The organism is Stenotrophomonas sp. MMGLT7 (assembly GCF_021168555.1).
GTDB lineage: Bacteria > Pseudomonadota > Gammaproteobacteria > Xanthomonadales > Xanthomonadaceae > MMGLT7.
Genome location: NZ_JAJOZS010000002.1, coordinates 227,520 through 283,818, shown reverse-complemented (window position 1 = coordinate 283,818; position 56,299 = coordinate 227,520). Strand labels below are relative to the sequence as shown.

Here is a 56,299-nt window from a genome sequence, read left to right as displayed (position 1 = left end):
CGCGTCCTGGATCAGCGCGGTCACCTGCTCCTGCGGCAGCGGCAGGGTCTTGCCGAGGGCGTACTGCGAGCGGCGGCGCTTGGCGGATTCGAGAAACGTGTTGGTCATGGCATCACCTGAGAATGGGAAGGGGCGGGGAGGGCTGCCCGGCAACCGCAAGCGGTGGGCCGGGCGCAACGAAGTCCGGGCAAGTGTGATGACGCACCGCAGGAATTTCGAGGGCGCGGTCCGGAATGGATCGTTGCATCGGCAGAAGGCGGCGGCGCCGGAGGCGGCCGCGTCGTGATGCGCACGGCCCGCCTGTATGCTTGACGGCCTGCCGCGATGGCCAGTCGGCCGCAGCCGGGAACGCGCCATGCCCGGCTACGGGCACAGCCACCTCCCGGCCCGATCCGATCCTCGCCCGTGCAACGAACTTCCCAGGAGAACGCCGTCCCATGATCGAACGCCTGCGCCGTACCCGCATCCTCGCCACCCTGGGACCGGCCACCGATCGCCCGGGCGTGCTGGACGACCTGCTGCGCGCAGGCGCCAACGTGGTGCGCCTGAACTTCAGCCATGGCGATCCGGCGGCGCAGGAAGCCCGCGCGCTCGCGGTACGCGAGGCAGCGCAGCGCGTGGGCACCGAGGTCGGCATCCTCGCCGACCTGCCGGGCCCGAAGATCCGCATCGAGCGCTTCGCCGCGGGCAAGGTCGCGCTCCGCGCCGGCGACCGCTTCGACCTGGTCGCCCGTGCCGACGCGCCGCCGGGTACCGCCAGCGAGGTCGGGGTGAGCTACCTGGGCCTGCCCGGCGACGTGAAGCCCGGCGACGTGCTGCTGCTCGACGACGGCCTGATGCAGCTGCAGGTGCAGCGGGTGGAGGGCGAGCGCATCGTCAGCAGCGTGCTCAACGACGGCGTGCTGTCCGACCGCAAGGGACTGAACAAGCAGGGCGGCGGCCTGTCGCTGGGCGCGCTGACCGAGCGCGACCACGAGCTGATCGGCATCGCCGCCGGCATCGGCGTGGACTTCATCGCCGTGTCGTTCTGCCGCAGCGCCGAGGACATGAACGAGGCCCGCCGCATCGCCCGCCTGCACGGCAGCGAGGCGGCGCTGGTGTCCAAGATCGAGCGCACCGAGGCGATCGAGAACCTGGTGGAGATCGTCGAGGCTTCCGACGTGGTGATGGTGGCGCGCGGCGACCTGGGCGTGGAGATCGGCGACGCCGAGCTGCCCGGCCTGCAGAAGAAGATCATCAAGGAGGCGCTGGCGCAGAACAAGGTCGTCATCACCGCCACGCAGATGCTGCAGTCGATGGTGGAAAGCCCGATGCCCACGCGCGCTGAGGTGCTGGACGTGGCCAACGCGGTGATCGACGGCACCGACGCGGTCATGCTGTCGGCCGAGACCGCCGCCGGCGCCTACCCGGTGCGCGCGGTGGAGGCGATGGCGCGCATCTGCCTGGGGGCCGAGCGCCAGTTCGAGTTCGACACCGACTACGAGGCCGCGCAGCGCAACCTGGAGCGCGCCGACCAGGCCATCGCGATGGCGACGATGTTCCTGTCCGAGCACATCGAGCTGGGCGGGGTGGTGGCGCTGACCGAATCCGGCGGCACCCCGCGCTACCTGTCGCGCTTCCGCTCGCACGTGCCGATCTACGCCTTCACCCACCATGCCGGCGCACGCCGGCGCATGGCGCTGATGCGCGGCGTCTATCCCATCGCCTTCGACAGCCGCGGCATGGTCCCGCGCGAGGCCGCGCGCGGCGCCATCCGCCTGCTGGTGGAGGCGGGGCGGCTGCACGCGGGCGACCGCGTGGTGTTCACCAGCGGCGAGCACATGCAGACCCACGGCGCCACCAATACGCTGAGACTGCTGGAGGTCGGCCCGGACGGCTTCGCCAGCGGGCTGGGGGAAATCTAGCGATCGAGCCGCGGCGCCGGGTGCCGGCGATCGGCAATCCAGGGCACTGCCCGACGCCCCGGCCCACGCCGCCCGCTTGCGTTCCTGGGCACGCGCCGGTGGCGCGCAAGCCGTGCCTTTCCCGTCCGGCGAGCTGGCCTTGCCGGGTGCAAGCAAGGCCCGGGCGATGTTCAACCGCATGCGGCTGCGCCGTGGCCCCGTCCACCCCGGCCGGGGATCTGGTCGCAGGGGGAAGGGAGGGGCCGATACGACGATGCCGGGCGGATCGCCGGATGAATACGTTTCCAGCGCGGAGGACGGCGCTGCTGCACGCGGTGGGGGCACAGGCGCAAGGCTATAATCGCCGCCTTCGGCCATATCGCCAGACACAGGACGCCAATGAGCATCGAACAGCTTGCCGAAACCGCCCAGGCCATGGTTGCCCCGGGCAAGGGCATCATCGCCATCGACGAATCCACCGGCACCATCGCCAAGCGCTTCGCCAGCGTGGGCATCGAGAACGTCGAGGAGAACCGTCGTGCCTATCGCGAACTGCTGCTCACCACGCCCAAGCTGAGCGACTACATCTCCGGTGCGATCCTGTTCGACGAGACCATCCGCCAGTCCACCAAGGACGGCGTGCCGTTCCCGAAGTACATGGCCCAGCACGGCATCATCCCGGGCATCAAGGTCGACAAGGGCGCCCATCCGCTGGCCGGCATGCCGGGCGAGCTGGTGACCGAGGGCCTGGACGGCCTGCGCGAACGCCTGCAGGAGTACTACAAGCTCGGCGCGCGCTTCGCCAAGTGGCGCGCGGTGATCAACATCGGCGAGGACATCCCGTCGGGCACCTGCATCGAGGCCAACGCCCATGCGCTGGCGCGTTACGCCGCGCTGTGCCAGGAGCAGGGGCTGGTGCCGATGGTCGAGCCGGAAGTGATCATGGACGGCGACCACGACATCGAGACCTGCTACGAGGTCACCGAGGCGACGCTGCGCGCGCTGTTCGGCTCGCTGTACGAGCAGAACGTGGTGCTGGAAGGCACCATCCTGAAGGCCTCGATGGTCATCTCCGGCAAGGACTGCGAGGAGCAGGCCGGCGTCGAGGAAGTGGCCGAGTCCACCGTGATGTGCCTGAAGTCCACCGTGCCGGCGATCCTGCCGGGCATCGTGTTCCTGTCCGGCGGGCAGACCGACGAGCAGTCCACCGCGCACCTGAACGCGATGAACCAGCTCGGCCAGCTGCCGTGGCCGCTGAGCTTCTCCTACGGCCGCGCCATGCAGGCCGCCGCACTGAAGCTGTGGTCCAAGGACCTGAAGGGCAACTTCGCCAAGGCCCAGCAGATCGTCTACGAGCGCGCCAGGGAGAACGGCCTGGCCGCGCTGGGGCAGTGGAAGGGCTGAGCGTCCAGTGGCTGTTCGATGGGTGGTTTGTAGCCTGTCAGTGACAGAGCCCCGTTTTCCGGGGCTCTGCGTACCACAACAGGTTCGTGAATCCTAGCCGCAATGATCATCGAGGCACTGCCTCAGCGCTGATTCGCATAAGGCTGGCAGAGTTCCTCGCGCCATGCACTGGTTGTAGATCACATAGCAGGTGGGGTCGCATATCGGTACTCCGGCACTGGCCGTGCCACCCAGTACCGCCGAAGAAAGTATCGCTCCAGCCATGACCTTCTTGATGATCGTCTTCATCGGTTCTCTCCTTGAGCCTGCGAACCAGGCGAATCCAGAATATGAGGATTACGGAGCGGCATGAGCGACCGGCATCACGTAGTGGAGCGCTTCTTGCGATCTCAGTCCCCGTGCGACCGCCCTCTCCTGGCGCCGCATGCTTGCCGGGCGCGGAAAAAGTGGTGACCACCGTGTGTCGGCCGGTGTGGGGTCAGCGTTTGGCCTGGGAACACAGGGGAAGCGAAGGAAATCCGTAGACGGGTACCGCCCGTCGTGCGTTTTGCCATGCAAGACGTCATGGGCTGGGGCAAGGCCGCCCTTGAGCCGCCGAAGGCGGCAACAGCCAGCGTCGGCTCAGGCCACGGCTGCCTGGGTCTGCACCAGCGCCTGCTGCAGCGCCTTGAAGGTGGCGTCGTTGTAGGCCACCAGGATGATGTCCTTGGGGACGGAATGGGATTTCTGCCAGGCCACGGTCTCGGCCACGGCGATGCGCGCGGCCTGCTGCAGCGGGTAGCCGTAGACGCCGCAGCTGATCGCCGGGAAGGCGATCGACTGCAGGCCCATCTGCTCTGCCAGCGCCAGCGAGCGCCAGTAGCAGTTGCCCAGCAGCGCGGGCTCGTCGTGCTGGCCGTCGCGCCATACCGGGCCCACGGCATGCAGCACGTGGCGCGCCTTGAGCAGGTGGCCGCCGGTGGCACGCACCTCGCCGGTCGGGCAGCGCACGCCCGGACGGATTTCCGGTAGCTGCCGGCATTCGGCCAGCAGGCCGGGGCCGGCGGCACGATGGATCGCGCCGTCCACGCCGCCGCCGCCGAGCAGCGATTCGTTGGCGGCGTTGACGATGGCGTCCACCGCCAGCGTGGTGATGTCGCCTTGCCAGACTTCGATCTTCATGCGCCGATCTTCATGTGCCCATCATGACTGAAACGTGACGGAAGTCCGGTGCCGGCCAATGCCGTCCGCCGCACGTTCATCCGTGTATGGCGACACCTTGGCGGCCACGCATCTCAGTGCCTGCGACTGCGCCTGCGATCATGCGGTCGCGTTGTTCCCGCGCCGGCGCGCCGCGGGGCGGGACAACCCTGTACCGGGCGGCAGTGCGTGGTCCGGGCAGGACCATAGGCCGCCCGGGCACGACAGCAACGTGCCGGACTCGTGTCCGGGAGGCGCTACGCCTACCCGGACCACAGCGGTCACGTTCGGGAAGACGGATCCCGTTGCCGCGATCCAGGTTCGGCCACGCCGGGCTGTTGCGGCACCGCTGCGCGGTCGTTCCCGCGTGTCGGGTCCGACTGCCGGCGCGTTGCCGCAGCGCGCCGGCCGCTCCATCGCGGCCGGGACGCGCGGGTCCGGCTCAGGGCAGGCCGGCCAGCCAGTCGTCGTCGCTGCCCTCGTTGATGTCGGCGAACAGCGGGGTGGAAAAGTAGCGCTCGCCGGTGTCGGGCAGTACCGCCAGCAGCACCGAGCCGGGCGCGGCGGTCTCGGCCACGCGCAGCGCGGCGGCCACGGTGGCGCCGGCGGAGATGCCGACGAAGATGCCTTCCTCGGCGGCCAGCCGGCGCGAGGTCGCGATCGCCTCGTCGTCGCTGACCGGCAGCACCTCGTCGTAGACCTCGCGATTGAGCACCTCGGGCACGAAGTCCGGGGTCCAGCCCTGGATCTTGTGCGGCTGCCATTCCTTGCCCAGCAGCAGCGAGGCGTTGGCCGGCTCGGTGGCGATGATCCTGGTCTCCGGCCGCGCCACGCGCAGCACTTCGCCCACGCCGGTGATGGTGCCGCCGGTGCCCCAGCCGCTGACGAAGTAGTCCAGCCGGCGGCCGGCGAAATCGCGCAGGATCTCGGCGGCGGTGGTGTTGCGGTGATAGGCCGGATTGGCCGGGTTGGCGAACTGGCTGGCCAGGAACCAGCCGTGCTGCTCGGCCAGTTCGCGCGCCTTGCGCACCATGCCGGTGCCGCGTTCGGCAGCCGGGGTGAGGATGACCTTGGCGCCGTAGGCGCGCATCAGCTTGCGGCGCTCGATCGAGAAGGTCTCCACCATCGTCGCCACGAACTTGTAGCCGCGCGCGGCGGCGACCATCGCCAGTGCCACGCCGGTATTGCCGGAGGTAGCTTCGACGATCGTGTCGCCGGGCTTGAGCAGGCCGCGCGCCTCGGCGTCGAGGATGATGGCCAGCGCCAGGCGGTCCTTGACCGAGCCGCCGGGGTTGAACGATTCGACCTTGGCGTAGAGCGTGGCGTTGGCCGGCTTGACCCGGTTGAGCCGGACCACCGGGGTGCGGCCGATGGTGTCGAGGATGCTGTCGTGGATGGTCATGTCAGGGGACTCCTTGGATCTGGATCGGTCGGGCGGCATCGGTCAGTGTCGATGCGTTCGCCTTCGGGGAGGGTGAGGGGAAGGGGGCGCGGCGCAGCGGTGCGGCATCGAACGGATACGGCGTGCCGGCCATGCCGGCGACCGCGCGTCGCCGCGACCACGGGCCGTTCTCCACCTGCGCGACGGCGATGGCACCGGCTTGCCGGGCAGGCGATCGGGTCTCGACCTCGCATTCGGCCGGCTCGCCGCGACCAGGCGCCCGCCCGGGGCGGTGGTGTGGATCGTCGGGCGGCGGGGACTGGATGGCGTTCACGGCAGGAAGAAGCTGCTTGCCAGGGAATCCGGACCGTAGCTCCGGCTTATAGCTGCCGGAAATGACTTCATGCATTCGATAAATAACTTTTGGTTATCAATAGCGGTGGCGACTTCCTCTAAAGTCGCTTATCGCCATTCGATATATGCGGCGGACCCGCCCCTGCCATGACCCTGACCCAGCTCCGCTATCTCGTCGCCATCGCCGATGCAGAACTCAACATCACGCTGGCGGCGACGCGGGTGCATGCCACCCAGCCCGGCCTGTCCAAGCAGCTCAAGCAGCTGGAGGACGAACTGGGCTTCCTGCTGTTCGTGCGCCGCGGCCGCAGCCTGGAGTCGGTGACCCCGGCCGGCGGAGAGGTGATCGAGCGCGCGCGCGCGGTGCTGGCCGAGGCCAACAACATCCGCACCTACGCCGCCAACCAGCGCCGCGAGAGCCAGGGCCAGCTGGTCCTGACCACCACCCATACCCAGGCACGCTTCGTGCTGCCGCCGGCGGTGGCGCAGATCAAGCGCGAGTACCCGCAGGTCAGCGTGCACCTGCAGCAGGCCGCGGAGAGCGCCGCACTGGACCTGCTCAGCCAGGGCGATGCCGACATCGCCGTGGTCAGCACCTCCGGCGAGGCGCCGGCCGCGGGCATCGCGGTGCCGCTGTACCGCTGGCGCCGGCTGGCGGTCGTGCCGCGCGGGCACGCGCTGGACCGCGCCGGTGCCGTGCCGGACATGGCGGCGCTGGCGAAGCAGCCGTTGATCAGCTACGAATCCTCGACCCGGCCCGATTCCTCGTTGCGGCGGGCTTTCGCCAGCGTCGGCCTGCAGCCGGACATCGCGCTCACCGCGCTCGATGCCGACCTGATCAAGACCTACGTGCGCAGCGGCGTGGGCGTGGGCATATTGGCCGAGATGGCGGTCAATGCCAGCGACGGCGACCTGCGCGCGTGGCCGGCGCCGCCGGCGGTTCCCGAGTGCATCGCCTGGGCGGTGCTGCCGCGCGAGCGGGTGCTGCGCGACTACGCGCTGGAACTGGTGCACGTGCTGGCGCCGCAGATCGACCCGCGCGACCTGCGCCGGGTATTGGAAGGCAACCAGGAGGCGAACTGGCCCGAGCCGCCGAGCTGGGAATCGCTGACCCAGACCATCACCAGCTGATCGCCGCGCGCAACCGATCGCCAAAGCCGGAACGTCGCGGCTGGGCAGGGCGTGGAACCGTTGCCGAGGAGCGGACCCGCGCGCTTCGATCTGCACGTTTCCAGGCACCGAATCGCTCCCGCTGGTCCCAATCCGCCGGCCGGCGGCGCAGCATGCCGATCAGCCTTGATCGGCGGACTGCGTCGCCAGGCCGGCAGTCTGGGTAGGGTCGAGTGCCGCCTCCGGCCTGTCGGCGCGGCACCGGCCCTGTGCGCGGCCAGGAACGGCCGCGGCGGCAGGGGCGATTTCGCGCCGGGTGGCGAGCCACTCGTGCAAGGCCGCAGTCTCCGTACCGGCGGTTACGCCGTCGTGACCGGAATGCTGCGGGACGTCAGGAACCTGCCCGGCCGCGCACCGGACATTGCCGGCCGGGCCGGGGACAGCCCCGGCCCGCTGCTGTCCGGTCCTCGTCCGGCACTGCCTGCCCCGGAGTTCGCTCGGTGCGAGGCACGTTGTCCGTACCCGGCCGCCCGGCAGCCGCCACCGCGCGACCGCATCCAGGCCGCAACGCGGTCGTGGCAACGCTGCGTGGCGGCTCCCGGTCCACGGACCGGGCGGCAGGATCGGTTTGGCGGCAGCCATCGCGTCGGGGATCGGAGGAGGGAAATGCCGATGCTAGGGATGCGAATCGGGCGGAACAAAGGAACAGCTGTTATCGGCTCATGGCCGCTGCTTGTTTCCACGGGTGGCGGTGGATGGCGCGCGAGCGCTTCGACGCCGGCGAGTTCGAATCCGTCGAGTTGTGCGTCGACGTGCGGCTGGCCGTGCCCGCGGCGCGACGTGCGGGGCGGATACCGCAAGACACGGGCCGGGTGGATTCCAAACTTCGCCGGCATCGGTTCGCCCTGCGATGCCCGGAGGTTCCCAGCCGCTGGAACCTGCGTGCTGCCGGCGACAATGCCGAGGTGCTGGCGGCGCGGGTACTGGCTTACCTGGACGTGGACCGGATCGGCGCAAACCGTAGCCCATGTTCGGGGCAAGGAAGACGCCCGACGCTTACCGGCCGTCCCGAGTACGCTGTTGCACAAGTCCCGGCGGCCCACGCAGATTACGATCGCGTCAGCTATGTGCACGCAGGCCGTCGAAAGGCCGGGTTTCCGGGCGGACAAGGGTCATTGGTCATGGGTAAATGGCGTGCAAACATGTCAACCGCCACGCACCCTGGCCGTTAAACTCCAGACGCCCTTCTGCAGGACTTCCCGCGCATGCCTTTCCGACTCCGCACGCGCCTGGCCGCGATTGCCCTGGCGGCAATCTGGCTCGGCGGCTGTGGCAAACCCGAAGTCGCCCCCGCTTCCGCCGAACCCACGCCGGTCACCCTGCAGACGGTACAGCCGCGTGCCTGGAGCAGCACCCTGCAGTCGCTGGCGACGGTGCGGGCGCGCGAGTCGGTCGGGCTCACCGCCGCGGTCAGCGACGTGGTGGAGAAGGTCTACTTCGACAGCGGCGACGAGGTGAAGGCCGGGCAGCTGCTGCTGACCCTGCGCGGCAATGCCCAGGATGCGGCGCTGGTCGCCGCGCAGGCCACCTACCAGGAAGCCGAGCAGCTGCATCGCCGCCAGCTCGAACTGGTCGGCCAGCAGCTGGTCGCACGCTCCACCGTGGATACGCAGAAGGCGCTGCGCGACGCGGCGCTGGCGCGGGTGCGGCAGATGCAGGCGGAGATCGTCGACCGCGAGGTGCGGGCGCCGTTCGCCGGCGTGCTGGGCATCCGCCGGGTCAGTCCCGGTTCGCTGGTCACGTCCTCGACGGTGATCGCCACGCTCGACGACGTCTCGCGCATGCACGTGGACTTCCAGGTGCCCGAGTCGCAGCTGGCGCTGGTGCAGCCGGGCCGGTCCGTCACCGGCACCGCTGCGGCCTGGCCGGGCGAGACCTTCGCGGGTGTGGTGAGCACCGTGGACTCGCGCATCGACGAGGCCACCCGCGCGGTGACCGTGCGCGCCGACTTCGACAACCCCGACCGCCGCCTGCGCCCGGGAATGCTGCTGCAGGTGAGCCTGTTCCAGCCCGAGCGCCAGGCCCTGGTGATCCCCGAGATCGCGGTGGTGCAGGTGGGGCGCGAATCCTACGTGTTCCGGGTCAAGGACGACGACACGGTCGAGCGCGCCGACATCAGGGCCGGCGAGCGCCGCGACGGCCTGGTGGAGATCCTTGAGGGCCTGCAGCCGGGTGAGCGCATCGTGGTCGACGGCGCCGGCAAGCTGCGGCCGGGCCTGAAGGTGCGCGACGGCGCCGCCCCCGCCGGTAGCGCGCGATGAAACTGTCCGACATCTCCATCACCCGCCCGGTGCTGGCGGTGGTGATGAGCCTGCTGCTGATCGTGCTGGGACTGATGTCCTTCGCCCGCCTGACCCTGCGCGAGCTGCCGGCGATCGACCCGCCGATCGTCTCGGTGGAGGTCGAGTACACCGGCGCCTCGGCGGCGGTGGTGGAGAGCCGCATCACCCAGGTGCTGGAGGATGCGCTGGCCGGCATCGAGGGCATCGAGATCATCCAGGCGCGCAGCCGCAACGGCAGCTCGGACATCAGCATCGAGTTCTCGCAGAGCCGCGACATCGAGGCCGCCGCCAACGACGTGCGCGACGCGGTCAGCCGCGTCTCCGACCGCATGCCCGACCAGGCGCGGCCGCCGGAGATATCCAAGGTCGAAGCCGACGCCGACCCGATCCTGTGGCTCAACATGAACTCCTCGGCGATGGACACGCTGCAGCTGTCCGACTACGCCGAGCGCTACGTGGTGGACCGCTTCTCCAGCCTCGACGGCGTGGCCCAGGTACGCATCGGCGGGCGCCAGCGCTATGCCATGCGCATCTGGCTGGACCGCGACCAGCTGGCCGCGCGCAACCTCACCGTGGCCGACGTCAGCACCTCGCTGCAGAACGAGAACGTCGAGCTGCCGGCCGGCAGCCTGGAATCGGCGCAGCGCGACTTCACCCTGCGGGTGGAGCGCAGCTACCTCAAGCCGGAGGACTTCGCCCGCATCCCGCTGGGCAAGGGCGCGGACGGCTACGTGGTGCGGCTGGGCGACGTGGCCGAGATCGAGCTGGGCTCGGCCGAGCGCCGCGCCTACTTCCACAGCAACGGCCAGCCCAACGTCGGCCTGGGCATCGTGCGCAACTCCACCGCCAACGCGCTGGACGTGGCGCGGGCGGCGCGCGCCGAGGCCGAGCAGATCCAGAAGTCGCTGCCCGCAGGCACCAACATCTTCGTCGCCTTCGACACCACCACCTTCATCGATGCGGCGGTGCAGCGCGTCTACCACACGCTGGTGGAGGCGGTGGTGCTGGTGCTGCTGGTGATCTGGATGTTCCTGGGCAGCGTGCGCGCGGCGCTGATCCCGGCGGTGACGGTACCGGTGTGCCTGATCGCCTCGTTCATCGCGCTGTACGCGTTCGGCTTCTCGATCAACCTGCTCACCCTGCTGGCGCTGGTGCTGGCGATCGGCCTGGTGGTGGACGACGCCATCGTGGTGGTGGAGAACATCCAGCGCCGCGTCGACCTGGGCGAGCCGCCGCTGGTGGCGTCCAGGCGCGGTACCGCGCAGGTGGCCTTCGCCGTGATCGCCACCACCGCGGTGCTGGTGGCGGTGTTCCTGCCGGTCGGCTTCCTGCAGGGCAACACCGGGCGGCTGTTCCGCGAGCTGGCGGTGGCGCTGGCCGCGGCGGTGGCGATCTCCGCGTTCGTGGCGCTGACGCTGACGCCGATGATGTCGTCCAAGCTGATCAAGCCGCACGGGCAGGCCAGGCGCAACCGCTTCAATGCGTGGTTCGATGGCCGCCTGGAACGCGTCGCCGCCGGCTACCGGCGTTCGCTCGAGCGCAGCGTGGGCCGCCACTGGCTGTTCGCCGGGCTGATGCTGGGCGCGGCGGTGCTGATCGTGCTGCTGTTCCACCGGGTGCCGTCGGAACTGGCCCCGGCCGAGGACCGCGGCCAGTTCCAGGTCATGCTCGAAGGCCCGGAGGGCGCGGGCTTCGACTACACGGTGGGCCAGATCAAGCAGGTGGAAAAGATCCTCGAGCCGATGATCGGCCCGGACCAGCTGATCGCGCGCGCCAACCCGCGCGTGCCCGGCGGCTTCGGCAACAGCGAGGAGATGCACACCGGGCGGGTCAGCGTGTTCCTGCAGGACTGGAGCAAGCGCAGCGAGCCGACCATCGACGTGGCCGCCGACATCCAGCGCCGCCTGGCCGGCCTCACCGGCGTGCGCGTGCGCACCCAGGTGCAGGGCGGGCTGGTGCGCGGCGGCGGGCAGCCGTTCCAGATGGTGCTGGGCGGGCCGGACTACGTCGAGCTGGCGCAATGGCGCGATCGCATGCTGCAGCGCATGGAGGCCAACCCCGGCCTGGTCGGCGCCGACTCGGACTACAAGGAAACCCGCCCGCAGATGCGGGTGAACATCGATCGCCAGCGCGCGGCCGACCTCGGCGTGCCGGTGACCGCGATCGGCGGCGCGCTGGAGGCGCTGATGGGCTCGGTGCGGGTGACCACCTTCGTCGACAACGGCGAGGAGTACGACGTGATGCTGCAGGCCGGCCGCGCCGGCCGCGCCGCGCCCGCCGACCTGGAGGCGATCCGCGTGCGCTCGTCCAGCGGCCAGCTGATCCCGCTGTCCAACCTGGTCACGCTGAGCGAGATCGCCGAACCGGGCACGCTCAACCGCTTCAACCGCCTGCGCTCGATCACCCTGACCGCCGGCCTGGCGCCGGGCTACCGGCTCGGCGATGCCATCGCCTGGGCGCAACAGGCGGCCGCCGAGGAACTGCCGGACTACGCGCAGATCGACTGGCGGGGCGAATCGCGCGAGTACCAGCAATCGGGCTCGGCGGTGCTGCTGACCTTCGCAATGGCGCTGCTGGTGGTGTACCTGGTGCTGGCCGCGCAGTTCGAGAGCTTCGCCCATCCGCTGGTGATCATGCTCACCGTGCCGCTGGCGGTGCTCGGCGCGCTGGTCGGGCTTTGGATCACAGGCGGCACGCTCAACCTGTTCAGCCAGATCGGCATCGTCATGCTGGTCGGGCTGGCGGCCAAGAACGGCATCCTGATCGTGGAGTTCGCCAACCAGCTGCGCGACGAGGGCCGCAGCGTGCACCAGGCCATCGTCGAGTCGGCCTCGGTGCGCCTGCGCCCGATCCTGATGACCTCGATCGCCACCGTGGTCGGCGCGATCCCGCTGGTGGCCGCCGGCGGCCCCGGTTCGGCCAGCCGCGCCACCATCGGCGTGGTGGTGATCTTCGGCGTGTCGCTGTCCACGCTGCTGTCGCTGTACGTGGTGCCGGCGTTCTACGCGCTGATCGCGCCGTACACCAAGTCGCCCGAGGCGGTGGCGCACGAGCTGGCGAGGCTGGAGGCGACCACGCCCGAGGTCGGCGGCCATGCCTGAGGCGGCGCCTGTCACTTTGGATACATGACCGCCGCACCCATCCGTGCTTGAGTGGTGCGTTGCCGTCTCCCTGAAGGATTCCTCGATGCGCCGTCTCGCCCCCGTTGTCCTGGCCTCCACCCTGGCGCTGTGCTGCGGCGCCGCGCTTGCCGCCACCGCGCAGGACCCGGTGCCCACCGGCCGCCTGCCGCAATGGGCGGTGCCGGAGCACTATGCGCTGGCGCTGAAGGTCGATCCGGGCCAGGCCGACTTCAGTGGCAGCGTGAGGATCCGCGTGCGCCTGGCCGAGGCGGCCGACCACCTCTGGTTGCACGGCAAGCAACTCAAGGTCGCCAGCACCCGCGTGGTGCCTGCCGAGGGCGAGGCCTTCGCCGCCACCTGGCGCCAGGCGGACGCCCAGGCCGGCGTGGCCCGGATCGATTTCGGCCGCACCCTGGTGCCGCAGCAGCTGACGCTGGAGATCGCCTACAGCGCGCCGCTGAACCAGCAGCTGCAGGGGCTGTACAAGGTCGGCTACCAGGGCCGCGCCTACGCGATGACGCAGATGGAGCCGATCAGCGCGCGCTACGCCTTTCCCGGCTTCGACGAGCCGGCGTTCAAGACCCCGTTCGCGCTGAGCCTCACGGTGCCGCAGGCCGAGCAGGCGCTGGCCAACACCGCCGAGGTGTCCAGCACGCCGGCCGGCAAGGGCTGGAAGACGGTCACCTTCGCCGAGACCCTGCCGCTGCCGACCTACCTGCTGGCCTATGCGGTGGGCCCTTGGGACGTGGTCGACGGCCCTGCGATCGCACCCAACGCCGAGCGCACCGAGCCGGTGCCGCTGCGCGGGGTCGCCGCCCGGGGGCAGGGCCCGCGCATGCAGCGCGCGCTGGCGCAGACCCCGGAGATCATCCATTACCTCGAGGACTACTACGGCTTCGGCTACCCGTTCGGCAAGCTGGACCTGGTGGCCGCGCCGGACTTCTCCGCCGGCGCGATGGAGAACCCGGGCTTCGTCACCTTCCGCGACTGGCTGCTGCTGCTGGACGAGCACTCGCCCACCCGCAACGTGCAGGGCTCCTTCGACGTCACCGCGCACGAGCTGGCCCACCAGTGGACCGGCGACACGGTGACCATGGCCTGGTGGGACGACCTGTGGCTCAACGAGGCCTTCGCCACCTGGATGCAGCAGAAGGTGACGATGGCGCTGCGCCCGCAGTTCCGCGCCGACCTGGACCGCGTGTCCAGCGCCCAGCGCACGATGAACGCCGACAGCCTGGTCAGCGCGCGCAAGATCCGCCAGCCGATCACCGGCAACGGCGACATCGAGACCGCCTTCGACGGCATCACCTACCAGAAGGGCGCGGCGGTGCTGGGCATGTTCGAGCGCTTCGTCGGGCCGGACACCTTCCGCGACGGCATGCGCCGGTACATCCAGGCGCACAGGTTCGGCAATGCCACCGCCTACGACCTGATCGATGCCATCGCCGCCGCCGCCGGCAAGGGCGAGGATTTCAAGCGCGCCTTCGCCGGCTTCATCGAACAGCCCGGGGTGCCCTACCTGCAGGCGCAGCTCGCCGCCACGCCGGCTGGCTACGCGTTGCAGTTCACCCAGCAGCGCTACCTGCCTGTCGGTTCGACGGGATCCACGGCGCAGACCTGGGGCGTGCCGGTGTGCGTCAAGTACGGCGTGGCCGGCGGCAGCCGCAGCGCCTGCGGCCTGGTCGATGCGGCCAGCGGCAGCATCGCGCTGCCCGGTGCCGGCGCCGACAGCTGGGTGCTGCCCAACGCCGGCGGCAGCGGCTACTACCGCTTCAGCCTGCCCAGGGCGCAGCTGGCCCGGCTCGGCCAGCATGTCGGCGATCTGGACGAGACCGAGCAGCTGACCTATGCCGACGCGATCGATGCCGCCTTCGCCCGCGGCGACGCCGATGCCGCCGACGTGCTGGCCGGCCTGCGCCGGCTGGCCGCCTCGCCCTCGGCCGAGGTCTCCACTGCGCTGCTGAACCGCTTCAACTGGCTGTGGAACCAGCTGGCCGGTAGCGACGCCCAGCGCGAGGCGCTGCGCAAGGTGGCGCAGGATGCCTACCTGCCGCGGCTGCGCCGGCTGGGGTATGCCGCGCGCGCCGGCGAATCGCAGGACGATGCCAACCTGCGCTCGGACCTGGTCGGCCTGCTCGGCACGCGGCTGGAGGTGCCGGAGGTGCGGCAGGCGCTGCTCGCCTACGGCGATGCGGTGCTGGCCGGCAAGGACGGCCAGCTCGATTTCGCCGCGGTCTCGCCGGACCTGCTGGGCAATGCCCTGATCGCGGTGGTGCGCGAACGCGGCGAGCCGGCGGTGACCGCCCTGGTCGCGGCGCTGAAGCAGGCCGGCGACCCGGTACAGCGCAACGCGCTGATCGCCGGGCTGTCCTACACCCGCGACCCCGCGCAGCTGGCGCACGTGCGCCAGCTGGCGCTGAGCCCGGACATCAAGGTCGGCGAGATGTTCTCGCTGCTCTCCGCCGGTGCCACCGACCCGGCCGTGCGCGATTCGTTCTGGCCGTGGTTCACCGCCAACTACGAGCGCATCGTCGCGCGCACCGGCGCGTTCTCGGCCGGCAGCCTGCCGCGGCTGCCGGCCATGGGCGGCTGCTCGGTGGCCGAGGCCGACCGGCTGGACGCCTTCTTCAAGCCGAAGCTGGCCACGCTGACCGGCGCCGAGCGCGGTCTGGCCCAGGCCGGCGAATCGCTGCGCCTGTGCGCGGCACTGAAGGATGCGCAGGATCCGGCGGCGATCCTGCGCTGAAGGCTCAGCAGCGGCACGGCTGGCATGTCCAGCCATGCCGCTGCATTGTGGTCCTGGGAGCGGCACCGCCTCCCGGTCATCAGTCGTGATGAGGCTTTCCCCGGCACGAATCCCGATGACTGGCAGCCACCTGGCGGCGTGGCCGCAACGTTGATTGGACGCGCCTGTACATCGCATCCCGCGTAACGACGCTGGCGTGCGGGCCGAGATTCCGACCGTCGTCCAATGCCCGGACCGAAACGCTCCAGCTATCATCGAGGGCCCTGATCACCGCGCCGGGCCGCCGATGACGTACTCCTGGGATGACGTTCGACTCGCCGGCGACGGCTTCGTGCTGCGTCGCTGGCGCGCGGACGACCTGCCTTCGCTGCTGCGCCACGCCGACGATGCCCAGGTGGTGCGCGGCCTCAGCGATCGCTTCCCGCACCCGTACACGCGCAGCGATGGCGAAGCCTTCCTCGCCGGCAAGGTGGTGGACCTGTCGGACCCGGTGTTCGCCATCGAGATCGACGGCGAGGCCTGCGGCACCATCGGTGCCCGCCCCGGCAGCGGCGAGCGCGCCCACGGCGCCGAGCTGGGCTACTGGCTCGGCCGCGCGCACTGGCGGCGCGGCCTGATGACCCGCATCGTCGCGCTGTACGTGCCCTGGGTGATGCAGGCGCTGTCGCTGACGCGGATGCAGGCCACCGTGCTCGACATCAATCCGGCCTCGGCGCGGGTGCTGCAGAAGAACCGCTTCGTCGAGGAAGGCGTGCTGCGCGCGGCCATCCGCAAGCCCGATGGCCTGCACGACCTGCGGATGTTTTCGCGCCTGGCCTGAGCGCGGCCGGCAAGCTCCCTTCCCCCGCTTGCGGGGGAAGGTGGCGCGCAGCGCCGGATGGGGGGTGCTTCTGCTCTGGCTTTCCCATACTCCGAACAGCCCCCATCCGCCCTCCGGGCACCTTCCCCCGCAAGCGGGGGGAAGGGAAATTGGCTGTTGCGGGAACGACGATCCAAGGTGGAAATGCACCATCTTCCAGCTTTTCCGCACCGATGCGGTGCAAGTCGCCTCCACTTGTCGGTGGCCGTGTGCAACCGGTGAAAATCCCGTTATCGTGTCGCCTCCAGCACGCTCGACATCCGGTCGCAGCGGCGACATCCGACCGGGAGAGACGATTCGTGGAAGCCTTTTTCGTTTGGCTGAACAGCATCATCTGGAGCCAGGCACTGATCGTGCTGTGCCTGGGCGCGGGCCTGTGGTTCTCGCTGCGCACCCGCTTCATGCAGGTCCGCGGCTTCGTCGAGATGACCCGCCTGACCTTCAGCGGGCAGAAATCCGATGCCGGCGTGTCCTCGTTCCAGGCGCTGGCGCTGTCGATGTCCGGGCGCATCGGCATCGGCAACATCGCCGGCGTGGCCACCGCCATCGCCTTCGGCGGGCCGGGCGCGGTGTTCTGGATGTGGGTGATGGGCTTCCTCGGCGCCTCGACCTCGTACATCGAGTGCACCCTGGCGCAGATCTACAAGGAAAAGGACAACCAGGGCCGCTATCGCGGCGGTCCGGCCTACTACATCGAGAAGGGCCTGGGGCTGAAGTGGTACGCCTGGGCATTCGCGCTGTCCACCATCGTCGCCACCGGTTTCCTGATGCCGGGCGTGCAGGCCAACGCCATCGCCGACAGCGCCAGCAACTTCTGCAACAGCACCAGCGTGTGCCCGAGCCTGGACGGCCAGTGGCTGGGCCTGGAGGCGGCGTTCGCCTTCAAGCTGGCGATCGGGATCGCCGTCGGCCTGCTGCTGGCGGCGATCATCTTCGGCGGGATCAAGCGCATCGCCGCGATCGCCGAGTTCGTGGTGCCGTTCATGGCCATCGGCTACATCCTGATGGCGGTGGTGGTGATGTCGCTCAACGCCAGCTTCCTGCCGACGATGTTCCGCATCATCTTCGAAAGCGCCTTCGGCCTGCATGCCGGTTTCGGCGCGATGCTGGGCCTGGCGATCGAGTGGGGCGTCAAGCGCGGCATCTACGCCAACGAGGCCGGCCAGGGCACCGGCCCGCACGCCGCCGCCGCCGCCGAGGTCTCGCATCCGGCCAAGCAGGGCTACGTGCAGGCCTGGGCGATCTACTTCGACACCATGCTGGTGTGCACGGCGACCGCGTTCCTGGTGCTGTCCACCGGCATGTACAACGTGAGCCTGCCCGACGGCACGATGGTCCACCAGGCCTTGCCGGGCGTGGCGGCCGGTTCGGGCTTCGCCCAGGCCGGCATCGAGTCGGTGCTGCCCGGCTGGGGCGCGGGCTTCGTGGCCGTGGCGCTGTTCTTCTTCGCCTTCACCACGATCATGGCCTACTACTACATGGCCGAGACCAACCTGACCTACATCAACGGCCACAAGGTGCGTCCGGTGGCCACGCTGGTGCTGCGCCTGGGCATCATCGCGATGACGGTGTTCGGCACGGTGCGCACCGCGGAGATGGCCTGGACCCTCGGCGACATCGGCGTGGGCCTGATGGCGTGGTTGAACATCATCGCCATCCTGCTGCTGCAGAAGCCGGCGCTGCTGGCGCTGCGCGACTACGAGACGCAGAAGAAGCAGGGCCTGGATCCGGTATTCGATCCGGACAAGCTCGGCATCCGCAACGCCGGCTTCTGGCGCAAGGGAGGCTGACGTGGCCGATCCGCGCCGACCGGGGCAGGGCCGCGACAGTCCCTGGGGACGTGCGCCGCGGCCTGCGCCGCGTGCACCCGCGCCTCGATCCGCGCCGCCTGCACGGGGCGAGGGCGGGCAGGAGACCGGCGAGCTGAGGCTGTACGGGCGCAACGCGGTGCAGGCGCTGTTCGCTCGCCGTCCGCAGGCCATCCGCAAGGTCTACCTGGCCGAGGCCTCGATCCCGCAGTGGCAGCCGCTGCTCAAGTGGTGCGTGGCCAACCGCATCGGCTACCGGGTGGTGGACGACACCGGCGACCTGGACCGGCTCGCCGCCAGCCGCCACCACGAGGGCATCGTCGTCGACGCGCTGCGCCAGCCGCCGCTGGCACTGGACGCCTGGCTGGCGTCGCTGCCGGCCGGACCGGTGCTGGCACTGTGGCTGGATGGCGTCGGAAACCCGCACAACCTCGGCGCGATCCTGCGGTCGGCCGCGCACTTCGGCGTGGCCGGCATCCTGTTGCCGGCCGGCGCCACGCTCGCGCTGTCCGGTGCCGCCGCGCGGGTGGCCGAGGGCGGCGCCGAGGCGGTACCGCTGGTGCAGCTGCCGCGTACCGACGTGGCCGATGCGCAACTGCACGAGGCCGGCTTCGTGCTCGCCGCCACGCTGGTGGACGGCGGGCAGGACGTGTTCGCCGCGCCGCTGCCGCCGCGGCTGGTCTACGTGATGGGAGCCGAGGGCGAGGGCATGGACCGCGGTTTCGCCCAGGCCTGCGACCTGCGCGTGTCGATTCCCGGCAGTGGCGCGGTGGAGAGCCTCAACGTGGCCTCGGCCACCGCGGTGCTGCTGGCATCGTGGTGGCGCCAGCGTCCGGCCGCTGGCTCGTCAGCACTGCGCTGAGGCCTTCAAGTCGAGTATCGACCGGACTCGGCATCGTAGCCGCGGAACCTGGATCGGGCCTTGCGCTCCGCACCTGCTTCCCGTCATCCCCGCAAAAGCCGGGGACGCTTTTCGGCAGCCGAACGGCGGATCATCCAGGGAACGCCCGGGCGATGGCGGCAACATCCCTTGGCTCCACTTGCACGGTAGCGACGATCGACGCCTCCCGCGTTGATGTCGGCGTGCGGCAGGTTGCGATGCGCGGGCCAGTGCCCCCGCATCGCCATCGGCTCACTCCTGCGGCGGCGTGACCGCCTTGAACTCGCTGCCGAAGTCGCCCTCGGCCTCGGCCGCCAAGTAGGCGAACACGGTGTAGGCGGCCACGTTCTGCGCCAGCGCCTTCGGGTCGATCTTGTCGAGGGTGTCGTCGGCGGTGTGGTGCAGGTGGAAATAGTCGCTGCCGTCCTGCGCCAGCCATGCCCAGGCCGCGCCCTTGGCGGCGATCGGGCTGATGTCGGGGCCGGGGCCGCCCTTGCCGGGCTGGTACTCGATGCCCAGCGGCGCCAGCGCCTGCGCGATCTGCGCGGTGGCCTCGCGCGAGGCGGCCGGGTTCGCCGAGCCGGTGTTGAAGGCGTAGATGCGGCCGGCGCCGAAGTCGCTCTCGGCGCCGATCTGGTGCCGCTTCATGTCGGCCGCGTCCTTGCCGTGGGCCTCGGCGTAGGCCTTGCCGCCGTACAGGCCCTGTTCCTCGTTGGCGAAGGCGACCACGCGGATGGTGCGCTTCGGCGCCTGTCCGAGCTGGCCGATCAGGTGCCCGGCGGCCATGGTGATGCCGACGCCGGCGGCATCGTCGACCGCGCCGGTGCCCAGGTCCCAGGAATCCAGGTGGCCGCCGATCACCACCACCTCCTTCGGCTTCTCGCGCCCGGTGATCTCGCCGATCACGTTGTACGAGGTCGCCTGGCCGTCCCAGCCGCAGTCCAGCGCGATGCGGATGCGGGTGGGGCCGCGCTCGACCAGCCGCGCCAGCTGGTTGGCGTCGGGCACCGACAGCGCCGCCGCCGGCACCGGCGCCAGGCCCTCGTCGAAGCGGGTGATGCCGGTGTGCGGCACGCGATGCGAATCGGTGCCGGCCGAACGCATGACGTAGCCGATGGCGCCCTTGCGGATCGCCGCCGACGGGCCGCGGCTGCGGATCGCGCCGCCGTTGCCGTAGTCCTTGCCGTCGCGCGAGGCGGTCATCTGGTAGTCGACGAAGGCGATCTTGCCGGCCAGCGAGCCATCGGGGGCGGCCTGCAGCGCCGCCAGGTCGGCGAAGCGCACCACCTCGCCCTGGACCGTGCCGCCGGGGCTGCCGCCGAGCGCGGTGATCGTCAGCGGCTGCGCGTGCGCGCCCAGCACCTCGGCCTTCTCGGCGCGGCGCTCCCACTTGGGGAAGGTGACCGGCTCGGTCCACACCTTGTCGAAGCCCAGTTGCTCGAACTTGGCCTTGGCCCAGGCCACCGCGCGCGCATCGGCTTCGCTGCCGGCGATGCGCGGGCCGATCTCGGTGGTCAGCGATTCGGTGACCTTCCAGCCGGTGTCGTCGGCCAGCGCCTGCTCGCGCAGTTGCGCGGCCTGGCGCAGCGCGGCCTCGGGAATGCGGGTCTGGGCGATGGCCGGGGCGCAGGGCAGGGCGAGCAGGACGGCGGCGGCAAGGACGAGGCGGCGCATGCGGGACTCCATGTGGGGGGAAGGGTCCCCGCACGGGGACGTGCGGGCTTTTGCGCGGGACTCGCGGTTTCCGTTCCCGCACAGGGGGATGCGCGGGCTCTTGCGAGGGACTCGCACAAAAAAGAAGCCGCGAGCTTAGCAGCGCGCGGCTTCCGGCCCGTGTGCGGAAGGTCATCCTTCCGCGACGCGGATCACTTCTTCAGCGAGTCGCGGATCTCGCGCAGCAGCACCACTTCCTCGCTTGGCGCCGCCGGCTTGGCCGGTTCCTCGGCCTTCTTGCGGCTCAGGCGATTGAGTGCCTTGATCACCAGGAAGATCGCGAAGGCGATGATCACGAACTGCACGACGGTGTTGAGGAAATCGCCGTAGCCGATCACCACGGCGGGGATCTCCTGGCCGTCGGCGCCGACCTCGGCCGGCTTGAGCGTCCACGCCAGCTTGGAGAAGTCGATGCCGCCGACCAGCCAGCCGATCGGCGGCATGATGATCTTGTCCACCAGCGCGGTGACGATCTTGCCGAACGCGCCGCCGATCACCACACCGACCGCCAGGTCGATGACGTTGCCGCGCATGGCGAATTCCTTGAACTCGCTGATCATTCCCATCGTTTGCTCCTTGTGTCATTCGGCGTCGGGGGTGCGCCGTGCGCGAACAGCCTAGCCCAGAGAATGTCAGCCGGAAATGACGCCGTGGCGCTCGGCCACGTTCTCCAGCCGCGCGCTGAAACGGTCGCCGGGAAGCAGCGGGCCGACGCCGGCCGGCGTGCCCATGAACACAAGGTCGCCGGCCTTGAGCGCGAACAGCTGCGACAGCTCGTGCAGGATCTCCGGCACGTCCCAGATCAGTTGGTCCAGCAGCGACTGCTGCCGCACCTGGCCGTTGACCTCCAGCGACAGGTTGAGCGCGGCGAGGTCGCCGACCTCGCCGGCCGGCACCAGCGAGCTGATCGGTGCGGAATGGTCGAACGCCTTGCCGGTGTCCCATGGCAGGCCCTTGGCCTTGGCGGCGGCCTGCAGGTCGCGGCGGGTCAGGTCCAGGCCGACGCCGTAGCCGAACACCAGCGACATCGCCGCCTCCACCGGCAGCACCCCAGGCGGCGCGTCCTTGCCCAGCGCCACCACCAGCTCGACCTCGTGGTGCAGTTCGCGGGTGCTGGGCGGATAGGGGATGTGCTCGCTGTCGACGACGATGGCATCGGCCGGCTTGAGGAAGAACGTCGGCGTGCCGCGATCGGTTCTGGATGCCGGGGCGGCCGCGCCCATTTCGCGGGCGTGGTCGGCGAAGTTGCGGCCTACGCAGTAGATGCGGTGCACGGGGAAGGTGCCGCCACCCTCCACGGGCACGCGCGGCTGGGCGGGGGCGCGGATTACATCGGTCAAGCTCACGTCGGTCATGCTCGCGTCCTGTTGTGAAACGACGCGGGAGTCTAGCGCGCGGACCGTCGGCGTGGTGCCGACGCGGCTCAACGCGAGTAGGGCAGCACCGGCTTGCGGACGACCTGGTACTCGGCGTCGACGACGGCATGCTCGCCATTGCCGGCACGCTTGCCGCGCTGGCTCAGCAGCTTCCAGGCGACGCCGCCCAGGATCATCGCCGCTCCCACGAACACGCCGAACACCACCAGCACCGCGAGGATCGCCAGGCCAGCCAGTCCCGCGGCCAGACGCACCAGCGGATGGCGGGGTTTGCGCGGCTCGAACAGGCCGCGGAAGGTGCCGAAGGTGAAGGTACGGATATGCATGGATCTACGTGTCGCGTGCCCGGTAGGCGATGACAGGAGTATTACGGCGATCGTGCCCGATCGAGTGAAATATTCGTTAAATACAGGTTTTATCCTTTCTGTTCAATGAGTTGACTCGCTCGTGGCGATACTCGGGCGCTGCCGGGAGTTGGGTGCGACAATGGGTTTTCCCCGATCCCCGCGCTTTCCCATGGCCGATCCACTGCTTTCCCAGCCGCCGCTGGCATGCCTGCAGGACATTCCGCAGGACGGACTGTTGGAGGTGGAGGCCGTCGTCGAAGGCCGGCCCGAATCGCTGATCCTGCATCGCCGGGCGGAACAGTCGCGGGCCTGGCTGAACATCTGCCCGCATGCCGGCCGGCGGCTGGACTGGGCGCCGGGCCAGTTCCTCGTCAGCGCCGACGGCAAGCTCGTCTGCGCCGCCCATGGCGCCACGTTCGAACTCGATGGCGGCCTGTGCGTGTCCGGCCCGTGCCGCGGCCAGTCGCTGCAGGCGGTGGCGCTGCGGGTGCAGGACGGCAAGGTGTCGCTGGCGCAGTGACTGCTCGCCGGCAGCCGCGCGCCGGCCGGCTCAGAACATCAGGTTGATGACCGGCACCATCACCGCGATGTAGATCAGCGATAGCGGCGCACCCACGCGCCACAGCTCGCGCGGGGTGTAGTTGGCCGGGCCGGTGACCATCGAGATCACCGGGTTGGAGGCGGTCATCAGGTTGTTGGAGGCCGACAGCGCCACGATCAGCGCGAACGCGGTGGGGTTGCCGCCTGCCGCCAGCGCCAGGTTGACCGCGATCGGCACCATCACGATGGTGGCGCCGACGTGGCTGATCACCAGCGAGAACGCGGTGGTCAGCACTGCCAGTGCGACCTCGATCACCCATACCGGGATGCCCTGCGGCAGCCGGTCGATGGTGTGCCCGGCGACCCAGGCGGCGGTGCCGGAACTGTCCATGGCCCAGCCCAGCGGGATCAGCCCGGCCATCATGAACACCGTCTTCCAGCTGATCGAGGCGTAGGCCTCGTCCATGCGCAGCACGCCGGTGACCAGCATCCCGGCCACGCCCATCATCAGCGTCAGCGGCACCGACAGCTTGGAGGTCAGCGCGATGACGATGGTCACCGCGAAGATCGCCATGGCGATCTTGAACTTGTGCGGGCGCTGCTCGCCCTTGGGGAAATCGGTCACCGGCACGAAGTCGCGGCCCTCGGCGGCCTGCGCCAGATCCTGCCAGATGCTGTGCACCACCAGCATGTCGCCGGCGCGCAGCGGCTGCTTGCGCACGTTCTCGCGGATCACCTGCTTGTCGCGGTTGATCGCCAGCAGGCTGATGCCGCTCTGCTTGCGCAGGCGCAGCTCGGCCGCGCTCTTGCCGATGAAGCGCGAGTTCGGCGGCACCACCACCTCGGCGATGCCGGCACGGGCCGGGTTGAACAGGTCGCCGAGGTGGCGCAGCCGCGAGGACATCTTCATGAACTGGTTCTGCGCGAAGTCGGCCACCTGCTGGCGCGGGCCCATCACCCCCAGCACGCTGCCGACCCAGATGCGCATGTCCGCCGGCGGCGCCAGGCGGGTGTCCTCGCCGGTCTTGAGCGCCAGCATCAGCGGCGCGTCGTGCACCGTCTCCGCTTCGCCCAGGGTCATGCCTACCAGTGGGCTCTCGGCGCTGACGGTCAGCTCGAACACGTCGCCCTCGATGCCGTAGGTGTTGGCGAAATAGCTCTCCGTGCGCGCGGGGGTGACGCCGTTGTTGACCAACCGCTCCTCCTCGACCAGCTTGCGGTCGCCGAAGAAGCGGAAGTACAGCAGCGAGGCGATCAGCAGCGCCACGCCGATCGGCAGCGGCGCGAACATGCGCAGCGGCTCGATCGTGGCCATGCCCGAGGGCAGGTTGTTGTTGGCCGAGGCCAGCAGGTCGTTGAGCAGGATCAGCGGCGAGTTGCCGACCATGGTCAGCGCGCCGCCCATCACGATCGCCGCGGCGATCGGCAGCAGCAGCCGCTGCAGGCTCAGTCCGGTGCGCGCGGACAGGCGCGAGGCCACCGGCAGGTACAGCGCCATCACCGACGGGTTCTGCATGAACGAGGAGTTGAGCCCGGCGATGGCGGTGGTCATCAGCAGCAGCCGCTGCTCGATGCCGCGGGCGCGGCGCAGCAGCCACGAGGCCAGCCGGTTCAGCGCGCCGGTGCGCTCCAGCCCGGCGCCGAGGATGGTGGTGGCGATGATGCTCATCACCGCGTTGCCGGAGAAACCGCCGAAGATCTCCTCTGGCGCGATCAGCCCGGTCGCGCCCAGCACCACCAGCACGATCAGCGCCACCACGTCGGCGCGGATGCGCTCGAACAGGAACATCGCCATCGTGAAGCCGACCAGCCCGAGCACGAGCCTCATGTCGTTGGTCAGCGTCAGCGCGGTTTCCATTGGGGTGGGGATTCGGGATTCGGGATGGGGGATTGGTTGCGGTCGGGCATCCGGTTGCGGGGACAGGCCTTGCTGTCACGAATCCCGAATCTCGAATCCCGATTCCCGATCGTAAAGCAGATCCCACACGCCATGGCCCAGCTTCTGCCCGCGGGTCTCGAAATGGGTCTGCGGCCGCCAGGGCGGGCGCGGCACGTGCCCGCGCGGCCCGGCGCGGTTGACCAGGCCGGGGGTGGCGTCGAGCACGTCCCACATCTGCTCGGCATAGTCCTGCCAGTCGGTGGCCGCGTGCAGGCGCCCGCCCGGGCGCAGCTTGCGCACCAGCAGCCCGGCGAAGGCCGGCTGGATCAGCCGGCGCTTGTTGTGGCGCTTCTTGTGCCAGGGGTCGGGGAAGTAGATGCGCACCTCGTCCAGCGCGCCATCGGCGATCTCGTTCTCCAGCACTTCCACCGCGTCGTGGTGGTAGATGCGCACGTGGTCGCTGCCGTCCTCGGCCAGGGCGTTGAGCAGGCGGCCGACACCGGGCGCGTGCACCTCGATGCCGAGGTAGTCGCGCGCCGGGTCCTGGCGCGCGGCGAAGCGCAGCGCATCGCCGTTGCCGAAGCCGATCTCCAGTACCTTGTGCGCATCGCGGCCGAAGGTGGCATCCAGGTCGCGCGGCTGGCCGCGGTAGTCCAGGCCGAAGCGCGGCCAGCGTTCGTCGAAGGCGCGCTGCTGGGCGGGGGTGAAGCGGCCCTGGCGCAGCACGAAACTGCGCACGCGGCGCACGCCTTGCTCGACGGTGAAGGGCTTGGGCGGGGTCTTGGCGCCCGGACTGTTGAAGGGGTCGGTCATGTCGGGAGATCGGCCGGGCGGCCGGCGCACGCGGGTACGCCGGCCAGCGGGGAGAAGGGATGGGGCCGGGCGTTGGCGTCGGGCACGCCGCCGGCGTCGATGCGGCCGCCGCTGCGCCCGCAAGGCCGGCGCGAACGCCTGCATTCGCCGGCGATGTCCGGCCGGTCGCGGTGGAAGGGGGCTTTCATCGCGCAATTATCGCCGATTGCCCGGCGTGCACGCGTCGACGTCGCGGCGTCGTTGTCCGCTCTTCTGTCCGTGGCCAGGAGTAGCGGTTCCAGCCGGGCCGGCTGCACCGGGGCCGATCCGCCTGCCCGGGGGGCGGCCTGTCGCGCTGCAGCGTGAGGGTTCTTCGATGGAGTGAAACCATGGCCGCCCACTCGGCCGGGTATGCCGCCCGCCGCTGCCGATCGCCCCAGGAGAGAGCCGCATGTCGCCGTATTCCCGTCCCGTCCGTTCGCTGATGGCGCTCGCCCTTGTCGTGGCGGCCGGCCACGCGCTGGCCGATTCGCCCTATTCGCAGACCGTGTTCTTCGGCGACAGCCTGACCGACAGCGGCTACTACCAGCCCCTGCTGCCGGCCGCGGTGCAGCCGGTGACCGGGCGCTTCACCACCAACCCCGGCTACGTGTGGTCCGAGTTCCTGGCCCAGATGTACGGCACCTCGGCGGTGCCCAACGGCAACGGCCGCGACGGCAGCAACTACGCCGCCGGCGGCGCGCGCGTGGGCCAGGATACGGTCGGCGCGCTGGGGCCGACGCCTTCGCTGGCCACCCAGGCCTCCGCCTATCTGGCCGCCAGCGGCGGCAGCGCCGACCCGAACGCGCTGTACTCGGTGTGGGGCGGCGCCAACGACCTGTTCGCGGTCACCGCCGGCGCGCCGGCGCAGGCCACCATCGGCAGCGCCGTGGCCGCGCAGGTCGGCATCATCGGCGGCCTGCAGCAGGCCGGTGCGCGCTACGTGCTGGTGCCGACCATTCCCGACCTCGGGCTCACGCCGTCGTTCCGTGCCCAGGGCACCGCCGCGATGGCGCAGGGCACCGCCCTGTCCAGCACCTACAACCAGGCCCTGTTCGGCGGGTTGCAGGCGGCCGGGCTGCAGGTGATCCCGGTCGATACCTTCCACCTGCTGCAGGAAATCGCCGCCGATCCTGCCGCCTACGGCTTCAGCAACATCACCGGTACCGCCTGCCAGCCGCAGGTCACCGCCAACTCGCTGACCTGCAATCCCACCAGCTACGCCACGCCGGACGCGTCCTCGACCTACCTCTTCGCCGACGGCGTGCATCCGACCACGGCCACCCATCGCATGCTGGCGCAGTATGCCGCCTCGATCCTGGAAGGCCCGCGCCTGCAGCAGGTGCTGACGCGCTCGGCGCAGGCCATCGGCCGTGCCCGGGCCGACCAGGTCGCCTGGCACCTGGATGGCCGCCCGCAGGCCGACGGCGTGCGCTGGTGGGGCAACCTGCGCGGCGATTCGCAGCGCCACGAGCACGGCGACCTGTTCGACGGCACCGCGCCGGCGGGATTGTTCGGGGTGGACTGGGCGCGCGGCAGCTGGGTGTTCGGTGGTTTCGCCGGCCATGGCCGGCTCGAGGCCGACTTCGGCAACAGCCGCGGTGACTTCAGGCAGACCGACACCACCGTGGGCGCCTTCGCCGGCTGGTACGGCGAGCAGTCGTGGGTCAACGCCCAGGTCGGCTACAGCTGGCTGGACTACGACGTGCGCCGCCAGGTCAACCTGGGCCCGGCGCGACGCCAGCACGGCGGATCGCCCGACGGCAGCAACCTCACCGCCGCGCTCAACGCCGGCTACGAGTTCGGCCAGCGCGGCGGCCTTCGCCACGGCCCGGTGGCCTCGCTGACCTGGCAGAAGGTCAAGCTGGATGGCTATGTCGAGAGCAATCCCGGCGCCACCGCGCTCGGCTACGGCGACCAGGACCTGGACTCGAGCGTCGGCCGTGTCGGCTGGCAGGTGAGGGGGGGCGGCGGCGCGCTCAGGCCATACCTGCAGGCGACCTACGACCATGAGTTCGAGCAAGGCCGGCAGGCCAGCGCCTGGCTGCAGTCCATCCCCGAGGCCGGAACCTACCAGGTGCCGGGCCTGGCGCTGGATCGCAACTACGCCACGGTGGTGCTCGGCGCCCGTCCCACGTTGGCCGGATTGCAGAGCAATATCGGCATCTCGGCGACCACCGGGCAGAAACGCGCACACGACGCCACGCTGTTCGTGAACTTCTCCGGCGGTTTCTGAGGCGGGCGGGGCGTCGCCGCGGCGGCGCCTCGTTGCGTTCGGCCGGCCTGCGCGCATAGACTTGCCGCACGTCGCGGGCGTAGCTCAATGGTAGAGCTGTAGCTTCCCAAGCTACTGACGAGGGTTCGATTCCCTTCGCCCGCTCCAATTCAAGTTCTGCTGAGTTCCACTGGGTTCCCTAAGGGCTTGAATACAGACGATTTTTCCTCCTTCGATGTTCCGGTGACTTCCACTGAATTCCACCGGTAGCCAGCGCTTTCGAGGCCATTGCTGAGGCCATCGCAATCCGGGCGCATGGCTTTCCGCATTGTCGCTGGAGGAGCAAGGATTCCAGGACGCATCCAATCCTGACCGTAAGTTCAGGAGCTGGAACCAGGGCACTTTCGGACGTTGTCGTCAGGCGGGCACGGACCACCGGCAAGCCCTGTTCGATCGCGGACCAGGATGGCCTCGCCATCCATGTCTCGGCGAGCGGATGCAAATCCCGGCACTTTCGCCATTGCTGGCTCGCCAGGCAGAAGCGCATGTCGTTTGGGACCTATCCCGGCGCGACGAGGCCCGCGCCCTGCTGGCGTCGGGCACCTACCCGCACGTCGAGCGCAAGCGCTTCGCGGCCAGGGCCGCCGAGGAGAACAGCTACAACGTCCCCAACATGCTGCCCATGGCGCTCCACGCACAGGCGGTCGGCAAGTCGCGCCGCTGGATCGCCCATGTGGACTCCCGGCAATCCGCCCGAGGAAGGTCAGCCGGCGACACGGGTCTGGCCGAACAGGGGCTGGCTGTGTGACGGCGCCAGCGGCATTGCTCATGTCGAATTGGCAGTGTGTTCGCGCAGCCACTGATGCGCGGGATCGCGGTGAGCCCGTTCGGGCCAGAGCATCAGCATGTCGAAGCCGGGAACGTCGAGCGGCGGCTCGACGACCTGCAGCGCGGCATCGCCGCCTACCAGTCGCGACGGCACCATTGCCACCATGTCGGTGTGCGCCAGCACCGCGCCCAGGAACAGGAAGTGCGGTACCGACAAGGCGATGTGGCGCGTCGTGCCTCGCTCGGCCAATGCCGCATCCGTCACGCCATGGAAGCCGCCACCGTCCGGCGACACGATGACATGGTCAAGCTTGCAGAACTGGGCCAACGTCGGGCGACGTTTCAAGCGCGGGTGTCCGGCACGACCTGCAAGCACGTAGCGCTCCGTGAACATCAGCCTGCGGCGCAAATCCGGTGGCGCTTCGGCGCCAATGAGAAATGCCAGGTCGATGTCTCCTTGTTCCGCCTTCTTCGCCACTTGCGAAGGGGCGCATTGCACGATGGCCAGCCGTGTTGCGGGTGCAGCCTTGCGCAGTGACGACAGGGCGGGCAGCAGGATCGTGAACTCGCTGTAGTCGGAGGCCGCAATGCGCCAGGTCTGGCTGGCCTGGGCTGGATCGAAAGGATTGGAGGGCGCGACTGCTTGCTCCAGCGTGGCCAATGCCTGCCGCAGCGGTTCGCGCAGTTCGTCGGCGCGAGCGGTGGGACGCATGCCACGCGGACCGGGCAGCAGCAGCGGGTCGTCGAAGAACTCGCGTAACCGGGAGAGCTGCACGCTCACGCTAGGTTGCGACAGATGCAGGCGCTCGGCCGCGCGGGTCACGTTGTGCTCGATCAACAACGCGTCGAGCGTGACCAGAAGATTCAGGTCGAGGCGCCTCAAGGAATTATTCATGGCTATATCAGAAATTAAGATCATTCATTTCCACTATAAATAATGCCGTCTTACCGTGCCCCCATCTACCGATGGAGTACACCAGCATGAAAATCCTCCTTGTCCATGCCCACCCCGAGCGCACATCGGTCACCCATCAACTCGCCGACATTTCCTTTGACGTTCTGAAAGACCGGGGACACGAGGTCATGCAGTCCGACTTGTACGCCATGGGGTGGAAGGCGGTATTCGACGCCCAGGACTTTCCCGGGCGAGCCGACCAGGACCGCCTGTCCTTCATCCAGGAATCGGGACATGCGTTCGCCAATGGTTGCCAGACGCCCGACGTCGAGGAAGAACAACGCAAGCTCCTGGCCGCCGATGCGTTGATCCTGCATTTCCCGCTGTGGTGGTTCAGCATGCCGGCGATCATGAAGGGCTGGGTGGACAGGGTGTGGGCCTACGGCCTGGCCTATGGCTACCGGGGCGCCGGCAACGCCTATCGTTATGGCGATGGTGGTTTCGCGGGCAAGCGCGCGCTGTTGGCGGTCTCTGTCGGTGGGCCGGCGATCGACTACTCGCCTCGCGGCATCAACGGGCCATTGGAACAACTGCTGTTTCCCATCACCCACGGCACGCTGTTCTTTTCCGGCATGCAGGTGCTGCCCACCTTCGCTGTCCATGGGGCTGCGGGAATCGACGCCAGAGGCATGGCCGAAGCCGTCGCGGCTTGGCGCCGCCGGGTGGAACGGCTGTTCGAGGACGAACCGATCGCCTTCCGAGCGCAGAATGGCGGCGACTACCCTGACCGCCATGTCCTTGGCGATCATGTCGCACCGGATCGGACGGGCTTGATGGCGCACGTCGCCGATGTCTCCCGGCCGGCCGACGACGAGCACGCAAATCGCTCACTGGGTGCGTGACTCCTTGCTCGCCAAGCGGCCGACCGTGGCCAGCGCAGATGACGTGGTCCAGGCCTGCCATCGGCCACGGCTCGATATGAAAAGAACGTGTTGCCGTTTTCACAAGAAACGAACCGGCCGGCCAGCATGTTTTTGCGCCGCACCATCGCAGGAACGTCGCGGCCGTCTCGATCGCCACAGGGGCGGCGGAGCCGTTGCCGGTCGTCAAAAGGAATCCCGGTTTGAACATCGTCCCCGCATCATCACAACCCGTCCGCTCCGGCGTCTCGGAACCTTCCAGAACCGGCGGCCATCTCCCACTGGAAGACTACGCAGCGCTCGGCGACGGGCGGTCCGTGGCCTTGTCCGGGGCCGACGGGTCGATCGACTGGTGGTGCGTTCCCGACATGCATTCCCCGCCGCTGTTCGACCGCCTGCTCGACGCGGCGGAGGGCGGGCGCTTTTCCCTGCAGCCTGACGGGCCGTTCACGGTCGAGCGCAGCTACCGGGCGAACAGCAACGTCCTGGAAACCGTCTTCACGACGCCGGACGGGCGCGCCAGGCTCACGGAGTCCCTCAACAGCGGTACCGCCGGCCGCCTGCCATGGACGGAACTTGCCCGCCGGGTCGAGGGACTGGAAGGGCGCGTGCGTTTCACCTTCGAGATGCGGCCGGGGCGGCAGGGCGGCGCGGCCAGCCCCTATCACTCCACGGTCGGCAAGCACGCGGTCTTCCACGTCAAATCGGTTCTCGGCCTTTTCGTCCACAGCGGCGGCGTCCGCAGCGACTGGGCGGACGAAGGCATCACTGGCGACCTGGCGGTCGCGGCCGGCGAGCGGGAGACGGTGGCCATCGTCGCCGGACGCGACGAGCCGCTGGTGGTGCCGCGGATCGAGGACATCGACGAGCGGATCGACATCTCCGACCGGGAATGGCGCGACTGGACCCGCCACCTCGGCTATCGCGGGAGCGATCGCGAGGCCTTCCTCCGCAGCGCCCTGGCGCTGAAGCTGCTGCTCCATTCGCCCTCCGGCGCGATCGCGGCGGCGGCCACGACCTCCCTGCCGGAACGGATCGGCGGCGAGAAGAACTACGACTACCGCTACGCCTGGGTGCGGGACGCGGGATACACGATCAATTCCTTCCTCGAGGCCGGTGCGGAGCCTGAGGCGAAGGCGGCCTTCTCGTGGCTGATGCGCCAGCTGCGCGAGACCGGTTGCCGGGTTTGCTACACGCTCGACGGCGGGGAGGTGCCCGCCACCGAACACGTGCGCGTGCCCGGCTACCGCGGTACGGGGCCGGTGCTGACCGGCAACGACGCCGGGAGCCAGGACCAGCACGGCGTCTACGGCGACATTTTCGAGACCGCCTCCCGCTTCGTCGGAAGCTGCAACATCCTCGACAGCGCCAGCGCCGAAACCCTCTCGCGCCTCGCCGACGAATGCGCGGACCGCTGGCGGATGCCCGACGCCGGCATGTGGGAACTGCCGGAATACGAGCATTACACCATGTCCAAGATCAGTTGCTGGCAGGCGCTGGCACGCGCCGTCGAACTGGCCGATGGAGGCCAGCTTCCCACCACCTGCCGTGACCGCTGGCAGCGCGAGCGTGACCGGATCAAGGACTGGATCGAGCGCGAATGCTGGTCCGAATCCAAGCAGGCCTTCGTGATGTTCCCCGGCAGCGACGCGCTTGACGCCTCGCTCACGCTGGCGGTGCGCTTCGGCTTCGACGGCCGCGAACGGTTGCAGCTGACGCTGGACGCGATCGACCGCGAACTCGGTGCCGGCCCCTATCACTACCGTTACACCGGAATGGATGCGGAGGAGGGCTGCTTCCTGGCCTGCTCGTTCTGGATGATCGAGGCCCGCGCGCTGCTCGGGCAGCGTGACGAAGCCCGCGCACGCCTCGAACGCCTGACGAAGGCTCTCGCGCGCGGAGGCGGACTGTTCTCCGAAATGGCCGATCCGCGCTCCGGCGCCTTCCTCGGCAATCTTCCGCAAGGGCTCACGCATCTGGCGCACATCGCCGCGCTCGCGGCACTGGGCGAGCCGGCACGCGACTGAGCCGTTGCGTCCGCGTAGGTCGACGCCGCCCTTGCGCATATGCAGGCGCGACAGATGGGGAGCGGCCCGGGTCGATAGCAGCTTCTGGCTCATGACCGCTCGAGCAAGCGGGAACGAACCGGTCCCGATGATCGCTACGCCGCCGGGCCATGAATCGGAGGCAGCATCCGCGGCCGCGTTCAAGCACGTGCCGGGCCCCGCCTGGTGGATATGTCCGGCAGTCCCGAACAGGCCCGACGCGGCGCTTGCCGGCTCCGGCGCCGACAGCCCTGAGTACGCCTTACTTGCGTTCGACCCGCGCCGGCGGGGCGGGGTCTTCCATCAAGCCGGCGCAGGCCGCTGACCAGGCGGGATCCTCGGGATGGAGCGTGCTGCGCAGGAAGGCCCAGGTCATCCGCCGCACCACCGCGACGCGGTCCGGGTTCTCGTCGGTCGTCTCCTTGACGTCGTACCCCGAGATGCCGCCCAGCATGTGTTCGCCTCCAGGAAGCGCAAGCAGGCCCCTGCCGCCCGGGCTCAGGAAGTACGGGTCGGTGAACCAGTCCGGGCCGCGGACGGTGAGCGGGGAGCGGTCGTTGTCGCCCGCGACGACCAGCGTCGGCGTGGTCATCCGGGCGAAGTCGGAATTCAGGTACGGCAGGTGCTCGGCCGCGAATGCGCTGAGGTCCTTTCCGCCCCGGCCGCCGGCGGCGAGCAGCACGCCGGCCTGGATCCGCCGGTCGGACATGTCCTCCCCCGGTCCGCCGTCCGCACCGAGCACCCGTGCGCCGAGCAGCATGCTCGTGGTGTGACCGCCGAACGAATGCCCTGCGGCAGCCACGCGGCCGCGATCGACACGCCCGGCAAGGCCGGGCAACGCGTTCTCGATCGCGTCGAGATTGTCGAGGGTGCGCTTCATGTCCTCGACGCGGAACCGCCAGATCTCCGGCGTCCGGGGATCGTCCGCGGGCAGGCCGAGCCGCCTGGAATCCAGGTGGGTCGGCTGGATCACGACGAAGCCCCGCGCGGCCCAGTAGTCGACCAGCGGCGCGTACCCGTCCATGGAGGAGCCGAAGCCGTGCGAGAAGACGATGATCGGCAGGTCGCGCCCGGTCGCAGGAGCCGAAACACGAAGCTGCAGGTCCGCCCCCCGGCCCGGTGCGGGCAGCACGACCGGACGGATGGATACGGTGGCGGCAGGAACGTTCGCGCTTGCGCCTTCCTCGACATGGATCGACATGCTGGTTTTCCTCTCTCGATGAAGCGCCGCTGCGACCGGCCGATGCCGGCACCGGACCGGTGCGCGTCCAGGTCAATTCTGTTGACCAGGGCAACATAGGTGACTAAAAGATTGCCCGTCAAACGCATATTTCCAGGACCAAGTCATATGGATGAGACCGCATCCGTTGCCCGCGATTGCCGAGGGGTCGGCGAGTTTCTCGGCAGGGTCGGGGACAAATGGACCGTGCAGGTGGTGGTCGCCCTGCACGATCGGCCGCGGCGCTTCAACGACATCAAGCGCCAGGTTGGCGGGATCTCGCAGCAGATGCTGGCCCGCACGCTCAAGGCGCTCGAACGCGACGGCATGGTCGAGCGCACGGTCCGTGCCACCACGCCGCCGCAGGTGGACTATGCATTGACCGCGCTGGGGCAATCCTTGTCCGACCCGCTGCGGCGGTTGGCGGAATGGGCCGTCGCCCATCGCGCAGCCATCCACGGGAACCGGGTGCGCTACGACGCGAGCCACTGAGTCGTGTGCGGGGGATGAGGTGCGCCTTCCAACGAGCTGCTATTGCGGCCCGGTGGAAGGCCGTGTGCCCGCTCGGCATGCCTGCGTTCCCGGCTGTCGTCGCTTCACCACGGGCCGGCCCGCAGCTGAACGCCGGACGCCAGGGGCACGCGGTTAGCCGAACCATAACGAAGGCCCTCGTAGACTGGAATGCATGTTCAGTCCGATCCCGGCGTCGATCGCCCTCGTCTTCTCCCACGCTCCACCGCGCCCGCCCGGACACCTCGCTGGCCGCGCCGCGCCCGCGGCCTGACCGGCCGGTTCCACCTCCGCACGTCGGTCCATTTCCCTGCCTTGTTTCGTCGTGTGCTGCCCCATGCAGCTCGCGACGGCGTCGCCATGCGGCCAATCCCTACCTGCCACAGGAGCCTCCCGTCGAATGCATGGAAAGATCGTCTCGATCCATTACCTGAGGGGGCTGTGCGCGTTGCTGGTCGTGGTCGCGCATTTCTCGTATCTGCTGCCCGAGAGCGCGAGCCGGCAGATACCCGGCGCACTGGGGGTGGACATCTTCTTCATGATCAGCGGCTTCATCATCACCCTGGTCACTCGTGACGGGCGCGAGCCCCCCGCCTCGTTCGCCGCCAAGCGCTTCTTCCGGATCTACCCGGTCTTCTTCGTGGTCTGGCTGCTGGCGACACTGGCGCTCTACCGCGACCGGAGCCTGTCGGACCAGCTTTGCTCGCTGGCCCTGTGCCTGGAGGACTACCGCGACCAGGGCCCGGAGTTCGGCTACAACATGCTCGGTCCGCCGTGGACGCTGACCTACGAGGTGTACTTCTACCTGCTGTTCTGCGCGGCGATGGCCGTGAGCCGGAAGTACCGCGTGCCGCTGTGCATCCTGCTGATCGTGGCGCTGACGCTGGGACTGCAGACCGCGGCCAACGGATCCTATGCGTTCTCCTCGCAGGCGTCGGCGCGGTTCCCGGTCGTGGCGTGGTGGAACGTCCCGCTGCAGGTCCTGAGCAACACGATCTTCTACGAGTTCGCCTTCGGGATGGTGGTGGCGGTGCTGTTCGAGAGGGCGTCCCGGCATCGCGCCAGCAAGGCGCTGAAGTACCTCGCCCTGGCGGTGCTGCTGTGCGCCGTGCCGGCCGCGTTCGTCGAGGGGCCGGTCCCGTTCGGCATGAGCCATGGATTCTGGTTCGCCGCGCCGATCTTCGCGGCGGTGGTGCTGCTGGGCCTGCACGCACGCCTGCCCGAGGTGAAGTCCCTCGGGTTCCTGGGCGACGTCTCCTACTCGCTCTACCTGCTGCACTTCCCGCTGATGAATGTGGTGCAGAAGTTCCTTCCGGCACCCGAGACCCGGGCTGGCAAGGGCGCCACGTTCGTGGGCTTGCTGGTGGCCAGCCTGGCGCTCGCGCTGCTGTTCCACAAGCTGGTCGAGCTGCCTGCGATCCGCTGGGGAAGGGCGGTCGCCGCCAGGCTGAGGCCGCCCGGGCTGGCGGGCCAGGCCTCCTGACGGCGTGCCCTCCCCGAGTCGGCCTGTCGGGCTTGGCAGGTCCGGCCCCGCGCCATTGCCTGGGCGTGGCCGGATGCCCGCGTCCTCCTTCTTCCTCGCCCGGCGCGTGCGCGCAGCTGCGGTGCGCACTGCCTAAGGAAGCGATCGACACGCCCGGCACCCCGCTGTCGCGCTGGACCGGGCCCGCGGCTTGCGCGATCATGCCTGCCTGCCGCGCGAGGCAAGCCGGAAGTCGCCCTCCCATGAGGCGGCACGGGCACTTGGTCGCTCCATCTTCCAGGCGCCGTGCCAGGGCCTGAGGCAGTCCCCCTACCGCCCGGGCAAGATGCGCCAGGGCTGCTGCGCGCGAACCACGCGATGAAGCTCGCCATCCTCTCCCGCAACAGCAAGCTCTACTCCACCCGCCGCCTGGTGGAGGCCGGGCGCGAACGCGGCCACAGCGTGCGCGTGCTCGATCCGCTGCGCTGCTACATGCGCATCGCCGCCGGCGGCTTTTCCCTGCACTACAAGGGGCGGCCGTTGACCGGCTACGACGCGGTGATCCCGCGCATCGGCGCCTCGGTCACCCGCTACGCCACCGCCGTGCTGCGCCAGTTCGAGCTGATGGGCGCGTACACGCCCAACCCGTCCGATGCGATCCTGCGCGCCCGCGACAAGCTGCGCGCGCACCAGCTGCTGGCCGCGCAGGGCATCGACATGCCGGTCACCGTGTTCGGCGACAGCCCCGACGACACCCTGGACCTGCTGTCGATGCTGGGCCCGCCGCCGCACGTGGTGAAGCTCAACCAGGGCAGCCAGGGCAACGGCGTCATCCTGACCGAGAAGAACAGCGCCTCCCGTGGCGTGGTGGAAGCGCTGCGCGGGCTCTATGCCGACTTCCTGGTGCAGGAATTCATCGGCGAGGCGCAGGGCGCGGACGTGCGTTGCCTGGTGGTGGGCGAGCGCGTGGTCGCCGCCATGCGCAGGCAGGCCAGCGAGGGCGACTTCCGCGCCAACCTGCATCTGGGCGGTTCGGCTTCGGCAGTGGCCATAAGCGACGAGGAGGCGGCGGTCGCCGTGCGCTCGGCGCGGGCGCTGGGCCTTGGCGTGGCCGGCGTGGACCTGATCCGTTCGCAACGCGGACCGCTGGTGCTGGAGGTCAACTCCACGCCCGGGCTGGAAGGCGTCGAGACGGTGGCCAGGCAGGATGTGGCCGGCTGCATCATCGGCGAGATCGAGCGACGGCTGGGCGGCGTCAGCACGGCGGATTCCACGGCATAGGAACTTTTAAGAGTGCGGGCTGTATAAAGGATAGCTACCTTCACACCTTGGTCTTCATAATTCCTAGCCTAAAGCACCGGTCCGACTCACGGCCCGCCAAGCGGGCGGTGAAGTGCGCGACCCCTCCGGTGCCCTGCCAGCAGGCCAAGCCCAACGAGAGATACGACGTGCGCATTCTGGTAATAGAAGACAACAGCGACATCGCCGCCAACCTGGGCGACTACCTCGAGGACCGCGGCCACACCGTGGACTTCGCCGCCGACGGCGTCACCGGCCTGCACCTGGCGGTGGTGCACGATTTCGATGCGATCGTGCTCGACCTCAACCTGCCCGGGATGGACGGCATCGAGGTCTGCCGCAAGCTGCGCAACGAGGCGCGCAAGCAGACCCCGGTGCTGATGCTCACCGCCCGCGATTCGCTGGACAACAAGCTGGCCGGCTTCGATTCCGGTGCCGACGACTACCTGATCAAGCCGTTCGCGCTGCAGGAAGTCGAGGTCCGGCTCAACGCGCTGGCGCGCCGCGGCAAGGGCATGCATACGCGGGTGCTGGAAACCGGCGACCTGGAATACAACCTCGACACGCTCGAGGTGCGGCGCCAGGGCAAGCTGCTGCAGCTCAACCCCACCGCGCTGAAGATCCTGCAGGCGCTGATGGAGGCGTCGCCGGCGGTGGTCACCCGGCAGGAGCTGGAGACCCGGGTATGGGGCGAGGAACTGCCCGATTCGGATTCCCTGCGCGTGCATATCCACGGATTGCGCGCAGTGGTGGACAAGCCCTTCGAAGTTCCCATGATCCAGACCCGCCATGGCATCGGCTACCGCATCGCCGCACCGGATGCCTGACGGTTCTCCCTCCAGGAATGCGTGTGTGGTGGTTCTTGCCGTCTACGCGTCTCCTGAGAATTGCTCTCTTCCCAGCGGATAGTGTAGGGTGGAGAAGCGATGCAAGAAGTTATTTGTATCGTTAGGTGATGACTGGCGATCATGTCTAGATGATAAAGAGCAAAGGACGGAAAGTGATGAAAAGGATGAAGAAGACGCTGTTTTCCATCGTGGTATTGGTTGGGTTGGCGCTGGGGGCTAGTTCTGCATTTGCCCGTCAGGCATCATGTACCATTTGTACTTCAGTTACTTACGATTTAGGGTGGCTTGGTAGCTGGTCCTTTGAGACTGATTGTCACGAAGTTCCTTCTTGTACTAATCCATTTTGATTGTCGTGATTTGCAACAGCGACCCAAGTGGGTCGCTGTTGTTTTTCGGGGTGTGATTTGCTGATTTGTGTTGTTATCTGCGGTGTCGACATTCATGTGCCGGTCTTGCCATGAGGTTCGAATTGGTGGGGAAAATAATGAAGGGTCGTAGCCGGCGGCGTCTACGCACCCGTATAATTCTGTCGTTCTTTCTGTTCGGTACTGGGCTGGCGATTCTGTTCGCGCTTGCGACAATATGGGCTAGTCGATACATCGAAACAAAAATGATCGAGGACGTGATGAATCGCAACATCGAAGTGATGGCGCGATCATATGCGGAGAATCCAGATGCGAAGCCCACGCTCCAGGTCGAACAGATGTATGCGCGTGCAGTTAATCCGAATGATATGGAGGCAATGGCGCGGCTTGCGCGAGATTTTCCGGGCTGGGAAAAGATGCCGGAAGGTATCGAGGGGTATAGCGGGACAGATGAGATGAATAATCCGCTGGCGTACAAGGTCGCAGTACGAAAGACGCCAGAGGCTTGGTTTTTTCTTGCATATGATACAACTCGAGCTAGTGTTGCCCAGGATCGATTAAATGCTTGGTTGTACGTTTCGATTTTGTTGTTTGGTTTTTTTTCGCTGTTGATCGGTCGGTGGTCGGCGGCGAAGGTGATGAAGCCGGTGTCGGAACTGGCCATGCGGTTGCGCGGCTACCGCGGCGGAACCGGCGATCCCAAGCCGCTGGCGCCGCATTTCCCTGACGACGAGGTCGGCCAGCTGGCCGAGGCGCTGGACGACTACTCGGGGCGGCTGACCGAGGTGGTCCAGCGCGACCGCGAGTTCAACGCCGACGTCAGCCACGAGCTGCGCACGCCGCTGGCGGTGATCCGCGGCGCCACCGAGCTGTTGCTGACGCGGCCGAACCTGGACGAGAAGGTGCTGCAGCGGCTGCAGCGCATCCAGCGCGCCGAGCAGCAGTGCACCGACCTGATCGGCGCCTTGCTGCTGCTCTCGCGCAACGAGCGCGGGCAGGGCAGCAGCAACGTCGCCCGGGTCGCCGAGCAGCTGATCGAGTCGCACCGTGCCCAGCTCGGCGGCAAGCCGCTGGAACTGCTGCTGGACGGCAATCGCGACCTGGTGATCGATGCGCCCGAATCGGCCCTGTCCGTCGCGCTGGGCAACCTGATCGGCAACGCGGTCAAGTACACGCAGGAGGGGCAGGTGGTCGTCACCGTGCTCGACGATGCGGTGGAGGTGGCCGACACCGGTCCCGGGCTGAGCGAGGAGGATGCGGCCAAGCTGTTCCAGCGCGGCTACCGCGGCACCCATGCCGGACATTCGCAGGGTGGCGGCATCGGCCTGTCGATCGTCAGCCGCCTGTGCGAACTGTACGGCTGGCAGGTCAGGGTGCGGCCGCGGCGCGAGCGCGGCGTGGTGGCCAAGCTGAGCTTCCACCCGTCGGTGGACGATGCGGAAGCGCCGTCCAGCTCCTGAGCCGGGTGCGTCAACGTCCAAATGATCGGTCGTGATTCCCGTCGTCGCATCCCTGCAGGCGTCGCAGCAACGACCTGTAGGAGCGACTTCAGTCGCGATGGGGCTTTCCCGGGACCTGATTAGTGCTAAGTGTCAGCTCCCCTAGACGTGGACTTGGCGTAGCCCTCGCTCGCTCCATCGCGTACCGCGGGCGGCGGTCTCCAACAGCTGGGGCACCAACGCTTCCAAGTGGGTCCGCCGATTGAAGCGCCAGGCCGCTTCGGCTAAGTAGCGCGAGGCGTACTTGAAGAAACCAAAGGCGTGGTAGGCCCCGTCCAGGGAGCGTTTGACGTTGCCTAGAATCACGTTCAGCCAGCGACTATGCTCCTGCTCGGTAGCAGGACGCCGCTTGCCGGGCAGGACGGTGTGGCCCTGCCCCAACTCGGCCAGAGCCACCGCGAAGGCGCTGGTGCCGTCGCTATACACGTGGCTGCCTGGCCGCAAGCGCGTGTGCGCCCACTCCAGCAGCGCCCGTTTGGTGAAACCAGGGACCGGATCGAGGACGAGCTGCCGTGGCCGGTTCCCCGGCGTGACCTCCACGGCAATCAGAAAGGGCGCTTGTTGGGCGAGCCCCGGCCGGGCTTGCCGCCCGGACACTCCCCACCCAGGTAGGCATCGTCGAGCTGCACCAGGCCGCCCAGCCGACGTCCGGCCTCCTGTTCGCTCATCGCCTGCATCAGCTTGTGCTTGAGCCGCCAGGCCGTGCGGTAGCACACCCCCAGATACCGCATCAGCGCCAACGCCGACAGGTTGGTCTTGTGCTGGCTCAACAGATACAGCGCCAACAGCCAGGTGCTCAGCGGCAGCTTGGTGTTGTCAAACACGGTCCCGGCCCGCAGGCTGCTCTGGTGATGGCAGGCTGAGCATTGCCACATCGGTCGCCCTCGATGGGGAAAACAACTGGCCCGCCGCCCGCCGCACACGGGACAGACGAACCCCTCCGGCCAGCGCGCCTGCTGCAAGGCCTGCTCGCAGGCCGCTTCGGTGCCATAGCGCTCCAAGAACTGCGCCATCGACAGGCCCGGCTGGAACTGCACGCGGTTCATGCTCATCGCCGCACTCCTCGGAAGAAGATGGCCCGAGCTTGCTACTTCCCCGTCTCGGCCGCCGCGACTGCGCACAACTTAGCGCTAATCAGGTACCGGTAAAGCCCCATCGCGACTGAAGTCGCTCCTGCGGCTTTCTGGGGATGGGGGCTCAGTGGCAGCGCACCACGATGGCGGTGATGTTGTCCGAGCCGCCGCCGTCGAGCGCGGCGGCTACCAGGGCGTCCACGCATTCCTGGGCGCTGTAGTCGTCGTGGCCCAGCGCCTGGGCGATGCCGCCGTCGTCCACTTCCTCGGTCAGGCCGTCGCTGCACAGCAGCAGCCGCATGCCCGGGCGCAGCTCGCCGGTCATCGTCGCCACGTTCAGGTGGTTGGGGTCGGTCACGCCCAGCGCCTGGGTGACCACGTTGCGGTGCGGGTGCGCGCGCGCCTGCTCGGCGGTCAGCGTGCCCTGGGCGATCAGTTCCTGCACGTAGCTGTGGTCCTGGCTCAGCTGCGCCAGCTTGTCCTGGCACCACAGGTAGGCACGGCTGTCGCCGACCCAGGCGACCTCGAAGCGGTTGCCCTGCACGCGCGCGGCGACCACCGTGGTGCCCATGGGCAGGGTGTCGTTGCGGCGGCGCGAGGTACGGATGATCTCCTCGTCGGCGACCCTGATCGCCTGCGCCAGCGCGGCGCCGGCGCGTACCTCGCGCACGATGGTCTCGCGCGCCAGGGCGCTGGCCACCTCGCCGCAGGCGTGGCCGCCCATGCCGTCTGCCACCAGCCACAGGCCCAGCTCGCTGTCGCCGTAGTAGGTGTCCTCGTTGAGCTCGCGGCGCAGGCCGGCATGGGTGAGGTGTCCGAATTCGATCATGGCGGGAGGAGCTGAGTCGTTACTGCTGGCCGGAACGGCATCATCGCGGGCCGGCGCACATCCGGCAAGGAAACCGCCGCGCCGCGACGGCGCGGATTCATCTGCGGCGGCTTGTCCGGACGGGGCCGGACCTTTATCATGCACGGCCCGGTTCGCCGGGAAACCACCCGGAGAGGTGGCAGAGTGGTTGAATGTACCTGACTCGAAATCAGGCATGCGTTTATAGCGCATCGGGGGTTCGAATCCCCCCCTCTCCGCCAGATGCCGCAGAGCCCCCGCAAGGGGGCTTTGTCGTTTCACGAGGCGACGGCCGGGTGCCGGTCGCCCTTTTCCCCCTGGAACAATGGGCCGCACTGGCGAGGCTGGAAGCCGGCGCGGACGGCGATGCCGGCCCAGGGCGTGCCGCGGGTATCGCATGCGGGGTGGTGAGGACCCGGGGCGAAGCCCCGTACCGTGTCCGCCAGCACGAGGACGCTCCCGCCCCTGCGCGCGCGGCGCGTGCCTGCCCTCCGGCGGGAGAGGGGCTGGATGCCGGCACCCGGCCCGATCCGGTTGTTGCCGTTCCTTGGCACAGCGGCTTCCGGCGCAGGTGGCTAAACTTGCCGTTCCCGTTTCCGCCGGTATCCGTCATGTCCGAAATCCTGGTCCCCGTTTCCTTCGGCGAGCTGCTCGACAAGATCGCCATCCTGCAGATCAAGTCCGAACGCATGAGCGACGAGGCCAAGCTCGCGAACGTGCGCAAGGAGCTGTCGGCGCTGGAGGAGATCTGGATGGCGCATGCCGCCGCCGGGCGCGATGTCGTCCAGCTGCGTGCGCAGCTGAAGGCGGTCAACGAGCAGCTGTGGGTGATCGAGGACGACATCCGCCTGAAGGAGAAGGCGCAGGCCTTCGACGAGGAGTTCATCAAGCTGGCGCGCAGCGTGTATTTCCAGAACGACGAGCGCGCGCGGCTGAAGAAGGAGATCAACCTGGCGCTGGGCTCGGAGTACGTGGAGGAGAAGTCCTACCAGGACTACGCCGGCGGCGCGGCCTGATCGCGGACCGGTGCCGGGCGGGCAACGCCTTCTTCCTCCAGCGGACCGGCGCCGTCGCGGCGCTCCAGTCCGCGGATCCTGATCATGTGCCGGACCATGCGCAGGCCCTCGCTGGCCGGCAGCGCCACGCCATAGCCCTGGTGCAGGCGCTCGACCTCGGCCGGGCGGCCATCGCCGAGCGCGCCGAGCTGGGCGATCACCAGCGCCTGTTCCTGGAGCGCCTCGGGCAGCGCCTGCGGCAGCTCCAGCACGGCCTCGCCGGTGCTGCGCATCGTGCCGGCATCGCGCGCGGCGGCGGCGGCATACATCTGCAGTACCTGCCGCACCGGGGCCGGCTGCCGTGCCACGTCGATCCATGCCGGCGCGATCCAGGCGCCGAGCAGGTCCTGGGCCGGGAGCTGGCCCAGGGTGGCGGCCGCCACCTGGGAGGCGGCTTCGGCCCAGGTGGCCGGGTCCTCGACGACGCCGGCGGAGCTGCCCAGCAAGGCCTGCAGCGCCAGTTCCGGCGCCGCGCTGTCGTGCTGGCGCACGGCCAGCCGGGAATGGTGGCCGCCGCTGCGCAGGGCCGCCGCCAGCCGCAGTGCCCTGGCCCGGGCCTCGCTCGGGCGGTGGCCGGGCATGGCCGGGATGTCGGCCGCGGCCGGCGGCGGTGAGCGTCGCTCCAGCAGGTCCAGCACCGGCAGGCCGCTGTCCAGCAGCTGCTGCAGGGTCTCGGCGCGGTCGCCGCGAAAGCGGGTCAGCGGTCCCCTCAGCGCGACATCCGGGTGGAAGTCGTCGTGCGGGGTCGCCTGCAGCGCGTTGACGTAGGTCTGCAGCAGCGGCCTGCCGCCGATGCGGCGCAGCGCCAGTGCGGCATCGCTGGCCAGGCCGATGCGCGCGGTCTCGCGCCCGAGCTGGCCGTGGCGCAGGCGCTCGATGTCCGGGTCGGGACAGCGCGTGCGGCAGGCGACCACGACCAGGTCGTTGTCCTGCGCCAGGTACACCGCCACGTCGGGGAACTGCTGCAGCAGCGCGGCGACGATCTGCGCCAGCAGCGCGTCGTCGATCTCGTAGGTCTGCAGCCATTGCACCAGCATGCCGTCCTCGGCCAGCTGGGCGTGCACGAAGCGGTAGAACTGCCAGGTGAACAGCCCGGCGACGCCGCTGACCCACGGATTGGACGGCTCGGAGACGATCACGTCGTAGCGGCGGCCGCCGCTGGCGAAGAAGCGGCGGGCGTCGTCGAAGTGCACGTGCGAGCGCGGATCGTCCAGCGCGCGCGGGATGCGCGGGGCGAACACGCGCGAGGCCGCGAGCACCGCCGGTTCGATCTCCACGGTGTCGACCCGCTGCACCCGCTCGCTGCCCAGCAGCGTATGCGTGCTCAGCCCCAGGCCCCAGCCGATCACCCCGACCTGGCGCGGCTGCGGATGCAGCGCCAGCGGCAGCGCGCCCAGCGTGACCATGGTCAGCTCGTCGCCGCCGGGCGGATCGGACAGGCGCTCGGCCATGGAGCCGTCGGACTTGCCGTTGGTCAGCAGCGATTGCGAACCCAGCGCGGGCGAGCGCACCACGCCGATGGTGGCGGTCTTGCCGTCGCGCAGGAACGGGATCTGCAGGGCATCGCCCAGCCGCGCGTAGCCGTTGCGGAATACTCCGGAAAGCTGCGCGCGCGGATCCACGCGTCCGGCGTACAGCATCAGGCACAGGCTGGCGGCGACGGCCATGGCCAGGCCGGCCAGCCTGCGCCGGGAGGTCTCGCCCTGCGCATGGGCCAGCAGCCAGAAGCCCAGCGACGCGTCGACCAGGGCCGCCAGGGCCACGCCGTTGCGCACCCCCAGCAGCGGGATCAGCAGGTGGGTCATCGCCAGCACGCCGACGATCGCGCCGACCGTGTTGGCCGCGTACAGCCGGCCGATGCCGCCCTCGCCGCTGCCGGCACGCAGCAGCGCCAGGGTGAACAGCGGCAGGGTGGTGCCGGCGAAGAAGGCGGCCGGCAGCATCACCGCCATGGCGATGCCGGCGCTGCCGAGCAGGTACAGGCGGTAGCCGCCGTCGCTGCGCGAGAGCGAACCGAGCAGCGCCCCGGTCCACTGGAACGAGTGGGCGAAGGCCACCAGCGACAGCAGCGCCGCCACGCCCATCGCGATCTGCGCCAGCGCGGCGGCGCGCAGCGGATCGTGCAGCCGCGCCGCGCGCCGGTGCACCCACCAGCCGCCGCCTGCCAGCCCCAGCAGGAACGCGGCCAACATCAGTTCGAAGCTGTGCACGGTGCTGCCCAGGGCCTGGTTGAGCAACCGTATCCAGCCGATCTCGTAGACGAACGAGCAGGCGCCGGACAGCAGCGACACCCACAGCACGGTGCGCGCCAGCGGGGCCTGGGCATGGCGGCCGGTGGCGGCGGATGCTGCGGCCGGCGTCGCGGGGACGCGCTCGATCCGCAGCGACAGCGCCCAGCTGCCGGCGGCGACCGCGAGGTTGGCGATGCCGGCCACCGCCATCGCCCCGGGCATGCCCAGCCACGGCAGCAGCGCGAACGTGGCGATCAGCGCGCCGGCCGCCGCGCCCAGGCTGTTGGCGAAGTACAGCCCACCGAGCACGCGGGCGTCCTCGCGCGGGGCCGCGCGCAGGTAGCCGGCGCTGAGCAGCGGGAAGGTGGCGCCGAGCAGGATGCAGGCCGGCAGGATCAGCAGCGCGCCGGAGACCCACGGGTACAGGTGCCCGGCCAGGCCGTCGCCCAGCGCCGGCAGCAGGTAGCGCTGCGAGATCTCGCCGTAGCCGACGAACACGCCATGGAACAGCAGCCCCAGCACGCCGATCGCCGCCTCGGCCAGCGCGTAGGCGCGCAGCAGCCGGCGCCAGTGAATGGCCAGCCGCGCCGCCAGCCAGGCGCCCAGGGCCATGCCGCCCATGAAGATCGCCAGCACCAGGCTCTGTGCGTAGGCCGCGTGGCCCAGGGTCAGGCCCAGGTAGTGCGACCACAGCGACTGGTAGACCAGCCCGGCGAAGCCGGAAAGGACGAACAGGCCCAGCAGGAACGGGCCGAGCAGGCGACGGGTCGGCGTCATGCGCGGGTTCCCGCGGCGGTCGCAGCGCGTCCGCGGCGACCAAGACCGGGACGCGGCGACGGGCGGGTGACGGGGCAGGGTGCAGCCATGGGTTCTCGCGTTCTGTGCGTCGCCGTCATCCCCGGCGGCGACGCGGTGGACAAAGGGCCACCCGCCGTGCCGATCCCTCGGCACCGGCGGTCATTCGATCACCGTGACCTGCGGCCAGCGGTCAAGGTAACGCTTTTCGGCCAGCCGGCGGCGGTAGGTGGCGATGCTGACCCGGCGCGGGTTGCGCCGCACGACCATGCCGAACAGGTCGTCCAGGCCGTGCGGGGCGATGACGTGCAGCGTATCGTCGTTGCGCAGCGACAGTGCCACGCAGGTGGCGTATTCGGGCCAGCTGGCCACCGCGTCCTCGATCGAGCGCAGCGGCTCCACGGCATGGCCGAAGTGGTGCTCGAACCACAGGTGCACCGCCGCCTGGTTGGTGACCTCCCAGGGCAGGTGCGGGGCCGCCGCGGCCAGGCGCCGCTGCAGGGCCTGGTCATGGGCGCGCGACAGGTCGGAGGCGTCGAACCAGGCCACGTCCACGTCCGACTCGGGCCGTGGCCGCTCCAGGCCGTGCAGGTGATCCCACACCAGGTTGCGGACCGCGCCGGCGCCGATGCAGCCATCGGCGATGCCCAGCCCGCGCACATGCCGAAGCGCCTGCATGAATGCGGCATTGCCGCGGGCGATCCCGACCAGGCGCCGGTGCAGCGAGCAAGAGGACGGCGCCGTGGGCATGGCGGCGGCTCAGTGCCCGTGGTCGCTGCGATAGCGCTCGAACGCGGCGATCGCGTCGTCCACCGCGACCAGCGACATGACGTCGTCGAACTCGATCTTGGTGCCCCACTTCAGCTCCGCGGCCGGCTTGCCGAGGAACCTGCGCGCGGCGGCGTCGTAGCGGTCCACGCAGTAGCGGCGGTCGGAGTAGGGGCCGCTGCGCTCGGGGTTGCTGGCCGCGTGCAGGCCCAGCACCTTGCTGCCCATGGCATTGGCGATGTGCATCGGGCCGGAGTCGGGCGTCATCACCAGCTCGGCGCGCGCCAGCAGCGCCGGCAGCTGCTTGAGCGTGTCCTTGCCGACCAGGTCCAGCACCGGGGCCTGCATGGCGGCGGCGATGGCGTCGGCGGTGCGGCGTTCCAGGTCGCTGCGCCCGCCGCACAGCACGATGCGCCAGCCCTGCGCGGCGGCATGGTCGGCCACCGCGGCATAGCGGTCGGGGTACCAGTTGCGGCGCTCGTGGCTGGAGCAGGGCGAGATCAGCAGGGTGGGCACGCCATCGTCCGGCCACTGCGCGCGCGCCCAGGCATGCGCCTGCTCCGGCACCGGCAGGTCCCACGCCACCTCGTCCTGGACCGGGCCCAGCGGCTGGCAGAAGCTGCCGATGGCGTCGAGCACGTGGATGCGTTCGGGGGCGTGGATGCGTTCGTTGACGAACAGGCCGTGCAGGTCCTTGGAACGGCTGCGGTCGTAGCCGATGCGGCGGCGCGCCTGGATGAAGGCCGACAGCAGGTTGGCGCGCAACGCCACCTGCATCTGCAGCAGCGCATCGAAGCGGCCGCAGGGGGCCAGTTCGCGGCGCAGCGCGCGCATGCCGGCCAGGCCGCTGCTCTTGTCGTAGACGTGGAAGCGAACCCCGTCCAGTCCTTCGAGCAGCTTGTGGCCGGCTTTGTCGATCACCCAGTGCAGCGGCGCCTCCGTCTCCGGCCAGGCGCGCTGCAGGGTCCGCACCAGGGGCACGACGTGGGTCACATCGCCCAGTGCCGAAAGGCGCAGCAGGCACAGGGAGGGGCGCGTTGCGGGCATGGTGTTGCTAGACTCGAAGGAATGGTTGCATTCGACGCCACTGAAGCGCTGGCGCCCTACCGCGAAGGCCGCGGCTATGGCGCCATTCTGTTCGACCGCCAACGGCTGCCGCAAGCCGACCCCGGCCTGTTCTCGCCCACCCAGTGGGGCGCGCGCGCCAGGCCGGTCGACGAGGGCGGGCGCGGCGGCGCCTGGTTCGTCGATGCGCCGTTCGGGCGCTACGTGCTGCGCCACTACCTGCGCGGCGGCCTGGCGGCCAGGATCAGCCGCGGCAGCTACCTGTGGCAGGGCGCCAACCGCACGCGCAGCTTCGCCGAGTTCCGGCTGATGCGGCAGCTGTGCGCGCTCAAGCTGCCGGTGCCGCGGCCGCTGGCCGCGTGCTACCTGCGCCAGGGCATGCACTACCGGGCGGCGCTGCTGATGGAGCGCCTGGAAGGCGTGCGCTCGCTGGGCGAATGCGCGCAACTGGCCGGGCACGGCGCGCCCTGGGAAGAGGCCGGGCAGCTGATCGCCCGCTTCCATCGCGCCGGCCTGGACCACGCCGACCTCAATGCGCACAACATCCTGTTCGACGGCGTCAACAAGGGCTGGCTGATCGATTTCGACCGCGGCGTGCTGCGCATCCCGGCCACGCGCTGGCGCGAGCGCAACCTCAAGCGCCTGCATCGCTCGCTGCGCAAGCTGCGCGGCGAACGCAGCCGCGACGAGGTCGACAAGGACTTCGCACGGCTGCGCCGGGCCTACCAGATGGCCTGGGACCGGGGCTACTAGATGCCGTGGTCGCTGCGCTTCCAGGGCGTCGGCAACGCCTCGGCGGTCGCGCTGGGCACGCCGATGGCGACCATCGAGCGCGACGGGGCGCCGTGGCTGACCATCGACTGCGGCAGCGAGGGGCTGACCGCCTACCAGGCCCATTACGGCGCCATGCCGCGCGCGCTGTTCGTCACCCATGTCCACCTGGACCACGTCGGCGGCTTCGAACGCCTGTTCGTGGACAGCTACTTCTCCGAGCGTCGCGGGCAGACCCTGCTGTACGTGCCGGCGCCGCTGGTGCCGCTGCTGCACCGCAGGATCGGCGACTACCCCAACGTGCTGGCCGAGGGCGGCGCCAACTTCTGGGATGCGTTCCGGCTGGTCGCGGTGGGCGATGCGTTCTGGCACGACGGCGTGCGCATGGAGGTGTTCCCGGTGCGCCACCATTGGCCCGAGACCGCCTACGGCCTGCGCCTGAAGGGGGCGCTGGCCTGGAGCGGCGACACCCGACCGATCCCGGAGATGCTGGCCCGTTTTGCCGACGACGGCGAACTGATCGCGCACGACTGCGGCCTGCACGGCAACCCCTCGCATACCGGCGTGGACGATCTCGAACGCGAGTACCTGCCGGCACTGCGCGAACGCATGGTGCTGTACCACTACGCCAGCGCGGCGGACGCCCGGCGCCTGCGCGAGCGCGGCCACCGGGTCGCCTCGCCGGGCGAATGCATCGCCCTGCGGGCGCCGACGGCGATGGTGGCCTCGCCGGCGTGAGCCGGCCCGGTGGCTCGCGGTGGAAGATGCGAGGATGAACGACGAAGCACTGGCGTCCGTGCTGATCGAGCTGGAACGTTCGCTGCTGCGGCCGCGTGTGCGTGCGGACCGGCAGCGGCTGGAGCGCTTGCTGGACGAGGACTTCCTGGAATTCGGGGCGTCCGGCCGGGTTTTCGCGCGCGAGGCGATCCTGCGGGCACTGCCGGCAGAGACTGGAAGCGAACGGATCGAGGCCGATGGCTTCCAGGTCCGGCAGCTTGCGCCGGGGATCGCGCAGGTCACCTACCGTTCGCTCAGCCGGCACGACGGCGTGGCACGTCCGGCCTGGCGCTGCTCGCTGTGGCGGCAATCGGCCTGCGGCTGGCGCCTGTTCTTCCACCAGGGCACGCCGGCGGCAGAACAGGCAGAGGACCCGAAGCCCGGGTAGGCGAGGCGCGGCCGGGGGTGGCGAGGTCGGCCGTCCACGAGTGCTTCCAATGAACGGCCGGCTGTGCGCGCGAAGGCATGAAGCACAAAAGGCGGTGGCCCCGCCGGTTGACCTCGGCGCCCGCGTCGATCGATACCGTTGCTGCCTTCCGGCCCTGGCGGGATTTTCGATCTAGCGTCGCGAGGGACCGACGGGGCCACCATAGAGACGAAGCCGCGCCGGAGCGCGGCCTTGCTTCCCATATGAAGTCCGCACAGGGATGGGCGGGCTCTTGCGAGGGATGCGCATGTTTGGCGGAGAGAGGGGGATTCGAACCCCCGAAGCGCGGTTTAGACGCTTACACACTTTCCAGGCGTGCTCCTTCAACCACTCGGACACCTCTCCGGGACCTGCCGCCGGGACGGGCACGACAGGGGCGCAGATTCTAGCCGCCCGGCCGCGTCCCCACAAGCTGAATCGCAGCGGCGCGGCGGGCGTTGACGGCCATGGCACAATGACGGTTCAGATGAAGACGGTTGCCTGATGTCCTACCTCGTCCTTGCCCGCAAGTGGCGTCCGAAGCGTTTTGCCGAGCTGGTGGGCCAGGAGCATGTGGTCCGCGCGCTGAGCAATGCGCTCGACAGCGGCCGCGTCCACCATGCCTTCCTGTTCACCGGCACCCGCGGCGTCGGCAAGACCACCATCGCCCGCATCTTCGCCAAGTCGCTCAACTGCGAGCACGGCACCAGCGCCGACCCCTGCGGCCAGTGCGCGGCCTGCCTGGACATCGATGCCGGGCGCTACATCGACCTGCTGGAGATCGACGCGGCCTCCAACACCGGCGTGGACGACGTGCGCGAGGTGATCGAGAACGCGCAGTACATGCCCTCACGCGGCAAGTTCAAGGTCTACCTGATCGACGAGGTGCACATGCTGTCCAAGGCGGCGTTCAATGCGCTGCTGAAGACGCTGGAGGAGCCGCCGGAGCACGTGAAGTTCCTGCTGGCCACCACCGACCCGCAGAAGCTGCCGGTGACGGTGCTGTCGCGCTGCCTGCAGTTCAACCTCAAGCGGCTGGACGAGGAGCAGATCCGCGGGCAGATGACCCGGATCCTGTCGGCCGAGGGCATCGAGGCCGATGCCAGCGCCATCGCCCAGCTGGCCAAGGCCGCCGACGGCAGCCTGCGCGACGGCCTGTCGCTGCTCGACCAGGCCATCGCCTATGCCGGCGGGGCGCTGCGCGAGGACGTGGTGAGCGCGATGCTAGGCACGGTGGACCGCACCCAGGTCGGGGCGATGCTGGAAGCCCTGGCCGACGGCGATGGCGCCCGCCTGTTGCAGGTGGTGGCGACGCTGGCCGAGTTCTCGCCGGACTGGGGCGGCGTGCTGGAGGCGCTGGCCGAGGCGCTGCATCGCATCCAGGTGCGGCAGCTGGTGCCTTCCGCCGCCGTGGCCGGCGACGCGATCGATACCGATGCCTTCGCCACCCGCCTGCGCCCGGAAGTGGTGCAGCTGTGGTACCAGATGGCGCTCAACGGGCGTCGCGACCTGTACCTGGCGCCGAGCCCGCGCGCCGGCTTCGAGATGGCGGTGCTGCGCATGCTGGCGTTCCGGCCGGCCGCGCCGGTGCCGCCGGGCAAGGGCGGACAGGCGGAGCCGGCCGGCCGCACGCAGGCTGCACGCAGCGAATCGGCCCCGGCGAACGCCGCGCCGGCAGCGGGACCGCCGGTTGCGGTTTCCGCCGTCGCCGCGCCGCCAGTGCCGCCGGTACCCGTTCCAGAACCAGCACCAGCGCCGACGCCAGTACCGGTTCCGTCTCCCATGCCGGCGGCCGAGCGCGCGCCGAAGCCCGATGCCGTCGCCGCCGATGACCGGCCGCCGTGGGAGCCCGCACCCGCCGACAGGGCGCCGCCTGCCGCGCCGAACGTCGTCGTCGACGACATCGTGGCGATGCCGGAACTGGCGATGGCGCCGCCTGCGCCACCGTCGCAAACCCATACCCCGGTGTCCGTTCCCGTCCCGGCGGAAGTCGCGCCGGCGACCGCGGACGGTCGCATCGCCAGCAGCGAGCAGTGGTTCGCGCTGGTGGCCCGCTGCGGGCTGAGCGGGCCGTCCAGGCAACTGGCGGCCAATGCGGCCTTCGTCTCGCACGACCACGGCGTGTTGCGGCTGGCCTTGCCGCCGGGCTTCGAGTACCTGCGCTCGGAGCGCTCGCAGGGCGACCTGGCGCAGGCGCTGGGCCGCCAGCTCGGCCAGGCGCCGAAGCTGGTGATCGAGGCCGGCGCCGCCGAGGTCCAGGCGCAGACCCTGCACGCGCATGCCGAGAGCCAGCGCGGCGAGCGCCAGCAGGCCGCCGAGGACACCTTCATGAACGATCCGCAGGTGCAGCAGCTGATCCAGCAGCATGGCGCGCGGGTCGTCCCCGATTCCATCCGCCCTTACGACGAGTGAAAAGACCATGCGTGGCAATATCGCCCAATTGATGCAACAGGCGCAGAAGATGCAGGAGAACCTGCAGCGCGCCCAGGAAGAACTGGCCAAGCTGGAAGTGACCGGCAGCGCCGGCGGTGGCATGGTCAGCGTGACCCTGACTGGCGCCAAGGAGTGCCGCAAGGTGCGCATCGATCCCAGCGTGCTGTCCGACCAGGAGATGGTCGAGGACCTGGTCGCGGCCGCCTTCAACGACGCCAGCAACAAGATCGAGACCGAGTCCAAGTCGCGCATGGGCGCCGCCACGGCCGGCATGCCGCTGCCGCCGGGAATGAAGCTGCCGTTCTGACGGAGCGGGGATTGGGGATTCGGGATTGGGGATTCGCAAAGGCAGAAGCAAGGCCGCTTCTACGAATCCCCAATCCCGAATCCCCAATCCCAACCACCCCATGTCCTCATTGCTCGAACAATTGGTCGACGCCTTCCGCGTACTGCCCGGCGTGGGCCAGAAGACCGCTCAGCGCATGGCCTACCACGTGCTCGAACGCGGGCGCGAGGGCGGCCAGCGCCTGGCGCGGACGCTGGCCGAGGCGATCGAGCGCATCGGCCATTGCGAGCAGTGCCGCGATTTCAGCGAGAGCGCGATCTGCCCGATCTGCGCCAGCGCCAGCCGCGAGCGGCAGCAGCTGTGCGTGGTGGAGTCGCCGGCCGACCGGCTGGCGATCGAGTACGCCACCGGCTATCGCGGCGTGTACTTCGTGCTGCAGGGGCGTCTGTCGCCGCTGGACGGCGTCGGCCCGCGCGAGCTCGGCCTGGACCGGCTGGGCGAGCGACTCGGCCAGGGCGAGGTGCGCGAGCTGATCATCGCCACCAACTCGACCGTCGAGGGCGAGGCCACCGCGCACTACCTGGCGCAGATGGCGCGCCAGCACGGCGTGCGCCCGAGCCGGCTGGCACAGGGCCTGCCGCTGGGCGGCGAGCTGGAGTACGTGGACCGCGGCACGCTCTCGCATGCCTTCGGCTCGCGCAGCGAAGTGCCTTGAGGGCGGGGATCCGGGATTGGAGATTCGGGATTCGCTGAAGCACGCGAGCGATTGCGGCAGGCTATGCTCTATCCGAATCCCGAATCCCGAATCCCGAATCCCGAATCCCGCCATGACCAACGACACCCTCTTCGGCAAGATCATCCGCCGCGAGATCCCGGCTACCGTCGTCTACGAGGACGACGAGGTGCTCGGCTTCAAGGACATCGCACCGCAGGCGCCGGTGCACGTGCTGTTCATCCCGAAGAACCTGTACATCCCGACGCTGGACGACCTCAAGCCCGACCAGGCCTGGATCATCGGCAAGCTGGTGCTGGCCGCGGCCGAGTACGCGCGCGGCGAGGGCTTCGCCCAGGACGGCTACCGGGTGGTGATGAACTGCCGCGAGCATGCCGGGCAGACCGTGTTCCACATCCACCTGCACCTGCTGGCCGGGGCGCAGCTCGGGCATTTCGGAACGCCGTAGGCCGCGGCCACGCCCTGGCAAATCCAGCCGCCCCGGGTGCCCGCCGCGTGGGCGCCGATCTACGCCTGTTCGCGTGGGAAGGGGGATACGGCGGATTGCCGCCAGCGGGAATGGGGCGGGCTTCGGCGGGCCGTGGCCGAGCCTGCCGCCGCCTGCTCGGCACGCCGCGGCGGCGACCAAGGGCAGCCATGACATGGCGACGGATCCGTGAAAAAAGGGGCTGTCCTTCTCCGCTGGCGGTGCCTGTCGCCGTGATACCGGTCAGCTTGTAGCCGGGTAAGCGAAGCGCCTCCGGGTGGCCGGTGACCCGGGTGCGCTTCGCTTACCGGGGGCCGCAGGCCGCTGCCATCGTTCCGGCATCGGCAGCGGGCGTGCCCGAAGTTGACAGGGTCCATAAAAAAAACGCCGCTCGATGAGCGGCGTTTTCCTCGGCTTCTGCCTGGGCGATCACCACCAGCCGCGGTAGCCCCAGCGCGGGCCCCACCACGGATCGTACGGACCCCAGGGACCGTACGGGTAGGCCGGCACGACCTGCACGTCGCGCACCACCGGCCACAGGTAGACCACGTCGGCCTGGATCTTCGGCAGCTTGTAGTCGAACTCGCCGATCTTGGTGTCCTCGTAGCCGGCGATCGTGCCGATGAAGGTCACGTCGCGGCCGGGCTCGAACACCGCCGGGTCGTAGAAGCCGGCGCGGCAGGCGACGAAGCGGCCGTCGCTGGCATCGGACGAGCCGCTGTCCGGGCGGCCGCTGGAGTTCAGCGGGCGCGACAGCAGCTGGAAGCAGGTCTGTCCCTGGCCGGGATTGGTGGCGATGATCTTTCCGCCCCAGCGGACCTGCGTGCCGACCTGCGGTGCGGCGACGGAATCGCGCGGCGTCACGCCGCTGAACTGCCCCTGCAGGGGCTTGGGCGCGGTGGCGCAGGCGGCAAGGGAAAGGGCGGCGACAGCGGGTAACAGGAAACGCATGTTCATGGGGATGCTCCGTTTATCGGGCGATGCTTGCGCAGGTCGTTTAGCAATGAGGCGAGGGAGGCGCTGTCCGTACGGGCGCCAGCATAGCGGGCGGCGGCGAAACGTTCACTGAGCGGAAGCAGGCCACTGCCGGGCCGGGCGCGCTCCACCCGCGCGGCCCAGTCCAGCGCCGGCTCGTGCGGTTCGCGTGCCAGCCCCAGGCGGGCGTAGCGGCGGCCCAGCCGGCGCCAGGCGCGCAGCAGCGGGTCGCGCTCGCGCTCGCCGCGCGCCAGCAGCCACGCCATCAGGCCGAGCGCGGCCAGGGCGAACAGCGAGAACAGCGCGATCAGCCGCGGCGGGTCCAGCCGGTCGATGCCGAGCGGGCTGAGCAGGCGCTGCTGGCGGCCGGCGTCGAAGGACAGCACCAGGTCGTTCCAGCCGCGCCGCAGCCAGTCGCCGACATCGGCCAGCGGCGGCCACTGGCGGCCCGCACCGGCGCCGGCGCCTTGGGCGAGGCGGTCCTCCAGGGTGTCGTAGATGCGTTCCGGGGCGACCGCGGCGGTGGGGTCCACCCGTACCCAGCCGCGCCGGGGCAGCCACACCTCGGCCCAGGCGTGGGCGTCCATGCGCCGCACCAGCCAGTAGCCGCCCAGCGCGTTGCGCACGCCGCCGGCGTAGCCGGTGACCACGCGCGCGGGAATGCCGGCGCCGCGCATCAGCACCACGAATGCGGAGCTGAAGTGCTCGCAGAAGCCGGCCTTGTGGCTGAACAGGAACTCGTCCACGCCGTCGCGCCCCGGCAGCGGCGTGTCCAGGGTGTAGGCGAACTCCTTGCCGATCCACTCCAGCACGCGTCCGACGATGGCGGCGTCGTCGCTGCCGGTCTCGCTGCGCCACTGCTGCGCCAGGGCCAGCGTGCGCGGGTTGTAGCCGGCCGGCAGCGCCAGCGCGCGCTGGCGCAGGACGCGCGGCAACGATGGCTGGAAGGCGCCCGGCGGCGCGGACTGCATGCGCCAGCGGGTCAGGCCGTTGAGCGGGCGGTCGCTGAGCAGGCCGTAGTCCAGCGACAGCCGGCTTCCGGGCGGGGCCTGCAGCGGAAGGTCCAGCGCCACCAGCTGGCGGCGGTCGGTGGGCTCGTAGTCGATCTGGTAGTCCCAGCGGGCGCCGGCGTGATCGGCCGGGGCCGGCGGCAGCCGGCGCAGTTCGCGCGGCTGGGTCCAGCTGCGGCCGTCGAAATCCCACAGCACCGGTCCGCGCCAGTAGCGCTGCGGCGGCGCCGGCACCGCGCCGAAGAACTGCGCGCGCAGCACCGGCGTGTCGTCGGCCATCAGGTCGATCCACTCGCCCGGGGTCATCGTGTCCGACAGGCCCGGCCGCGCCAGCGCACGTTCGGGCACGCCCCACAGCGGCGATCCCAGCCGCGGGAACAGCCAGAACGCGGCCAGCGCCAGCGGCAGGCCGATGGCCACCAGCCGGGCGATGCCGCCCACCTGTTGCCGCAGCGGCGGCGTCGCGGCCCGGCCTTCCTCGGCGGCCAGCCGCTGCATGCCCAGCAGCGACACCAGCACCGCCAGCAGGCCCAGCGCCATCGTCGCCGGCCCCTGATCGAGCAGGAACGCGGCGAACGGCGCGAACAGCGCGAAGCCGAGCAGGCTGCGGGCATCGCGCAGGTCGCGCAGTTCGGACGACTTGATCGCCAGCATCGCCGCCAGCAGCGCGCAGCCGGTGTCGCGGCCGAAGCGCATGCCCATCTGCCAGTGGATCGCGGCGAACATCGCCAGCACCAGCAACAGCCGCA

The 56,299-nt window shown here is 69.6% G+C and carries 47 protein-coding genes, 3 tRNA genes, 1 other RNA gene and 1 pseudogene (2 of these 52 only partly in view); 30 read left to right on the top strand and 22 right to left on the bottom strand.

Annotated features, from left to right (window positions below):
• Positions 1 to 108: the start of a nitroreductase family protein gene (locus LRX76_RS03995; RefSeq protein WP_231802308.1), read on the bottom strand. The gene continues 492 nt to the left of window position 1, outside the view; only the first 108 of its 600 coding nucleotides appear in the window; it begins with the start codon at positions 106 to 108; the stop codon falls past the left edge of the window.
• Positions 109 to 437: 329 nt separating this feature from the next.
• On the opposite strand from LRX76_RS03995, the gene pyk reads away from it, so the two are divergent.
• Together pyk and LRX76_RS03985 are read left to right on the top strand one after the other, a co-directional pair.
• Positions 438 to 1,904, top strand: coding sequence for a pyruvate kinase (pyk, locus tag LRX76_RS03990; protein WP_231802306.1), 1,467 nt, complete (start codon positions 438 to 440; stop codon positions 1,902 to 1,904).
• Between the two features lie 378 nt (positions 1,905 to 2,282).
• Complete coding sequence (locus tag LRX76_RS03985) at positions 2,283 to 3,287, top strand: class I fructose-bisphosphate aldolase (protein WP_231802304.1); 1,005 nt, start codon at positions 2,283 to 2,285, stop codon at positions 3,285 to 3,287.
• Positions 3,288 to 3,380: 93 nt separating this feature from the next.
• On the opposite strand, the gene LRX76_RS03980 is transcribed toward LRX76_RS03985, so the two are convergent.
• The 4 genes from LRX76_RS03980 to LRX76_RS03965 all read right to left on the bottom strand — a co-directional run bounded on the left by LRX76_RS03980 (position 3,381) and on the right by LRX76_RS03965 (position 6,181).
• Positions 3,381 to 3,575 (bottom strand): hypothetical protein, encoded by a 195-nt coding sequence (locus LRX76_RS03980; protein WP_231802302.1) that lies wholly within the window; start codon positions 3,573 to 3,575, stop codon positions 3,381 to 3,383.
• Positions 3,576 to 3,908: 333 nt separating this feature from the next.
• Entirely contained in the window at positions 3,909 to 4,448 is a 540-nt protein-coding gene (locus LRX76_RS03975; RefSeq protein WP_231802300.1) for an O-acetyl-ADP-ribose deacetylase, read from the bottom strand.
• A gap of 460 nt (positions 4,449 to 4,908) precedes the next feature.
• Entirely contained in the window at positions 4,909 to 5,868 is a 960-nt protein-coding gene (gene cysK / locus LRX76_RS03970; RefSeq protein WP_231802298.1) for a cysteine synthase A, read from the bottom strand.
• Position 5,869: 1 nt separating this feature from the next.
• Positions 5,870 to 6,181, bottom strand: coding sequence for a hypothetical protein (locus LRX76_RS03965; RefSeq protein WP_231802296.1), 312 nt, complete (start codon positions 6,179 to 6,181; stop codon positions 5,870 to 5,872).
• 167 nt (positions 6,182 to 6,348) lie between these two features.
• On the opposite strand from LRX76_RS03965, the gene LRX76_RS03960 reads away from it, so the two are divergent.
• The 8 genes from LRX76_RS03960 (at position 6,349) to LRX76_RS03925 (ending at position 19,050) form a co-directional block, all read left to right on the top strand.
• The gene (locus LRX76_RS03960; protein WP_231802294.1) at positions 6,349 to 7,332 is read left to right on the top strand and encodes a LysR family transcriptional regulator; all 984 of its coding nucleotides are present in this window, start codon (positions 6,349 to 6,351) and stop codon (positions 7,330 to 7,332) included.
• Between the two features lie 734 nt (positions 7,333 to 8,066).
• Positions 8,067 to 8,543, top strand: a complete 477-nt coding sequence (locus LRX76_RS03955) for a hypothetical protein (RefSeq protein WP_231802292.1) — start codon at positions 8,067 to 8,069, stop codon at positions 8,541 to 8,543.
• 33 nt (positions 8,544 to 8,576) lie between these two features.
• Complete coding sequence (locus LRX76_RS03950) at positions 8,577 to 9,632, top strand: efflux RND transporter periplasmic adaptor subunit (protein ID WP_231802290.1); 1,056 nt, start codon at positions 8,577 to 8,579, stop codon at positions 9,630 to 9,632.
• Positions 9,629 to 12,754, top strand: a complete 3,126-nt coding sequence (locus LRX76_RS03945; RefSeq protein WP_231802288.1) for an efflux RND transporter permease subunit — start codon at positions 9,629 to 9,631, stop codon at positions 12,752 to 12,754. Before LRX76_RS03950 ends, LRX76_RS03945 begins: the two co-directional genes overlap by 4 nt.
• Positions 12,755 to 12,839: 85 nt before the next feature.
• Entirely contained in the window at positions 12,840 to 15,521 is a 2,682-nt protein-coding gene (locus LRX76_RS03940; protein ID WP_231802286.1) for a M1 family aminopeptidase, read from the top strand.
• Positions 15,522 to 15,807: 286 nt separating this feature from the next.
• A complete protein-coding gene (locus tag LRX76_RS03935) occupies positions 15,808 to 16,341 on the top strand; it encodes a GNAT family protein (protein WP_231802284.1) in 534 nt (177 codons plus the stop codon).
• 338 nt (positions 16,342 to 16,679) lie between these two features.
• Positions 16,680 to 18,170: an alanine/glycine:cation symporter family protein gene (locus tag LRX76_RS03930; protein WP_231802282.1), complete on the top strand. Its 1,491-nt coding sequence runs from the start codon at positions 16,680 to 16,682 to the stop codon at positions 18,168 to 18,170.
• Between the two features lies 1 nt (position 18,171).
• Positions 18,172 to 19,050, top strand: a complete 879-nt coding sequence (locus tag LRX76_RS03925) for a TrmH family RNA methyltransferase (protein ID WP_231802280.1) — start codon at positions 18,172 to 18,174, stop codon at positions 19,048 to 19,050.
• A 270-nt stretch (positions 19,051 to 19,320) separates the two neighbouring features.
• Here the strand turns inward: LRX76_RS03925 and LRX76_RS03920 are convergent, their stop codons facing one another.
• The 4 genes from LRX76_RS03920 to LRX76_RS03905 all read right to left on the bottom strand — a co-directional run bounded on the left by LRX76_RS03920 (position 19,321) and on the right by LRX76_RS03905 (position 22,483).
• Complete coding sequence (locus LRX76_RS03920) at positions 19,321 to 20,742, bottom strand: M20/M25/M40 family metallo-hydrolase (protein WP_231802278.1); 1,422 nt, start codon at positions 20,740 to 20,742, stop codon at positions 19,321 to 19,323.
• 191 nt (positions 20,743 to 20,933) lie between these two features.
• Entirely contained in the window at positions 20,934 to 21,347 is a 414-nt protein-coding gene (gene mscL, locus LRX76_RS03915) for a large-conductance mechanosensitive channel protein MscL (RefSeq protein ID WP_231802276.1), read from the bottom strand.
• A gap of 66 nt (positions 21,348 to 21,413) precedes the next feature.
• Entirely contained in the window at positions 21,414 to 22,136 is a 723-nt protein-coding gene (locus LRX76_RS03910) for a fumarylacetoacetate hydrolase family protein (protein ID WP_231802274.1), read from the bottom strand.
• A gap of 68 nt (positions 22,137 to 22,204) precedes the next feature.
• Entirely contained in the window at positions 22,205 to 22,483 is a 279-nt protein-coding gene (locus LRX76_RS03905) for a hypothetical protein (RefSeq protein WP_231802272.1), read from the bottom strand.
• 190 nt (positions 22,484 to 22,673) lie between these two features.
• On the opposite strand from LRX76_RS03905, the gene LRX76_RS03900 reads away from it, so the two are divergent.
• On the top strand, positions 22,674 to 23,024 hold the full coding sequence (locus LRX76_RS03900; RefSeq protein ID WP_231802270.1) for a Rieske (2Fe-2S) protein: 351 nt from the start codon (positions 22,674 to 22,676) through the stop codon (positions 23,022 to 23,024).
• A gap of 30 nt (positions 23,025 to 23,054) precedes the next feature.
• Here LRX76_RS03900 and LRX76_RS03895 read toward each other — a convergent pair whose 3' ends face one another.
• Together LRX76_RS03895 and trmB are read right to left on the bottom strand one after the other, a co-directional pair.
• Positions 23,055 to 24,902 (bottom strand): SLC13 family permease, encoded by a 1,848-nt coding sequence (locus tag LRX76_RS03895; RefSeq protein WP_231802268.1) that lies wholly within the window; start codon positions 24,900 to 24,902, stop codon positions 23,055 to 23,057.
• Positions 24,903 to 24,977: 75 nt separating this feature from the next.
• Positions 24,978 to 25,736: a tRNA (guanosine(46)-N7)-methyltransferase TrmB gene (gene trmB / locus LRX76_RS03890; RefSeq protein ID WP_231802266.1), complete on the bottom strand. Its 759-nt coding sequence runs from the start codon at positions 25,734 to 25,736 to the stop codon at positions 24,978 to 24,980.
• Positions 25,737 to 26,199: 463 nt separating this feature from the next.
• Between trmB and LRX76_RS03885 the strand changes: the two genes are divergently transcribed.
• From LRX76_RS03885 to LRX76_RS03875, 3 genes are all read left to right on the top strand, one after another.
• Positions 26,200 to 27,990 carry an autotransporter domain-containing protein gene (locus tag LRX76_RS03885; RefSeq protein WP_231802644.1) on the top strand — a complete coding sequence of 597 codons (1,791 nt, stop codon included), beginning with the start codon at positions 26,200 to 26,202 and terminating at the stop codon, positions 27,988 to 27,990.
• Between the two features lie 73 nt (positions 27,991 to 28,063).
• Positions 28,064 to 28,137, top strand: a tRNA-Gly gene (locus tag LRX76_RS03880).
• Positions 28,138 to 28,465: 328 nt separating this feature from the next.
• Positions 28,466 to 28,777, top strand: coding sequence for a hypothetical protein (locus LRX76_RS03875; RefSeq protein WP_231802264.1), 312 nt, complete (start codon positions 28,466 to 28,468; stop codon positions 28,775 to 28,777).
• A gap of 18 nt (positions 28,778 to 28,795) precedes the next feature.
• Here LRX76_RS03875 and LRX76_RS03870 read toward each other — a convergent pair whose 3' ends face one another.
• Positions 28,796 to 29,692: a LysR family transcriptional regulator gene (locus LRX76_RS03870; RefSeq protein WP_231802262.1), complete on the bottom strand. Its 897-nt coding sequence runs from the start codon at positions 29,690 to 29,692 to the stop codon at positions 28,796 to 28,798.
• A gap of 86 nt (positions 29,693 to 29,778) precedes the next feature.
• On the opposite strand from LRX76_RS03870, the gene LRX76_RS03865 reads away from it, so the two are divergent.
• Positions 29,779 to 30,594 (top strand): NAD(P)H-dependent oxidoreductase, encoded by an 816-nt coding sequence (locus LRX76_RS03865; protein WP_231802260.1) that lies wholly within the window; start codon positions 29,779 to 29,781, stop codon positions 30,592 to 30,594.
• A gap of 227 nt (positions 30,595 to 30,821) precedes the next feature.
• Entirely contained in the window at positions 30,822 to 32,639 is a 1,818-nt protein-coding gene (locus LRX76_RS03860; RefSeq protein ID WP_231802642.1) for a glycoside hydrolase family 15 protein, read from the top strand.
• Positions 32,640 to 32,919: 280 nt separating this feature from the next.
• Here LRX76_RS03860 and LRX76_RS03855 read toward each other — a convergent pair whose 3' ends face one another.
• Positions 32,920 to 33,858, bottom strand: a complete 939-nt coding sequence (locus tag LRX76_RS03855; RefSeq protein WP_231802258.1) for a hypothetical protein — start codon at positions 33,856 to 33,858, stop codon at positions 32,920 to 32,922.
• Positions 33,859 to 34,005: 147 nt separating this feature from the next.
• Between LRX76_RS03855 and LRX76_RS03850 the strand changes: the two genes are divergently transcribed.
• The 5 genes from LRX76_RS03850 to LRX76_RS03830 all read left to right on the top strand — a co-directional run bounded on the left by LRX76_RS03850 (position 34,006) and on the right by LRX76_RS03830 (position 39,820).
• Positions 34,006 to 34,368 carry a helix-turn-helix domain-containing protein gene (locus LRX76_RS03850; protein WP_231802256.1) on the top strand — a complete coding sequence of 121 codons (363 nt, stop codon included), beginning with the start codon at positions 34,006 to 34,008 and terminating at the stop codon, positions 34,366 to 34,368.
• 418 nt (positions 34,369 to 34,786) lie between these two features.
• Positions 34,787 to 35,869 carry an acyltransferase gene (locus tag LRX76_RS03845; protein ID WP_231802254.1) on the top strand — a complete coding sequence of 361 codons (1,083 nt, stop codon included), beginning with the start codon at positions 34,787 to 34,789 and terminating at the stop codon, positions 35,867 to 35,869.
• A gap of 357 nt (positions 35,870 to 36,226) precedes the next feature.
• A complete protein-coding gene (rimK, locus tag LRX76_RS03840; protein ID WP_231802252.1) occupies positions 36,227 to 37,129 on the top strand; it encodes a 30S ribosomal protein S6--L-glutamate ligase in 903 nt (300 codons plus the stop codon).
• A gap of 167 nt (positions 37,130 to 37,296) precedes the next feature.
• A complete protein-coding gene (locus LRX76_RS03835) occupies positions 37,297 to 37,974 on the top strand; it encodes a response regulator transcription factor (protein ID WP_231802640.1) in 678 nt (225 codons plus the stop codon).
• 478 nt (positions 37,975 to 38,452) lie between these two features.
• Positions 38,453 to 39,820 carry a HAMP domain-containing sensor histidine kinase gene (locus LRX76_RS03830; protein ID WP_231802250.1) on the top strand — a complete coding sequence of 456 codons (1,368 nt, stop codon included), beginning with the start codon at positions 38,453 to 38,455 and terminating at the stop codon, positions 39,818 to 39,820.
• A 141-nt stretch (positions 39,821 to 39,961) separates the two neighbouring features.
• Here the strand turns inward: LRX76_RS03830 and LRX76_RS03825 are convergent.
• Positions 39,962 to 40,911, bottom strand: a pseudogene (locus LRX76_RS03825) (IS1595 family transposase).
• A 145-nt stretch (positions 40,912 to 41,056) separates the two neighbouring features.
• Positions 41,057 to 41,761 (bottom strand): protein phosphatase 2C domain-containing protein, encoded by a 705-nt coding sequence (locus LRX76_RS03820; RefSeq protein ID WP_231802248.1) that lies wholly within the window; start codon positions 41,759 to 41,761, stop codon positions 41,057 to 41,059.
• A gap of 169 nt (positions 41,762 to 41,930) precedes the next feature.
• Here LRX76_RS03820 and LRX76_RS03815 point away from each other — a divergent pair.
• Both LRX76_RS03815 and LRX76_RS03810 read left to right on the top strand, forming a co-directional pair.
• Positions 41,931 to 42,021 (top strand) — tRNA-Ser (locus tag LRX76_RS03815).
• A gap of 369 nt (positions 42,022 to 42,390) precedes the next feature.
• Complete coding sequence (locus LRX76_RS03810; protein WP_231802246.1) at positions 42,391 to 42,795, top strand: DUF6165 family protein; 405 nt, start codon at positions 42,391 to 42,393, stop codon at positions 42,793 to 42,795.
• Here the strand turns inward: LRX76_RS03810 and LRX76_RS03805 are convergent.
• The 3 genes from LRX76_RS03805 to LRX76_RS03795 all read right to left on the bottom strand — a co-directional run bounded on the left by LRX76_RS03805 (position 42,774) and on the right by LRX76_RS03795 (position 47,675).
• Positions 42,774 to 45,842: a fused MFS/spermidine synthase gene (locus LRX76_RS03805; RefSeq protein ID WP_231802244.1), complete on the bottom strand. Its 3,069-nt coding sequence runs from the start codon at positions 45,840 to 45,842 to the stop codon at positions 42,774 to 42,776. The genes LRX76_RS03810 and LRX76_RS03805 overlap by 22 nt on opposite strands.
• A 180-nt stretch (positions 45,843 to 46,022) precedes the next feature.
• Positions 46,023 to 46,610 (bottom strand): nucleotidyltransferase family protein, encoded by a 588-nt coding sequence (locus LRX76_RS03800; protein ID WP_231802242.1) that lies wholly within the window; start codon positions 46,608 to 46,610, stop codon positions 46,023 to 46,025.
• 9 nt (positions 46,611 to 46,619) lie between these two features.
• Entirely contained in the window at positions 46,620 to 47,675 is a 1,056-nt protein-coding gene (locus LRX76_RS03795) for a glycosyltransferase family 9 protein (protein ID WP_231802240.1), read from the bottom strand.
• Between the two features lie 21 nt (positions 47,676 to 47,696).
• Here LRX76_RS03795 and LRX76_RS03790 point away from each other — a divergent pair, with 21 nt between their 5' ends.
• The 3 genes from LRX76_RS03790 to LRX76_RS03780 are packed head-to-tail and all read left to right on the top strand — an operon-like array spanning position 47,697 to position 49,629.
• Entirely contained in the window at positions 47,697 to 48,446 is a 750-nt protein-coding gene (locus LRX76_RS03790; RefSeq protein WP_231802238.1) for a 3-deoxy-D-manno-octulosonic acid kinase, read from the top strand.
• A complete protein-coding gene (locus LRX76_RS03785; RefSeq protein WP_231802236.1) occupies positions 48,447 to 49,202 on the top strand; it encodes an MBL fold metallo-hydrolase in 756 nt (251 codons plus the stop codon).
• Between the two features lie 34 nt (positions 49,203 to 49,236).
• Positions 49,237 to 49,629: a nuclear transport factor 2 family protein gene (locus LRX76_RS03780; RefSeq protein ID WP_231802234.1), complete on the top strand. Its 393-nt coding sequence runs from the start codon at positions 49,237 to 49,239 to the stop codon at positions 49,627 to 49,629.
• A 97-nt stretch (positions 49,630 to 49,726) separates the two neighbouring features.
• On the opposite strand, the gene ffs is transcribed toward LRX76_RS03780, so the two are convergent.
• An RNA gene (ffs, locus tag LRX76_RS03775) (signal recognition particle sRNA small type) lies at positions 49,727 to 49,823 on the bottom strand.
• A gap of 97 nt (positions 49,824 to 49,920) precedes the next feature.
• Positions 49,921 to 50,013: transfer RNA gene (locus LRX76_RS03770), tRNA-Ser, on the bottom strand.
• A gap of 138 nt (positions 50,014 to 50,151) precedes the next feature.
• Here LRX76_RS03770 and dnaX point away from each other — a divergent pair.
• From dnaX to LRX76_RS03750, 4 genes are all read left to right on the top strand, one after another.
• Entirely contained in the window at positions 50,152 to 52,059 is a 1,908-nt protein-coding gene (gene dnaX / locus LRX76_RS03765) for a DNA polymerase III subunit gamma/tau (protein WP_231802232.1), read from the top strand.
• A 7-nt stretch (positions 52,060 to 52,066) separates the two neighbouring features.
• Positions 52,067 to 52,387, top strand: coding sequence for a YbaB/EbfC family nucleoid-associated protein (locus LRX76_RS03760; RefSeq protein ID WP_231802230.1), 321 nt, complete (start codon positions 52,067 to 52,069; stop codon positions 52,385 to 52,387).
• A 100-nt stretch (positions 52,388 to 52,487) separates the two neighbouring features.
• The gene (gene recR, locus LRX76_RS03755; RefSeq protein ID WP_231802228.1) at positions 52,488 to 53,081 is read left to right on the top strand and encodes a recombination mediator RecR; all 594 of its coding nucleotides are present in this window, start codon (positions 52,488 to 52,490) and stop codon (positions 53,079 to 53,081) included.
• A gap of 112 nt (positions 53,082 to 53,193) precedes the next feature.
• On the top strand, positions 53,194 to 53,547 hold the full coding sequence (locus LRX76_RS03750) for a histidine triad nucleotide-binding protein (protein WP_231802226.1): 354 nt from the start codon (positions 53,194 to 53,196) through the stop codon (positions 53,545 to 53,547).
• 447 nt (positions 53,548 to 53,994) lie between these two features.
• Here the strand turns inward: LRX76_RS03750 and LRX76_RS03745 are convergent, their stop codons facing one another.
• Both LRX76_RS03745 and LRX76_RS03740 read right to left on the bottom strand, forming a co-directional pair.
• Complete coding sequence (locus LRX76_RS03745) at positions 53,995 to 54,522, bottom strand: Slp family lipoprotein (protein ID WP_231802224.1); 528 nt, start codon at positions 54,520 to 54,522, stop codon at positions 53,995 to 53,997.
• Positions 54,519 to 56,299, bottom strand: partial view of a DUF3488 and transglutaminase-like domain-containing protein gene (locus LRX76_RS03740; protein ID WP_231802222.1) — the 3' portion only. 178 nt of this gene lie beyond the right edge of the window; only the last 1,781 of its 1,959 coding nucleotides appear in the window; its start codon lies beyond the right edge, outside the window; its stop codon occupies positions 54,519 to 54,521. The genes LRX76_RS03745 and LRX76_RS03740 overlap by 4 nt, the downstream gene beginning before the upstream one ends.

What these genes read in the sequence shown, in the direction of transcription:
- pyk (WP_231802306.1), top strand. Translation starts at nt 438, where the DNA reads ATGATCGAACGCCTGCGCCGTACCCGCATCCTCGCCACCCTGGGACCG.
- LRX76_RS03985 (WP_231802304.1), top strand. Translation starts at nt 2,283, where the DNA reads ATGAGCATCGAACAGCTTGCCGAAACCGCCCAGGCCATGGTTGCCCCG.
- LRX76_RS03980 (WP_231802302.1), bottom strand. Translation starts at nt 3,575, where the DNA reads ATGAAGACGATCATCAAGAAGGTCATGGCTGGAGCGATACTTTCTTCG.
- LRX76_RS03975 (WP_231802300.1), bottom strand. Translation starts at nt 4,448, where the DNA reads ATGAAGATCGAAGTCTGGCAAGGCGACATCACCACGCTGGCGGTGGAC.
- cysK (WP_231802298.1), bottom strand. Translation starts at nt 5,868, where the DNA reads ATGACCATCCACGACAGCATCCTCGACACCATCGGCCGCACCCCGGTG.
- LRX76_RS03960 (WP_231802294.1), top strand. Translation starts at nt 6,349, where the DNA reads ATGACCCTGACCCAGCTCCGCTATCTCGTCGCCATCGCCGATGCAGAA.
- LRX76_RS03955 (WP_231802292.1), top strand. Translation starts at nt 8,067, where the DNA reads ATGGCGCGCGAGCGCTTCGACGCCGGCGAGTTCGAATCCGTCGAGTTG.
- LRX76_RS03950 (WP_231802290.1), top strand. Translation starts at nt 8,577, where the DNA reads ATGCCTTTCCGACTCCGCACGCGCCTGGCCGCGATTGCCCTGGCGGCA.
- LRX76_RS03945 (WP_231802288.1), top strand. Translation starts at nt 9,629, where the DNA reads ATGAAACTGTCCGACATCTCCATCACCCGCCCGGTGCTGGCGGTGGTG.
- LRX76_RS03940 (WP_231802286.1), top strand. Translation starts at nt 12,840, where the DNA reads ATGCGCCGTCTCGCCCCCGTTGTCCTGGCCTCCACCCTGGCGCTGTGC.
- LRX76_RS03935 (WP_231802284.1), top strand. Translation starts at nt 15,808, where the DNA reads ATGACGTACTCCTGGGATGACGTTCGACTCGCCGGCGACGGCTTCGTG.
- LRX76_RS03920 (WP_231802278.1), bottom strand. Translation starts at nt 20,742, where the DNA reads ATGCGCCGCCTCGTCCTTGCCGCCGCCGTCCTGCTCGCCCTGCCCTGC.
- mscL (WP_231802276.1), bottom strand. Translation starts at nt 21,347, where the DNA reads ATGGGAATGATCAGCGAGTTCAAGGAATTCGCCATGCGCGGCAACGTC.
- LRX76_RS03910 (WP_231802274.1), bottom strand. Translation starts at nt 22,136, where the DNA reads ATGACCGACGTGAGCTTGACCGATGTAATCCGCGCCCCCGCCCAGCCG.
- LRX76_RS03905 (WP_231802272.1), bottom strand. Translation starts at nt 22,483, where the DNA reads ATGCATATCCGTACCTTCACCTTCGGCACCTTCCGCGGCCTGTTCGAG.
- LRX76_RS03900 (WP_231802270.1), top strand. Translation starts at nt 22,674, where the DNA reads ATGGCCGATCCACTGCTTTCCCAGCCGCCGCTGGCATGCCTGCAGGAC.
- LRX76_RS03895 (WP_231802268.1), bottom strand. Translation starts at nt 24,902, where the DNA reads ATGGAAACCGCGCTGACGCTGACCAACGACATGAGGCTCGTGCTCGGG.
- trmB (WP_231802266.1), bottom strand. Translation starts at nt 25,736, where the DNA reads ATGACCGACCCCTTCAACAGTCCGGGCGCCAAGACCCCGCCCAAGCCC.
- LRX76_RS03885 (WP_231802644.1), top strand. Translation starts at nt 26,200, where the DNA reads ATGGCGCTCGCCCTTGTCGTGGCGGCCGGCCACGCGCTGGCCGATTCG.
- LRX76_RS03875 (WP_231802264.1), top strand. Translation starts at nt 28,466, where the DNA reads ATGCAAATCCCGGCACTTTCGCCATTGCTGGCTCGCCAGGCAGAAGCG.
- LRX76_RS03870 (WP_231802262.1), bottom strand. Translation starts at nt 29,692, where the DNA reads ATGAATAATTCCTTGAGGCGCCTCGACCTGAATCTTCTGGTCACGCTC.
- LRX76_RS03865 (WP_231802260.1), top strand. Translation starts at nt 29,779, where the DNA reads ATGAAAATCCTCCTTGTCCATGCCCACCCCGAGCGCACATCGGTCACC.
- LRX76_RS03855 (WP_231802258.1), bottom strand. Translation starts at nt 33,858, where the DNA reads ATGTCGATCCATGTCGAGGAAGGCGCAAGCGCGAACGTTCCTGCCGCC.
- LRX76_RS03850 (WP_231802256.1), top strand. Translation starts at nt 34,006, where the DNA reads ATGGATGAGACCGCATCCGTTGCCCGCGATTGCCGAGGGGTCGGCGAG.
- LRX76_RS03845 (WP_231802254.1), top strand. Translation starts at nt 34,787, where the DNA reads ATGCATGGAAAGATCGTCTCGATCCATTACCTGAGGGGGCTGTGCGCG.
- rimK (WP_231802252.1), top strand. Translation starts at nt 36,227, where the DNA reads ATGAAGCTCGCCATCCTCTCCCGCAACAGCAAGCTCTACTCCACCCGC.
- LRX76_RS03830 (WP_231802250.1), top strand. Translation starts at nt 38,453, where the DNA reads ATGAGGTTCGAATTGGTGGGGAAAATAATGAAGGGTCGTAGCCGGCGG.
- LRX76_RS03820 (WP_231802248.1), bottom strand. Translation starts at nt 41,761, where the DNA reads ATGATCGAATTCGGACACCTCACCCATGCCGGCCTGCGCCGCGAGCTC.
- LRX76_RS03810 (WP_231802246.1), top strand. Translation starts at nt 42,391, where the DNA reads ATGTCCGAAATCCTGGTCCCCGTTTCCTTCGGCGAGCTGCTCGACAAG.
- LRX76_RS03805 (WP_231802244.1), bottom strand. Translation starts at nt 45,842, where the DNA reads ATGACGCCGACCCGTCGCCTGCTCGGCCCGTTCCTGCTGGGCCTGTTC.
- LRX76_RS03800 (WP_231802242.1), bottom strand. Translation starts at nt 46,610, where the DNA reads ATGCCCACGGCGCCGTCCTCTTGCTCGCTGCACCGGCGCCTGGTCGGG.
- LRX76_RS03795 (WP_231802240.1), bottom strand. Translation starts at nt 47,675, where the DNA reads ATGCCCGCAACGCGCCCCTCCCTGTGCCTGCTGCGCCTTTCGGCACTG.
- LRX76_RS03790 (WP_231802238.1), top strand. Translation starts at nt 47,697, where the DNA reads ATGGTTGCATTCGACGCCACTGAAGCGCTGGCGCCCTACCGCGAAGGC.
- LRX76_RS03785 (WP_231802236.1), top strand. Translation starts at nt 48,447, where the DNA reads ATGCCGTGGTCGCTGCGCTTCCAGGGCGTCGGCAACGCCTCGGCGGTC.
- LRX76_RS03780 (WP_231802234.1), top strand. Translation starts at nt 49,237, where the DNA reads ATGAACGACGAAGCACTGGCGTCCGTGCTGATCGAGCTGGAACGTTCG.
- dnaX (WP_231802232.1), top strand. Translation starts at nt 50,152, where the DNA reads ATGTCCTACCTCGTCCTTGCCCGCAAGTGGCGTCCGAAGCGTTTTGCC.
- LRX76_RS03760 (WP_231802230.1), top strand. Translation starts at nt 52,067, where the DNA reads ATGCGTGGCAATATCGCCCAATTGATGCAACAGGCGCAGAAGATGCAG.
- recR (WP_231802228.1), top strand. Translation starts at nt 52,488, where the DNA reads ATGTCCTCATTGCTCGAACAATTGGTCGACGCCTTCCGCGTACTGCCC.
- LRX76_RS03750 (WP_231802226.1), top strand. Translation starts at nt 53,194, where the DNA reads ATGACCAACGACACCCTCTTCGGCAAGATCATCCGCCGCGAGATCCCG.
- LRX76_RS03745 (WP_231802224.1), bottom strand. Translation starts at nt 54,522, where the DNA reads ATGAACATGCGTTTCCTGTTACCCGCTGTCGCCGCCCTTTCCCTTGCC.